The organism is Trichocoleus sp. FACHB-591 (genome assembly GCF_014695845.1).
Classification (GTDB): Bacteria; Cyanobacteriota; Cyanobacteriia; order FACHB-46; family FACHB-46; genus Trichocoleus.
Genome location: NZ_JACJPA010000063.1, coordinates 1 through 41,069 on the forward strand (window position 1 = coordinate 1; position 41,069 = coordinate 41,069).

Annotated in this window: 47 protein-coding genes; 28 read left to right on the forward strand and 19 right to left on the reverse strand. The window is 48.1% G+C overall.

The features are described from left to right. The 7 genes from H6F90_RS11965 to H6F90_RS30035 all read left to right on the forward strand — a co-directional run. A partial coding sequence (locus H6F90_RS11965; protein WP_190552699.1) for an IS1 family transposase occupies positions 1-203 on the forward strand: 203 nt, incomplete at its 5' end. 235 nt (positions 204-438) lie between these two features. After that, positions 439-750, forward strand: coding sequence for a hypothetical protein (locus H6F90_RS11970; protein ID WP_190552700.1), 312 nt, complete (start codon positions 439-441; stop codon positions 748-750). A 413-nt stretch (positions 751-1,163) separates the two neighbouring features. Next, positions 1,164-1,601 (forward strand): response regulator, encoded by a 438-nt coding sequence (locus H6F90_RS11975; RefSeq protein WP_190552701.1) that lies wholly within the window; start codon positions 1,164-1,166, stop codon positions 1,599-1,601. A 58-nt stretch (positions 1,602-1,659) separates the two neighbouring features. Beyond that, entirely contained in the window at positions 1,660-2,358 is a 699-nt protein-coding gene (locus tag H6F90_RS11980; RefSeq protein WP_190552702.1) for a Crp/Fnr family transcriptional regulator, read from the forward strand. 31 nt (positions 2,359-2,389) lie between these two features. Then, positions 2,390-2,809, forward strand: a complete 420-nt coding sequence (locus H6F90_RS11985) for a response regulator transcription factor (protein ID WP_190552703.1) — start codon at positions 2,390-2,392, stop codon at positions 2,807-2,809. 247 nt (positions 2,810-3,056) lie between these two features. Further along, positions 3,057-3,356 carry a helix-turn-helix domain-containing protein gene (locus H6F90_RS11990; protein ID WP_370588003.1) on the forward strand — a complete coding sequence of 100 codons (300 nt, stop codon included), beginning with the start codon at positions 3,057-3,059 and terminating at the stop codon, positions 3,354-3,356. Then, complete coding sequence (locus tag H6F90_RS30035; RefSeq protein ID WP_199295878.1) at positions 3,353-6,697, forward strand: PAS domain S-box protein; 3,345 nt, start codon at positions 3,353-3,355, stop codon at positions 6,695-6,697. Before H6F90_RS11990 ends, H6F90_RS30035 begins: the two co-directional genes overlap by 4 nt. Before the next feature lie 258 nt (positions 6,698-6,955). Here the strand turns inward: H6F90_RS30035 and H6F90_RS12015 are convergent, their stop codons facing one another. The 5 genes from H6F90_RS12015 to H6F90_RS12035 form a co-directional block, all read right to left on the reverse strand. Then, positions 6,956-7,147, reverse strand: coding sequence for a hypothetical protein (locus H6F90_RS12015; RefSeq protein WP_190552704.1), 192 nt, complete (start codon positions 7,145-7,147; stop codon positions 6,956-6,958). A 277-nt stretch (positions 7,148-7,424) separates the two neighbouring features. Beyond that, positions 7,425-8,147: a response regulator transcription factor gene (locus H6F90_RS12020; protein WP_190552705.1), complete on the reverse strand. Its 723-nt coding sequence runs from the start codon at positions 8,145-8,147 to the stop codon at positions 7,425-7,427. A gap of 147 nt (positions 8,148-8,294) precedes the next feature. Then, complete coding sequence (locus tag H6F90_RS12025) at positions 8,295-8,489, reverse strand: tyrosine-type recombinase/integrase (RefSeq protein ID WP_199295880.1); 195 nt, start codon at positions 8,487-8,489, stop codon at positions 8,295-8,297. Positions 8,490-8,492: 3 nt separating this feature from the next. Then, positions 8,493-9,407 (reverse strand): protein-glutamate O-methyltransferase CheR, encoded by a 915-nt coding sequence (locus tag H6F90_RS12030; RefSeq protein WP_190552707.1) that lies wholly within the window; start codon positions 9,405-9,407, stop codon positions 8,493-8,495. Positions 9,408-10,471: 1,064 nt separating this feature from the next. After that, complete coding sequence (locus H6F90_RS12035; RefSeq protein WP_190552708.1) at positions 10,472-10,717, reverse strand: hypothetical protein; 246 nt, start codon at positions 10,715-10,717, stop codon at positions 10,472-10,474. Positions 10,718-11,221: 504 nt separating this feature from the next. On the opposite strand from H6F90_RS12035, the gene H6F90_RS31510 reads away from it, so the two are divergent. Together H6F90_RS31510 and H6F90_RS12045 are read left to right on the forward strand one after the other, a co-directional pair. Continuing rightward, positions 11,222-11,440 carry a recombinase family protein gene (locus H6F90_RS31510; RefSeq protein WP_190442515.1) on the forward strand — a complete coding sequence of 73 codons (219 nt, stop codon included), beginning with the start codon at positions 11,222-11,224 and terminating at the stop codon, positions 11,438-11,440. A gap of 1,206 nt (positions 11,441-12,646) precedes the next feature. After that, entirely contained in the window at positions 12,647-13,363 is a 717-nt protein-coding gene (locus H6F90_RS12045; RefSeq protein WP_190552709.1) for a DUF5673 domain-containing protein, read from the forward strand. Positions 13,364-13,897: 534 nt separating this feature from the next. Here H6F90_RS12045 and H6F90_RS12050 read toward each other — a convergent pair. From H6F90_RS12050 to H6F90_RS12060, 3 genes are all read right to left on the reverse strand, one after another. Beyond that, positions 13,898-14,263, reverse strand: coding sequence for a DUF6788 family protein (locus H6F90_RS12050; RefSeq protein WP_190552710.1), 366 nt, complete (start codon positions 14,261-14,263; stop codon positions 13,898-13,900). A 170-nt stretch (positions 14,264-14,433) separates the two neighbouring features. Next, positions 14,434-15,150 carry a hypothetical protein gene (locus H6F90_RS12055; RefSeq protein WP_190552711.1) on the reverse strand — a complete coding sequence of 239 codons (717 nt, stop codon included), beginning with the start codon at positions 15,148-15,150 and terminating at the stop codon, positions 14,434-14,436. After that, positions 15,147-15,689 (reverse strand): hypothetical protein, encoded by a 543-nt coding sequence (locus H6F90_RS12060; RefSeq protein WP_190552712.1) that lies wholly within the window; start codon positions 15,687-15,689, stop codon positions 15,147-15,149. The genes H6F90_RS12055 and H6F90_RS12060 overlap by 4 nt, the downstream gene beginning before the upstream one ends. Before the next feature lie 395 nt (positions 15,690-16,084). Between H6F90_RS12060 and H6F90_RS12065 the strand changes: the two genes are divergently transcribed. The 3 genes from H6F90_RS12065 to H6F90_RS12075 all read left to right on the forward strand — a co-directional run bounded on the left by H6F90_RS12065 (position 16,085) and on the right by H6F90_RS12075 (position 17,824). Continuing rightward, the gene (locus tag H6F90_RS12065) at positions 16,085-16,522 is read left to right on the forward strand and encodes a hypothetical protein (protein WP_190552713.1); all 438 of its coding nucleotides are present in this window, start codon (positions 16,085-16,087) and stop codon (positions 16,520-16,522) included. Between the two features lie 74 nt (positions 16,523-16,596). Beyond that, positions 16,597-16,794, forward strand: a complete 198-nt coding sequence (locus H6F90_RS12070) for a hypothetical protein (RefSeq protein ID WP_190552714.1) — start codon at positions 16,597-16,599, stop codon at positions 16,792-16,794. A 31-nt stretch (positions 16,795-16,825) separates the two neighbouring features. Continuing rightward, entirely contained in the window at positions 16,826-17,824 is a 999-nt protein-coding gene (locus H6F90_RS12075; RefSeq protein ID WP_190552715.1) for a tyrosine-type recombinase/integrase, read from the forward strand. Between the two features lie 359 nt (positions 17,825-18,183). On the opposite strand, the gene H6F90_RS12080 is transcribed toward H6F90_RS12075, so the two are convergent. Further along, positions 18,184-19,335 (reverse strand): site-specific integrase, encoded by a 1,152-nt coding sequence (locus H6F90_RS12080; RefSeq protein ID WP_190552716.1) that lies wholly within the window; start codon positions 19,333-19,335, stop codon positions 18,184-18,186. 110 nt (positions 19,336-19,445) lie between these two features. On the opposite strand from H6F90_RS12080, the gene H6F90_RS12085 reads away from it, so the two are divergent. Next, positions 19,446-21,311, forward strand: a complete 1,866-nt coding sequence (locus tag H6F90_RS12085; protein WP_190552717.1) for a hypothetical protein — start codon at positions 19,446-19,448, stop codon at positions 21,309-21,311. 904 nt (positions 21,312-22,215) lie between these two features. On the opposite strand, the gene H6F90_RS30645 is transcribed toward H6F90_RS12085, so the two are convergent. Together H6F90_RS30645 and H6F90_RS12095 are read right to left on the reverse strand one after the other, a co-directional pair. Next, the gene (locus tag H6F90_RS30645; protein WP_242024436.1) at positions 22,216-22,761 is read right to left on the reverse strand and encodes a hypothetical protein; all 546 of its coding nucleotides are present in this window, start codon (positions 22,759-22,761) and stop codon (positions 22,216-22,218) included. A 264-nt stretch (positions 22,762-23,025) separates the two neighbouring features. Beyond that, positions 23,026-26,028 (reverse strand): plasmid replication protein, CyRepA1 family, encoded by a 3,003-nt coding sequence (locus H6F90_RS12095; protein ID WP_190552718.1) that lies wholly within the window; start codon positions 26,026-26,028, stop codon positions 23,026-23,028. Between the two features lie 1,018 nt (positions 26,029-27,046). Here H6F90_RS12095 and H6F90_RS12100 point away from each other — a divergent pair. From H6F90_RS12100 to H6F90_RS12115, 4 genes are all read left to right on the forward strand, one after another. After that, a complete protein-coding gene (locus H6F90_RS12100; protein WP_190552719.1) occupies positions 27,047-27,256 on the forward strand; it encodes a hypothetical protein in 210 nt (69 codons plus the stop codon). A 280-nt stretch (positions 27,257-27,536) separates the two neighbouring features. Continuing rightward, positions 27,537-28,181, forward strand: coding sequence for an AAA family ATPase (locus tag H6F90_RS12105; RefSeq protein WP_190552720.1), 645 nt, complete (start codon positions 27,537-27,539; stop codon positions 28,179-28,181). Continuing rightward, positions 28,174-29,109, forward strand: a complete 936-nt coding sequence (locus H6F90_RS12110; RefSeq protein WP_190552721.1) for a ParB/RepB/Spo0J family partition protein — start codon at positions 28,174-28,176, stop codon at positions 29,107-29,109. Before H6F90_RS12105 ends, H6F90_RS12110 begins: the two co-directional genes overlap by 8 nt. Positions 29,110-29,143: 34 nt before the next feature. Next, positions 29,144-30,208, forward strand: coding sequence for a YhcG family protein (locus tag H6F90_RS12115; protein WP_190552722.1), 1,065 nt, complete (start codon positions 29,144-29,146; stop codon positions 30,206-30,208). A 239-nt stretch (positions 30,209-30,447) separates the two neighbouring features. Here H6F90_RS12115 and H6F90_RS12120 read toward each other — a convergent pair whose 3' ends face one another. The 6 genes from H6F90_RS12120 to H6F90_RS12145 all read right to left on the reverse strand — a co-directional run bounded on the left by H6F90_RS12120 (position 30,448) and on the right by H6F90_RS12145 (position 33,344). Beyond that, positions 30,448-30,792 carry a hypothetical protein gene (locus H6F90_RS12120; protein WP_190552723.1) on the reverse strand — a complete coding sequence of 115 codons (345 nt, stop codon included), beginning with the start codon at positions 30,790-30,792 and terminating at the stop codon, positions 30,448-30,450. A gap of 99 nt (positions 30,793-30,891) precedes the next feature. Next, positions 30,892-31,152 carry an HNH endonuclease gene (locus H6F90_RS31515; RefSeq protein ID WP_190552744.1) on the reverse strand — a complete coding sequence of 87 codons (261 nt, stop codon included), beginning with the start codon at positions 31,150-31,152 and terminating at the stop codon, positions 30,892-30,894. Positions 31,153-31,262: 110 nt separating this feature from the next. Beyond that, the gene (locus H6F90_RS12130) at positions 31,263-31,700 is read right to left on the reverse strand and encodes a hypothetical protein (RefSeq protein ID WP_190552724.1); all 438 of its coding nucleotides are present in this window, start codon (positions 31,698-31,700) and stop codon (positions 31,263-31,265) included. A 47-nt stretch (positions 31,701-31,747) separates the two neighbouring features. After that, positions 31,748-31,927: a hypothetical protein gene (locus tag H6F90_RS12135; RefSeq protein WP_190552725.1), complete on the reverse strand. Its 180-nt coding sequence runs from the start codon at positions 31,925-31,927 to the stop codon at positions 31,748-31,750. A gap of 181 nt (positions 31,928-32,108) precedes the next feature. Next, entirely contained in the window at positions 32,109-32,474 is a 366-nt protein-coding gene (locus H6F90_RS12140; protein WP_190552726.1) for a hypothetical protein, read from the reverse strand. 633 nt (positions 32,475-33,107) lie between these two features. Further along, positions 33,108-33,344 (reverse strand): hypothetical protein, encoded by a 237-nt coding sequence (locus H6F90_RS12145; RefSeq protein WP_190552727.1) that lies wholly within the window; start codon positions 33,342-33,344, stop codon positions 33,108-33,110. Between the two features lie 105 nt (positions 33,345-33,449). Here H6F90_RS12145 and H6F90_RS12150 point away from each other — a divergent pair, with 105 nt between their 5' ends. The 10 genes from H6F90_RS12150 to H6F90_RS12195 all read left to right on the forward strand — a co-directional run bounded on the left by H6F90_RS12150 (position 33,450) and on the right by H6F90_RS12195 (position 38,504). Beyond that, positions 33,450-33,617, forward strand: a complete 168-nt coding sequence (locus H6F90_RS12150) for a hypothetical protein (RefSeq protein WP_190552728.1) — start codon at positions 33,450-33,452, stop codon at positions 33,615-33,617. 210 nt (positions 33,618-33,827) lie between these two features. After that, complete coding sequence (locus tag H6F90_RS12155) at positions 33,828-34,100, forward strand: hypothetical protein (RefSeq protein WP_190552729.1); 273 nt, start codon at positions 33,828-33,830, stop codon at positions 34,098-34,100. A 3-nt stretch (positions 34,101-34,103) separates the two neighbouring features. Next, positions 34,104-34,442, forward strand: a complete 339-nt coding sequence (locus tag H6F90_RS12160; RefSeq protein WP_190552730.1) for a hypothetical protein — start codon at positions 34,104-34,106, stop codon at positions 34,440-34,442. 3 nt (positions 34,443-34,445) lie between these two features. After that, a complete protein-coding gene (locus H6F90_RS12165; protein WP_190552731.1) occupies positions 34,446-34,754 on the forward strand; it encodes a hypothetical protein in 309 nt (102 codons plus the stop codon). Then, positions 34,747-35,058, forward strand: coding sequence for a hypothetical protein (locus H6F90_RS12170; protein WP_190552732.1), 312 nt, complete (start codon positions 34,747-34,749; stop codon positions 35,056-35,058). Before H6F90_RS12165 ends, H6F90_RS12170 begins: the two co-directional genes overlap by 8 nt. Before the next feature lie 21 nt (positions 35,059-35,079). Beyond that, positions 35,080-35,394, forward strand: a complete 315-nt coding sequence (locus H6F90_RS12175) for a hypothetical protein (protein ID WP_190552733.1) — start codon at positions 35,080-35,082, stop codon at positions 35,392-35,394. Next, on the forward strand, positions 35,394-35,699 hold the full coding sequence (locus H6F90_RS12180) for a hypothetical protein (RefSeq protein ID WP_190552734.1): 306 nt from the start codon (positions 35,394-35,396) through the stop codon (positions 35,697-35,699). The genes H6F90_RS12175 and H6F90_RS12180 overlap by 1 nt, the downstream gene beginning before the upstream one ends. Continuing rightward, positions 35,696-36,031, forward strand: a complete 336-nt coding sequence (locus H6F90_RS12185; protein ID WP_190552735.1) for a hypothetical protein — start codon at positions 35,696-35,698, stop codon at positions 36,029-36,031. Before H6F90_RS12180 ends, H6F90_RS12185 begins: the two co-directional genes overlap by 4 nt. Before the next feature lie 189 nt (positions 36,032-36,220). Then, positions 36,221-36,745, forward strand: a complete 525-nt coding sequence (locus H6F90_RS12190; protein ID WP_190552736.1) for a hypothetical protein — start codon at positions 36,221-36,223, stop codon at positions 36,743-36,745. Between the two features lie 112 nt (positions 36,746-36,857). Further along, the gene (locus H6F90_RS12195) at positions 36,858-38,504 is read left to right on the forward strand and encodes a pentapeptide repeat-containing protein (protein WP_190552737.1); all 1,647 of its coding nucleotides are present in this window, start codon (positions 36,858-36,860) and stop codon (positions 38,502-38,504) included. Here the strand turns inward: H6F90_RS12195 and H6F90_RS12200 are convergent. Beyond that, positions 38,489-38,659 carry a hypothetical protein gene (locus H6F90_RS12200; protein ID WP_190552738.1) on the reverse strand — a complete coding sequence of 57 codons (171 nt, stop codon included), beginning with the start codon at positions 38,657-38,659 and terminating at the stop codon, positions 38,489-38,491. The two genes, H6F90_RS12195 and H6F90_RS12200, sit on opposite strands and share 16 nt — an antisense overlap. A 22-nt stretch (positions 38,660-38,681) precedes the next feature. Further along, entirely contained in the window at positions 38,682-40,022 is a 1,341-nt protein-coding gene (locus H6F90_RS12205; protein ID WP_190552739.1) for a pentapeptide repeat-containing protein, read from the reverse strand. Positions 40,023-40,553: 531 nt separating this feature from the next. Between H6F90_RS12205 and H6F90_RS12210 the strand changes: the two genes are divergently transcribed. Continuing rightward, the gene (locus H6F90_RS12210) at positions 40,554-40,727 is read left to right on the forward strand and encodes a hypothetical protein (protein WP_190552740.1); all 174 of its coding nucleotides are present in this window, start codon (positions 40,554-40,556) and stop codon (positions 40,725-40,727) included. Positions 40,728-41,069 lie beyond the last annotated feature (342 nt).

The window sequence follows — 41,069 nt, forward strand, 5'->3', positions numbered from 1 at the left end:
CTATGTTCATTGAGGAAAGTGACCAAATTGTCAGTAAGACTTATATGACTCGGGTGGAGGGAGAAAATACCCGACTGAGGCATTATTTAGCACGATTGCACCGGAAAACCTTGAGCTACTCCAAATCAGTTGAGATGTTGAAGTGTTCACTTCGGTTGCTGCTGCATTATTTGAAGTATCAGACAATTCCTCTCTCAGCTTAAATCATTACCTATTCAGCAACGCCATGCTGGGGTTTACTATTTAGATCACTTGCAGCAGAATACTTATACTTTGCAAGTGAATGGTCAATCCGTTCAACCCCATACCATTGAGCTAAAAGATGTTTCACCTAATTACCAAGAACTAAATTTGCAGCAGCCATAGCTTGCGGGAGGATAATTGCTTGGTCAGAGCGACGATCAAGCCTAAAGCATTGGAATCTTTTACTCTGACACCATGAACCGTTCTTTTCCACCTGCTCTTCAACAAGCAATTCAGCAAAGCTTGCAGAACATTGCGTCCCAGATGGAGAAGCCGCTGAATGAGGTGGCAGCCAAACAGTTATATCAAGAGGCTGAGGCCTTGCTCAATCACGTTCCCCATGAACCCCTCACCTTGGCTCGGGTCGCCGGCAAATTGCTAGTCTACCAAGGGCAGGAAACAGAACCAGAAGAACTAGAGTGGTTCAAATCTCAAGTGCAGCAAAGCTCCGGCGACGAAGAGATTGAGGAGCTGATGGAGTCACTGCATCGGACTGACGCGCTCTAGACCGCTTGCTTGGATATGCACAGCCTAACAATGTCGAAATGACTGACTTCGGCGTTGCAACAGTTGCGATCGCTTAAGTTCTTAATCGTTTGAGGCGTACTACAAAAAATACGCCATTATCCATTTTTGGCAATGCTTCTCAAAAGCTCATGACATTCCCTCGTAAACCTAAAACTCAAGTGGGGCGATCGCCCTCTGATCCTCTGAGTTTAGAACAATTGATCCAGTGCCAACCTAAAGTGGGGTTGAGCTTCTTCATACAGTACGAAACTGTACTGAACTCTGTCTCTGGATCAACTACCGTGGATCTTAGATTGAGTCGGTAACGGGTGCTTCCTGCTTATGCCTCAAAGCAAGCATCTGTTACCCCAATTGTGCATGGCCACTGCCGTGAAAAGGAATGAACTTCTGGCATGTGTGATTCAAATTCACTTCGGAAAGGGCTGCGAGTGCTTGTAGTCGATGGAGATGCTGATTCTAGAGACTTACTGATGGCATTATTTGAGGACTACGAGGTTGCCACAATCACAGCAACCTGCGTTAGTGAAGCTCTCGAAATTATGCAACAAGCTTGTCCTGACCTCTTAATTAGCGAGATTGTTTTGCCTGGTGAAGATGGATACTCACTCATGAGCCAAGTGAAAGCTTGGGAAACTACACAACGCACTCGAATTCCGGCGATCGCCCTGACCGTATGCGCTGAAGAGAGTGCTCAGAGGCGGGCGGTCGCCGCTGGGTTTTGCCAGCACTTACCCAAACCGTTAGACATTGATGAGTTGATTGCTACGATGGCTTGCCTGACCCAGGAAACACAAGAGACGGCAGAAACTGCCTCTTACGCAAAACTTTAACCTTTCATCCTGAGACGTGTTCTATAAAGAGCCTCTCTCATAACCCTCTGAGGCTTTTATGACCGCTGAAAATCAAATACTGGCTGCGCTCTCCGCTGAGGTGCTCGATCGCCTGAGGCCGCATCTGAAGCGGGTTACATTAGCTCAGAATAAAATCGTGCACCGTCCTGGTGAGCCCTTATCTCATCTCTACTTCCCGCTCGATTGCCTCTTCTCGATCACCCTCACCATGCAAGATGGGGCGATGTCAGAGGTCGGGATTATTGGGAATCGGGAAGTGCTGGGCATTAATACCCTGATGGGCAATAGCGAAAACACTCAAACTGAGTACCTCGTCCAAGGGGCAGGGAGTGCCATGAAAATTGAGGCTCAGGTCATGCAGCAGGAGTTCAAGCGCTATGGTGAACTGCACGACCTGCTTTTACGCTATAGCCAGGCGTTTCTGGCGCAGGTCTCTCAAACGGCGGCTTGCAACTCGCTGCACACCCTAGAACAGCGCCTACCCCGTTGGCTCCTGGAAGCCCAAGCGCGAGTTGACTCGGACCACCTGCCGCTGACGCAGGAGTTTATCGCCATGATGCTGGGTGTGCGGCGCGCCGGGGTGACGCAGACAGCCCAAAAGCTGCAAGAGCGAAAACTGATTCGATATCAGCGGGGGGATGTCCAAATTCTCAATCAAGGTGGGCTAGGGGCTTCTGCTTGCGAATGCTTCAAAAGAACTAGAGCAGAATACGATCGCTTGTTGGATAGAAAATAACCGTCACCTCATTGCACTTTGCATCATTTCAATGACTTCTAGCCAAAACGATGAATTCACGAGCCGCCTATCTCCGCGAATTTTTGTGCTTGAACCGGATGATGAGGTCCGACCCTTGTTGAAGCAGAACCTCCAGACATGGGGCTATCACGTCACCCTAGCAATCGATGAAGCCGACGCTCTGCAACGAGTGGAGGGAGGACGCGATCGCTTTGACCTGATATTGCTCAATCAATACAAGCAATCGATCGAGCAGTGTATCGCCATCGGGCAGCAGATTCGCCAACACACGGTTCTGGATAGTCGGGCTCCAATTCTCATCCTGGCAGAGCGGTACGGGGCAGACCTCGAGGGTCAAGACATCCGGGTGGGTGCCAATGAGTATGTGTCTTATCTGGAAGATGGGCAACAGTTGAAGCTGATACTCCAACGATTGTGTCCAGTTTATTGAGGCTAGCTTTGCTTCACCAACAGAACAGCAGTGGTGCGAGGAACAGCAGGATTTGAGAGAGGCTCTTGATGCCTTGCGTGAGGCCAATTAGCTCAAACTAGCGAAGCTGCATCCCAGTGACCTCCATGTCCTGACAGGTATTCTATTTGTCAATGAGGAGCTGGCTATATTTAGGAACTCCCATCGTAAGAGGGAGGGTTTTTGACTAGAACTAGCTAAAGCTCATAAACAAAGGACTTTATAAACTGTGAGCGCTGTGGCTTTTCATCAGGAATATTTAGGGGTCGAACAACCTGCCATTGGTCAACTGATTCGAGAACTGCGGCAAATCTTGAAGCTGACCCAGGAGAAGTTCGCTGCTCAACTGGGAGTCAGCTTCCCCACCATTAATCGTTGGGAAAACGGACATGCGACCCCTTCTCCTTTAGCCCTGAGACAAATTGAGGTCTTACTGAATCGCTTGGCCGACTCACCTGATGTGACACTACGGGAACGCAGCCAAAAAATCCGAGGGAAATACTTTCCCGAAAGGAAGCTAAAAGCGTGAGGGCAGAAGAACATCCGGAACTGCCCCAAAACCCCTTTGTAGACGGTGGTGAGATGGAGACATTCCTAAACTCGCATGACTGGTCACAAACGCCCCTGGGTGCGATCGAAACCTGGTCAGACAGTCTGAAAACGACAGCGCAGATTCTGCTGACGGAATTCGCCCAAGCCCAGCAGTTGGAAAAAACGCAGAGCGAAACCGAGCCGCAGCCACGTAATAGTAACCCAACTGCTGCCATCGCATCTGCCTGTGCGGAAGCCAAGCTGAGCGAATTGGAAACAAAATACCGCACATTGTTTGAGTCCCTCGATGAAGGCTTCTGCCTCTGCGAACTGCTATTTGATCAGAACGGAGAACCGACCGATTATCTGTTCCTCGAAGTGAATGCGGCCTTTGAACAGCTAACCGGACTGGAGCAAGTAATCGGTAAAACGGCGCGGCAACTGGTTCCCAATCTTGAAACTGATTTGTTTAAGATCTATGGCAGAGTTGTGCGAACTCGGGAACCCGTTCGCTTTGAGCAACAAGTGATCGCGATAAACCGTTGGTTTGATGTCCACGCCTTTTGCATCGGTGAGCCACAAAGTCATCAATTTGCCGCTTTGTTTACCAACATCAGTGAGACAAAGCGGATCGAAGCCGAACGCCAAAAAGTTGAGCAGGAACGAGAGCGCTTTCTTGCCGTCGGGTCAGATTTGCAAGTGATTATGAGCAGCCACGGCTATTTTCACTGGGTCAGCCCTGCCTTTGAGCGTATTCTTGGCTGGACACCCGCCGAACTGACATCCTATCCCTGGACTGATTTTCTCCATCCAGACGACATTCTCGCATCTGTCGCGGAAAGCGTCAGCGTGTTGTCTGGCTCCGAAACGTTTGCCTTTGAAAACCGTTATCGGCACAAAGACGGCTCCTACCGCTGGTTGCTTTGGAGAGCGCAGCCCCACTTGGAGGAACAAGTGCTTTATGCAACGGCGGTAGATATCACCGCTCGTAAACAGGCAGAAGTCGCCTTGCGTCAATCTGAAGAACAGTATCGCACGGTGTTTGAGTCGATTGACGAAGGCTTTTGCACCGTTGAAGTGCTCTTCGATGCCGCTGGCAAGCCGTTTGACCACCGCATTTTGCAAGCGAATCCAGCCTTTGGGCGGCAGTCCGGTATTGTCAACCCAGAAGGCAAAACAGCGAGCGAACTGGCACCGGGAGTGGAACAGTATTGGAATGACCTTTACGCCCAGGTCATTCACACAGGTGAGTCTATCCGCATTGAAGAGCGAGCGGATGCACTCAATCGCTGGTTCGACGTTTTGGTGTCGCGGGTCGGCGATGCAACAACGCGCCAGGTGGCGATCGTGTTTACCGACATCAGCGATCGCAAACAGGTAGAAGCCACGCTGCGTGAGAGCGAGCAACGGTTTCGACTGATGGCAGATGCCGTCCCACAAATCGTTTGGATTACGGATGCCCAAGGGCGGGTTGAGTTCTTCAACAAGCAATGGAGTGACTACACAGGCGTTCTTTACGAACCGACGACGGCGGCTGAGGTTGCGGCTAGCTTTCTTCACCCAGACGATGACGATCGCACCATGGAGGCGTTTAACGCAGCGCAACGCAGCGGTGGCGTGTTTTCGGTCGAACACCGGATTCGCTCCGCAACGGGAAGCTACCGCTGGTTTCTCGTTCGCGCTGAGCCTTACCGAGATCCGCTAACGGGCGAGATCATCCGTTGGTTCGGCGCATCGATCGACATCCACGATCGCAAGCAAGCAGAAGCCACGCTTTTGCAACGGGAGGCGCAATTTCGCCAGCTCGCGGATGCTATGCCGCAACAGGTTTGGATGACCGACGCTCAAGGCAACACGCAATATGTGAACCAGCAATGGACAACTTACACCGGGCTGACCATAGAGCAGAGTCAAGACATTCACTATGCGCTTCAAGTGATGCATCCTGATGACTTTGAGATGACGAGTGATCTGTGGCGGACAGCGCTGGCGACAGGGACACCCTATCAAGCTGAATTTCGCTTGAAACACTGGTCTGCTCAGACCTATCGTTGGTTTCTCTCACGGGCGATCCCGATTCGGGACGAACAGGGACAAGTTGTGCAGTGGTTTGGCACGAGCACAGACATCGAGGAGTTTAGACGCACCCAGGCTGAGCGAGAACGGCTCTTACAACAAGAACAAATCGCACGAGAAGCTGCCGAAAACGCCAATCGGATCAAAGATGAATTTCTGGCGGTGCTGTCCCATGAGTTGCGATCGCCCCTCAACCCGATCCTGGGCTGGGTACAGTTGCTGCGAACTGGCAAACTCGACGCAGCCCGCCAAGCGAATGCACTGGTGACGATCGAGCGCAATGCCAAACTGCAATCGCAGCTCATCGAAGATTTGCTCGACATCTCCCGCATCATGCAGGGCAAGCTGAGCTTAACTCCCACTCCCACAAGTTTGGCGTTTGTGATTTCTGCGGCAGTCGAAACCGTGCGCTTGGCAGCAGACGCCAAGCAGATTGCGATCGGGCTTGACCTCGACCCGGATACCGCTCCCATCTTTGGCGATGCAGCTCGCCTCCAGCAAGTGGTCTGGAACTTGCTGACGAATGCCGTTAAGTTCACGCCTCACGGTGGCCAAGTGACGGTTGAGCTGACGCAACTCGCTGGCTTGGCTCAGATTCGGGTGAGAGATACCGGTATTGGCATCAAGCCTCAATTTCTTCCTGATGTATTTGAGTATTTTCGGCAAGAAGACGGCTCCACTACCCGCAAATTTGGGGGCTTGGGTCTGGGTCTAGCGATCGTCCGGCAAATTGTAGAACTGCACGGTGGCACGGTCAAGGTAGAGAGTGAGGGAGAGCATCAAGGTGCAATCTTTATCGTGCAGTTACCGGCTATGCAGCAGGAAATGCCGAGCATAGCTGGGTCAATCCACATTCAACCAGGCTCAGAAAGGCTCTTAGACAACATTCAAATTTTGCTGGTGGATGACGATACGGATACCCGCGAATTTGAGGCTTTTCTGCTAGAACAACGGGGGGCAAAAGTAACAGCTGTTGCTTCAGGTATAGAAGCATTGCAAGCGTTGGAGCAGTTTATGCCAAATGTGATTGTCAGCGATATTGGCATGGCAAAAATGGATGGCTACACACTCATGCAACAGATTCGCTCCCGTCCACCCGCTCAGGGCGGTATGATTCCCGCGATCGCCCTGACGGCTTATGCCGCAGATATTGACCAAAAAAGAGCCATGCAAGCTGGCTTTCAGAAGCACCTGACAAAACCGTTAGAGATAGAACGATTCGTGAGCGAGATCATCAACTTACTCAAACCAAACCGAGTCTAGAAGGCTCTAAGGTAGCGAACATACCACTGGCTGATGTAGTACGAATCATGTGTGATCCACTGCTTCAATTGAGAGACGTGTGCTTCTCCCTAACTTTGGATCACCAACCCACGCGGACCCTAATGGAATTTGAGAGTTCTGGGTCACAGCTCGGCAGCAACTTGCAGCTACCTAAGAGGCGATCGCCAGAAGCAGAGAACTACAGGCTACGAGTCAAAGGTTACAGGCTAGAAAGAGTAACTTTGGTTGCGAAGCTTCCTAATGAATCAGCAATTGGCTTTCAGCTAGTAACAGCTGGCTCTGGTTCCGACTGGAACGACATTGATTCTGGATAGCTAGACAGTTAGCACGCCGTCGCTGAGCTCTAGCTCGCCCAACTTCACTCCAAGCTCGTAAAGCTTTGCTCTCTTGCCGCAAAGCTTGACTGATAGTAACTGGGTGCTCAGTCATTTGCATTCCACCTAAAAACTAAAGCCTAGAGTCAAGCTTACCTATTTCTAACTAGGCTCAACCCAAATAATGTGTAAACGTAATCCTCATCAAAGGCAACTTAGAAACTGAGAGCCGCGATCGGTATCAGCTAGTCATAGAGCGCTGAACGAATCAGCACCGAATCATTCACTCTTTGAGGTTCTTCCGGCAGCTCTGCTAGTTCAGTGGCGATCACTGTCATCCGACTCCGCTACAGCAGCGCTACAAGGTCACGAAAAACTACGCAGAGTTAGGCTCAAGAGACCAAGCCACCGCGTAAGGCTCTCACGGCTGCCTGGGTGCGGTCCTCGGCACAAAGCTTGTTGAGAATGTTGCGGACATGAGTTTTGACAGTCCCGACCGTGATGTAACAGCGGGCGGCGATCTCAGCATTGGAACAGCCGTCGACAATTAATTTGAGGACATCAAGCTCTCGACTCGTCAGTGGAGCCGCAGCGATCACGCTGGTATACTCCTCGTCCATCGCGATCGCTCTAGAGCCCAGATCAGCAGTGGTTTCCTGAGCCGCCTGCATGTTGTTGTTGTGCTTTAAGATGATGCGGGCAATGGAGGGGTCAATCCAGTGGTTGCCTTTATGGGTGCTGGTTACGGCTTCGAGCAGATGAGTTGTATTCACATTTTTCATGCAGTAGGAATCTGCCCCGGCTCCAAAAGCGGCTAAGACTGCGGCTTCATCCTCCTGCATCGTTAACATGATGACTTTCGTGGGGGCAGCTTCAGCATGATTCTCACTCCACCATTGCTTGAATCGACGAGTCACCTCAATGCCATTGAGACCCGGCATCTCAATATCGACCAATGCAACATCGGGTTGAGTCTCCATGAGTAAGGTCAAGCCATCTGGACCATTTGCTGCTTCCCCGACTACCTCGAGTCCCTCGTGAAGGCTGAACATGGCACGGAGCCCTGCACGAGTCAGGTCGTGGTCTTCAATCAGAGCAACTTGAATCCGGGTCATGAGGGTAGCCTCTTGAGAATGTAACTTTTCAACGGTCTCAACAATCGTTGTAGTAGCAACTTTACTGGCAAGATTGTCGGACTGGGTTGATGATTCCAGAATTCTTAATGCGCCGCAGTTTGTAGAGGCAGGCTTAATTTACCTGTCCTAGGAGAGGACTTGGGCTGGACTTCCGAGCGCCCCCTCTAGTTGCCCCTCCGACACGTCAAGATACCTCTGAAGGGCCTGCAAACTACGGTGCCTGGATATCTTCTGAATCACCCGCAGCGGCACCCCCGCACTGCTCATCTGGGTTAGAGCCGTTCTTCTAAAGCTGTGGGTACTGACTCCTACCCGCCCCAGGGTTTATGCTCGCTTGAGCCCTTGGATTAGCAGCTCCGGGGTGAGGGAAGACTTCTCTACTTTGCGAAACATGTGATGCTGCACGCTTAGCAACTTGAACAATCGATCCGCCTGGGGCAACAACTCTGAACTTCCCAGGAAGAGCACCCCTGCATGGTTCAGGCTGAAGTAAAAGCGCACGAGCGTCTTCATTTGCCCATCCTGATTGAAATAAATCAGGGCGTTCCGACACACAAGTAGGTCAATCTGACTCATCGGTGGGTCTTCCAGCAGATTATGTCGCAGGAAGAGTAGCGGCGATCGCAGCTCTGAACAGACGCTGTAGTAGTTGCCTAGTGGTTTGAAATAGCGCTCTCGTAAGGCGATCGGCACATTAGCCATCTTCAGTGCCGAGTAACGCCCCTGCCGAGCTTGGTGGAGTGTGTTGGCATCAATGTCAGAGGCAAAGAGGCGGACTCGCTTCTGGTACTGCTCTATCCCTAACGCTTCCGCAAGCGCGATCGCCAGAGAGTAAGGTTCTTCACCAGAAGCACATCCCGCGCTCCACACTCGGATGGGTGCATCCGCTAACTTCTGGCGTAGGATGCGAGGAATGATGTCAGCGACCAGATACTCCCAAGACAGGGTGTCTCTAAAGAACCCCGTGAAGTTAATCCAGAGGGTGTTGATCAAAGGCTTGAACTCATTTGGATTAGCTTGTAGATAAGCTGTGTAATCGCGGTAAGTCCCTATGCCGACCTCGTGCATTCGTAGCCCAATTCGACGCATCAAGCTAGGGGGTTTATAGTCTGTGAAGTCAAACCCGTGGTTCTGCCTGAGGTAGGTGAGTAATTCATCGAAAGCAGGATCACGCTCTGGATGACTTGCTGAAGGTTGCTGCGGCTCTAGGGACTGCGACTGCGCTTGACGTGGGTGCATTTCTTAGGAAGAGAAGATTGCGCCGCAACCTTTCAACCCTCAGCTTAAGGATGCCTCACCCTAACACTCAAACTCAAAGAATGCTGTTAATTTCGCGGCAATCGCTCCCGCTTTGCCCTTAGCCCAAAAACTGTCAGAAGGGCTAAAAAGCTGATTCTCTTGTTGCCCTATTCCATTCTCTGCCATCAATTGAACTCAACTCTCTCATTCGTCCATGTGACTTTGTCAAGCTTTGGGTCCGGCGAGGTAGAGAGATCAGTGACCGTTATCCACCAGTGAAAATCTTGATGGTGCAAGCCGAAAAGACACGTCTGACCAAAGATTGAACGGGCCGCCGTCAAAATACTCTGGGGATTTAGATTTGAACTGATTGTGTCTTGTGGCATTGTTCTTGAGCAAGTGCCCTGTGCAACCAGGCACTTGGCGAGCTGCTAGTACTCTTATATTACTGAAGCTCTAGCTTGATACTGCTTCAAGTGAACATATATCCTCAGCAATTCACTAGCCTGCACTGCTGATCTTAGTCAGAGCCGTTCTTCTTGAAGCGATGATGAGGAAGGCGTCCTCTCAGGAGCAGGAACAGAGGCAGCTATGTGCAAAGTTCTTAAACTGACCCACACCTTATACTCATGTCTCATGCAAGTAATGCAAACTTGAGCCCCATGCTCTGCTAGAGCGACCGCTAAGCAAAAGGCTTCTTGCCTATCTTGGGCCTGGTATTGGCCGCAAAGGCGATAGATTTCTTTGTTTGAGCACATCCCTTCACAAACTTCGTTGTGATACCAAAACTTAAACACTTGAACTAAGTCATGAGAAAGTACGAGGGGGTACGTGTCATACCTCTGAGTTGGTCCTTCAATCATTCTTCAAGATTTGCCAGAGTTCTATGAGCATGGCCACCTTAGGGGATCAGCGGATTGTTAAAACACCAACCATTCAGAGAGCTCCTAACCTCAGCCACTCAACTGGGCATTCAGGGTTGTCGCTGCTCCATTGCTTCAGAGTGAGCGTCAGAAGATGTTCAAGCTTCAAACATATGAAGTCATTCTGCCGCTGCGATCGCCTTAGGCACTCATTGCCAGGTCAGAATAGGAGTGGTGATGCCGCAAGCTGAGCTCAGTTTGGCTGAGTAGAATCGTGGTCTCATAGCCAATTCTGCCCATCTCTGGCTCTGGTCCCATTGCCATCTCAACGAGATAGGCCCAGCTGTCCGCTTCGGGTTGATAGCTCTTAATAATGCCAACCCCACCCATGAAACTCACGCTCTGACCTTTCCAGAATTGGGGCACTGTTACAACCGTTGTCGCCATGATTACCTCACTCCCACCTTCTAAGTCATGCCTGCATAGCTAAGGTTGTAGTGCCAAAACCAGCTTTTACTCTCTACCAGTAGTTTCACTTCAGCGAGGAGCATGGCAAAGGATCGTATTTCTGAAGGAGGAATCTGCTGATGTGATTAATCTAACTCTTAGCTGCTTTAACGCTTTAGCCAAAGGAGTTACGGCAGTTATCCTTTAAAGAATTGATTTCACATCTAAAGAAATATCTTCCTTAGTTGAAATGCTTTGAGAACAGAAGCTTTAATACGTTTCGTTTGCTGTGAAATTAATTCTTTAGAGCTGTTGATTAGTTTTTTAATGAACAGTGGAGGAGGCGATCTCGATCGTTGTTTAGGTACTCAGCCATCAAGGCCTATCAAAAAAGGAGTATAAATTGGCGGGGCTGAAACGACCTTAAATCAGGATGAGAGTTTTAAGTCAAAGCCCCATCAAAAAAGGGCCCTTTTTTGATAGCCTTGCTGCATGAAGTAAACCATTTGTGCTCTATACCTTCGCATTTCAACTGTAGATAAAGGACAAGATACTGACAACCAACTTTTACAACTAAAAGAATTTTGCGATCGCCAAGGTTGGCAGATTGTCGACATCTACATTGATCACGAATCGGTTCGCAAGGGTAAGCGTGAGCGTGGTGACTTCAGCCGCATGCTTGAGGATGCAGCGAAGCAAAAGTTTGATGTATTAGTGTTTTGATCGCTCGATCGCTTCAGTCGCGAAGGCATCCGTAAGACGATCGCCTATCTACAACAGCTCAGCAACCTAGGCTTTAGATTCAAGAGCTACACTGAGCCGCTGCTAGATACCGAAAATGAATTGGTGGCCCACATCGTTGTAGGAGTGTTTGGCTTACAACACTGTGAAAGACTACCTAAATCGGCTGGATGAAATCTCTTCTGTATCGACTGAAGATTTGGAAACGAGGCGAGTTTGACCGTAACTCAGAGGTTTGAAGCTGTAGTAGGAATAAGCTTGGCTGTCGAAACCCTTTACTTATGCAGAAGTTGCCTACAGACCTCGAGGTCTTGAATATGATCTATAAAATGTATTTCGACAAATACATTAGCTTTAAACAAGAATCACCCAGTAGGTTGAAGAAAGCATTCGTTCCAATTGATGTTCCTTTAGTGGCAAAAAAACTTCAAACTGAAACGGATATTGTATTCAATCGTTTGTATTATCACTTTGAGAAAAAGTTTGGTTATAAGAAAGATGACAATCTCTCCGTCAACTTTTTTTTACGCTCGATAGGCGTTGGAGAACAACAGGAAACTAGCTGCATCAATTTCCCTTACATGACGAGTGTATTAGCAACGTTGCGTCATGAGGAGCGAAAATACTGGCGAACAACCTCAATAGCAATGACCTCTCTGTTGATTTCAATATCGTCTTTTCTGATATCGGTTATTAGCAATTTACACTCACGATGAGGCTTTATTTACACGTTTATGAGGCATGCAACCATTTGTGAAGAAATAGAACGGTAGGTTGTCAAAAAAGTACATCCTTTGAGTGGTGGAACCACAATCCAGTCCACTTTGTACTAGCAGGGTAGCGGCGAAGGCTAACTCTGTGATCGCCCTTACTCTCATGATTGAGATACTGTTGATATCTCAGCTATTGAGAATACTCAAAACTCTTGCTATCGGGTAGTTTCAAACAATAAATTCCTGCCTTGGGGTAGTAGGGAGCTACACTGCGATCGCTCTTTCAATCCAGACACTACAGTTTAAAAGAGTTCATAGTTGATACTGCATTGGATATGAGCCAACGACAAATTCGGAAATGATAGGCTGATGGAAAGAAACTTTTTTCTTGGGGGGGGAATATACAGCAAGTTTCGACATAACTCCCCCTATTTCAGGTGATTATGCCAAAACTTATTGAGTTGAGGAAAATGTTATGGGGTGGTTTTTGGATTTCTTAATATTTTTTGTAGTTCTGATAGCTGGCTCAGTTTTGTTTAACTACATAGCAGCAGAACGAATAGTAGGACGCAAAGCTGCCCGTAGAAATTTTCGCTATGCAACTGCTTGGATCTTATTTGGGCTTCTATCTGGATTTGCCCTTTTCTTTGTAATTCAACTATTAGGCCGCTATGGTTGGATAAGCTTCTACATCCTATCTGCTGTTGCGATTAGTACAAGATGGATTAGCTGGTTTTTTAGAAAGCAAGAAGTTGGTTCTTTATTAGCAGATGTGGGAAGAACTCTAAAGAGCAAAATTATATTCTGGATTGGTTTTATTCAAGTTGTACTTGCAGTTTTTCAGACATGGTTATTTTTTACGCCAGCTCTAAATGGAATTCCGGAATATACTACCCTGGAACTAGAAATATCTAAACTCATCTTTTGGTGGTCGTTCGCTAGTTTCTCTATGGCTCTAGGCTTAAATAAACTTGAGTTTAGAGAGAACGGTATTTGTTTCATGTATTCACTCATCAGATGGCAAAGAATAAATTCGTATGCTTGGGAAACAGATAAATCAAATGTGTTGACGGTTCGATTCAAGCCACGCTTTCCTCTATCGCCAGGCTTTACAAGCCTGCCTATTCCTGCAAAACATAAAGAGGTAGTAAGCCGTATTTTAGCTGAGCGGCTACCAGGCAAGAGACTATAGTTCTATTGAGTAAAGAGCGGTCTAACAAGCCGCTGTACCGGAATGTCTAGATATGATCGGTTGAGGCACAAAGATTGTTAGACCGCCTATTCAATTAGAGCGATCGCTGCGCTTAAGCGATTGAGATACTGTTGATATCCCAGCTACTGAGAATGATTGAAATCCCTGATATACCAGGACTTTAAGCTAAAGCCTGCCTTGGGGTTGTAGGGGTCAGAAACCCAAAGTGTAAGGGATCTCTACTGATATTTAGGCAAAGTTTAGGAAAGAAAAGTAAAGCGCTCTCTACAACCTATAGCTAGAGGGCGCTTTACTATTTCCATGAAAGGACTGCAAATCCTTTACCTCACATCAACCTGTCAAATATTCGGTCATTTGTTTTACATCTGCTCTACCTGAACGAAAAGATTGCTTGTAGCGTCCAATGACTGTAAGTAAACTTGTCTCCAAATCAACGTCTCAGTTCTTTGCATGATTGATGAGTTTGTTTACAGCCGACCTTGCAAGAGACCGCTTCAGAAAGGAGCCAAAACCTCATTCCGTTGTTTCTGTTCTAGGCTGTTCTTCCCAAGGGGCTCGCTTCCCGATATACTGGCTTTTCACTTTTCCCTGCTCTTTCCAGTAGGCATACCAGTAAGGCCCATGCCCCACATCAGCCACTTCTCCAACCATACATTTGCAACCTGCCCGATTGCAGCGTCGCTTTTCCCGTTGGTAGGCTTTGTCCTGATAACGCCGTCGCTCAGTAACCGCTGCTTCAAGTCGTAGCGGTATAACTAAAGCTGCCTCCGCTTCTGAGGCGATCGCCTCCGCTAGCCAAGCATAAATCTCCTGCTTCTGTTGCAAGTTCAACCGTTGTAGAGTGGCACGAAGCGATTCTAGAGAAGGTTTACGTGGCATGGCAAATTCTTGTGTAACTTCAGTCGTTATTTCCCTGGTTACACAAGAAGCTTTATTCAAGTAGCCCTGCGATCTTGTGTAATCCCCATCCGTACTCGCTAGCCCTCTGGCTTAAGTAAGCTGCGGTCTTGTGTAACTTTCTTCCCTAGTTACACAAGATGAAACTGACATCAAATCTTTTCAACCTTGGAGGTTTCCTGAGGAGGTAGAGCTTTAATCCAAACCTCTGACTCATAAAACTCCCCTGGCTGCTCTAACTCAAAGCCCCCCAGCAGTAATCCTAGCCATAGGTTGACCCAAGATATTCCCAGTCCTTGATACAACTGCTGGAGGGAAATCCTCGGTTCTCGATGCTGCTGAAGCCACTGACTGATCGCTTGGCCCCACTCTGCGACTGCCTCTTCATGAGCGATCGCCCAGACTAAATCTGCCTCAGCGGGTTGCTCCTCCTCTCCTCCCGTGTCTACGACCCACTCCTCTAGCCACTCCAAGATCACATCCTTATCCACCAGCGCTGCAACTGATCCTGCTGCCACATCCTCTGCTGTTCCTCGCTTCGCTTTCCGTTGACGTGGAGGAGCAGGCTCCATCAACTCGCTTAAATCCACGCTCATTGTCTGGCGCACCACATCCGCAAAGAAACCCTGTGCAACAACCGGATCACGGTAGGCATCTTCCCATTCTGTGATCAATACCTCTGCCCGCACGGCACACAACTCAGCTACCCGCAGCAGCGCTTCTCCCGCTACTTGTAACTGTTCTGGCTCTGGCGCTTGAGCGATCGCCGCATCCATCTGCCCCAATAAGTCTGTCACATTCGCTTGCTCCGGCATGATCTGAGCCGCTCTCAAAGAATCCCACAGTGGCAGTTCTAGCTGCTGATTCATTCTTCCATTCCTCTCAAAGCCAGCGCTTCCAGATGAGTCGCATGGTAAACACAAGGACGGATCGGGCACTGAGATAACGAATGCTGTTGCTCATGGGCATAGCGCTCAAATCCACTGCGTCGCCCTTCACCATATTGCTGGTACAACGCTTCTAGTAATTGGCGCGCATACTCCTTTACCAATCGAGGTGGGAGCCCAAAAGTATGTTGAGGTTGAGTTATCGCTTTAGGCTGATTTCCTACCCACAGCTCGGCACACATCGCATGAATCACCACCTCATCATTCACTTGCCGAGGCTGGTCTACATAAGTATGGAGGACCACATAAGGCACCTCAGGAACCGGAACCACATTTTCCTCAAGCGGCGATCGCCGCCTTACGCCTTGAGCCCGTCCCTTCCGGTAATAGGAGCGCCGACTATGACAGAGAGCATCCTGCCAGCAGCCATCACCTCCGACTGCGGCATCGTGTAGCTTTCTAGCTTCTGCTGCCGTCAACAGGCTACAAGCCCAGCAGGTTTCATTCGGCGATCGCCCCATCTTCGTTGAGTTTGAAAAGCTTCCTTATTATGGCGAGCCCAGTAAAAAATTGGCTCGTGCTGTGAATAATCTTAGAATAATTAGATAGAGATAAGTGAGGTTATCTCTATCTGAAATTTGCTCGATTTTCTCTGTGACGATGACTTTATCTTCCATTGCTCCCGGTTTGCTCATCGTGGTCGTACCTCTTGACGGTTGTAAGGAACTGGAACTGGAGCCTCGGCGATCGCAACCCCGGGCATGCACCACTTGAAATCCCACTGGCTGGTGGTCACAGTTGGCTTTAGCCTAGGGAACGAGCAGAATTGCTTGAAAACCACCCGTTAGGTAGTCGTTCACCACTCAATCGAGGCGTTAAAAGTGGAGAGTTGCTACGAAGATCGGGAGTTTGCATTGTGAGTAAACAGCAGGAGCATCCAGATAACAGCGCTCTAACTTCTTCCGGGGCAGAACAAGCAGATGCCAAGATGCTTCAGGTCGATGGCAATCGCCCGATTGATGAGAGTGATCTGCAGGTAGAGAGGATTTTGCCCATTGATGGCGATCGCCCCGTCGTGGCGGATGACATCCGGATACTCGCCACGATTGAAGTCGATGGCAGTCGTCCGATTGTGGCCAGTTCCTTAGAGGCGAATCAAACTCTGGGCATTGATGGCGATCGCCCAATTACGCCGAGCCATTTGGATGTGAAAGAAGTGGTCTACGAAGATGGCAGTCGCCCAATTACAGCAGATAAAGTTCAAACTCGCAAGACTTTCTCTCTCGATGGCGATCGCCCCATTATGGCGGATGAGCCAGAAAAGCCGGATATGCTCCGAGACTACATTGACTAGCTGCGCCTGCTCCAAATTTGGGGCTAGGGGATGTCACGAATTTTGGGCAAGGCATTTTAAGACTGAGGAAAACAATGCTCCCAGGGAGCCGGAAGCAAACAACCGTCTCAGTTACTTTCTCTCTTCATCAGGAGAACAACTCTACAAGTCAAGATAAAATCAAGCCATTGCTCCCCTTAGGAGTGGAGCGGATTGCTGAACCAGTTCAGGAGCAGTTCTGTCCTTGGGAAGCGCAACGGATCGATCGCTCTCTCCCCTGCGATCGCACCTGACTTGTTGAGTGAGGGGGAAGCCCAAGCAGCCATGCCACCATCCACAGATCCAGTTCTGCCTATCGTGATTGTGCCACTAACCGGTGGCAAGCAGCCGGAACCTCAGCAACTGAAACCACCGGATCTGCAGCACTGGCAGATTGAGGAGTTTCTACGGCAAACGGGCAAGGCGGGCAATAGCCAGCGGATGTACCGGGGGCAACTCATCCGGTTCGCTGCTTGGTGCGACAAGTCCTGGCTCGATGTAACTCCTAGTGACATCGGTAAGTATCGCCGGGAGTTGAAGCTCAAGGGGTTGAAGCCTGCGTCTATCAATCATGCCCTCAACACGCTGCGATCGTTCTACCAGTGGTTGAGGCGGAGCAATGGCTACCCCGTGAACAAACCCCTTCCAACGGATGCGATCGACTTGGAACGCCAGGAGGAACCTCAGGCTGATCATCTGGAGGCTGAGGATTTAAGTCAATTGTGGACAGCGCTGGAACTAGATGAGCGAACCCGAGTCCGCGATCGTGCCATTATTGCGGTGCTGAGTCATGGGCTACGAGCCTCAGAGGCTTCGGCACTCAACGTGGAGCATTGGAACGGCAAGATTCTCAAGGTGCATCGTTCGAAGGGCCAGAATGTAAGTGAAGTTCCCCTGAATCGGGAAGCAAGACAATATCTGGACGCCTATCTGGAGTGGCGACAGCAGCAGGGCAATGTGTTTGAGCCATTGCCGGAGAGCCCAATGTTTCTAGCGCAAGACCCAAAAAGTGCAGGGAAACGCCTAGGTTACAAGGGCTTACATCGGATGGTAAAGAAGTTGGGGGCGATCGCGGGGATAGAGGGGTTGAATCCGCATCGCTTCCGGCATACGTTTGGCACAGAAGTCACTCGACAAGGGGTTGATCCGCTATTCGGTAAGGAGTTGATGGGGATCAAGAGCGATCGCGTCTTTCAGCGCTACACCAAAGGTGTCTTCAAGCAAGCAGCTGCTGAGGCGTATTTGAAAGCGATCGGCGAGGAGGCAGAGTTAAACGAAGATTAAAGGATGTTAGCTAGGTGGTACAACATTTGCGTATGCACTTTGCTCCTCAGTATGAATCAAAGTAGGCTGACGCTTCGGACTCATAAAAGTACTAAAGGGCTTACAAGTACTTAAATTCTGCGCTCGCACTTCAGCTGAATAACTTTAGAAACTCACTCATTCTGAGCACTCAAGCTTGCTTTAGCATATTTCAATCACTCCCATAATGGCAACGACCACTGGTCATCGTGTTCTTAAGGGAAGCGAAGCTAACCCGAACTATCCACTCGTTAGTATCAATGCCGTTATCCGTTAAATGCCCAAGGATAGCGTCAGAGGCTGAGTTTGGAGTTAAAGTCAGCTTCTCTCATATACAAGGATCAAGCCGCCAAATCGGTCGCTCCAAGTTGAGGTGATTGGGGCCGAGTAGAGCTGTTAATTACTCGCTCAAATATCTCTTGCTCCATAGCCTTCGATAGCCAGGCTTGATAAGTTCGGGTATGCATCGCTACAGAATGGCCCATCCAGCGAGCAGCTATGGAGACCGGTATATTAAATTTGATACAGCGTGCAGCATAACAGTGCCGCAGATGATAGGGAGGAAAAGGAATTTTATATCTTTTAAAAGCTGGTGCCACCCTACCTCCCAAGCTGCGATTGCATTTACCTGTAACATTAGGTAAGCACTTCTTCCGTAGGTTGAATTGTTCAATCCACTCTGGGTAAAGCGGCCGTACCTCTCGGTATCCAGTTTTAGTGGGAGGTAGAACTTTCACGACGATTCCCCCTTGCTCCAACTCAGAAGTATCCAAGTGAAATATTTCATGAGGTCGTAGTCCGTAAGTTGCTAGCATTCCATAGACCCAGCGCCAATCTAGATTGGGGATTTTCTCAAACCACTCCACAATCTCAGTGTCACTGGGCAAATCACGAGGTGCAGGCTTGCTAGAGGAGTAAGTACCCCGTAGTGCTTTATCGATAAAATTGATATCTATGCCAGCAAACTTACCCAAAGCTTTGTAGGCAGTACATACTTGGTCTCGTATGTAACTGTCAGGTTCTGTAGCTTTAACCGCTCGCTCTAGTAGCTCTTTAGTTAACTCTTGGTCTTGAGGCAATTGTTTCAAATAATACCCATAACGGCTGTGAAATGAATCTTCAGTGGTTGCATTACGCTTGCGACGCTCAAAATAACTGGTCTCAAAGGCTATACACCATTCGATAGCTGTTTTTGGAACCATTTCTTGGGGACTTGGTTGGCAGTAGTCATCCCACTGAAATTCTTTGAGCTCGAGCGCTGCTCCAATTTTCTTTGCAATTGCTTCAGCTCGTCGGAGTCCCTGCGGGTTTGCTTTAAGCCCTAAAGTTACATCTTGCTGATGTGGTTGTGGTTTCTTAGCATTTGTCTTTGGCGGCAATGTCGCCCTAGCATATAAAGAGTTGCCTTTACGGACAACGCTGACTCGAATATTGCCCTGTCGGAGTTTCTGGTTCAGCTGTTGTAGCTTTTCCGCAAATTCTGTTTTGTCCATAGAAGAGCCCTTAGAGGTAGTACCTCGTTAAATAGTTAAATGGAAGATTGTCATATTAGATTACTCTATTGCTTCCTTTAGGGTAAGTCTTTACTTGGTTAAGAATTTTTATGGTTGATCCCTGCGCATTTCAGTCCTTTGTGACTCTGCACGATGCCTGGCTTTGCTATGAGCAGTATGTGCACACTGTCATGACCCCTAAAAAAGCTGATGCTACTTTGGCGCAAGCCCAAACTGCTTTGGTGAGGTACACTCTCCCAGCCTGGGGATTTCCCTTACCTAAGGGACAAAGGCTCACTCGGGAGGAGCGGGAGCAAGGGCTAGATTTTTTGAAACAGGTGAAGCTGGAGCAATTACAGGATGCTCTCAAACTACAAGACGTTTTATTTAAGCAATTGCAGGTAGCGGGCAACAGCCAGCGCAATTACCGCTGGGCCTTAAACCATTTCATTGATTGGTGTAAAGAACAGCCTGGATCTAGTTCTGTGGCTTGGTTAGAAGTCAGATACTCCCCTCCTCGTCATCGAAAGCGTAAAGGGTCTGCAACGGATGTTCGCCGAACGACTCGCAAAGCTAGGAAGCCTTATCGATTAGCAGAAGAGCAGCTTCCTCCAAACCTACAGCAGGAGTTAGAAGCGTTTTACCGATTTCTAACCCAATCTGATGCCCGAACAGAGGCATTAGGCTCACCAGTTAAGGCTTCGACCGCCTATCAGCACCAACAGCAACTTCTAAGGATTTGTGGGTGGCTCCATCAAGTGCAGGCAGTTCCATTAGAGGATCTAAGTTTTCACTGCTTAATTGAGTTTGTACCGATTCCCTCAAGGCTTCATCACTCAGAAGCCCAACCTCAAGGCCAAGTAGCAGCTAAAAAAACTATTGAATTAGTTCAGGCTTATCTAGAGTGGTTGCGAGGGAATCAACCAAAGAATTCACTGCTTCCAAGTGATGGAATTCAAAGCCCTCATACGGAGCTGAAGGTGTTAGATACTTTTTTGGCAGTGGCTAAATTTGTCTATTGGCAGGAGAAACAACCCAACCTAGGCGACATAGAAGCGGAGTTTCCCACTGTTACTTCACTGCGTCAGTTAAGAAGACAGGCTGGAGAGAAGGTGAAGAATCATCGGCTCGTAAGTGATTGCTCTAAGCAATTGTTGGAGTGGACAGAATTTTTGGAGTTTGGGGAAGGACTCCGCCTCGAGTGCGCTCCTAGGTTTCTCCAAAGCACTCAGTCCCAGCAAGGAGGAACGACGCTAGGCTCCATGCGGAGCCGGAGCGCGATCGCCCTGAGCTATCAACGTTTTTTACTGTTTGCTTTTTTTGCCTACTTAGGTCTCGAACGGCCTACAGAGCTACGCACCCTTAAAGTTTCATCCCTGGTGCAGACTGATGCCAAGTTTAAGAATCTCCTCAGTTCTCCAGAGGAAGGTTGCCTGTACCGAGAGGAAGGTCAATGGTGGGTGAAGTTGCCTGCAACAAGAAAGGGAGGCACGGTGCAAGTCGGATCATCTATAGTCCCGAATCTGCAATATCCCGATGGCCGTTGTCTCTACCAATATCTAGAGGAGTGGTTGCTAGCCTACTCCTACGAAGATGAAAAAGGAATGATTTGGGAGGTTCCAGGTTTACGGAGCTGCTTTAATCCACAACATGCTTACTTATTTACGATGAAGAATGGGCAGCCGTACCGGAATTTAACAGCGTTCAGCCAGTTACTAGCTAACCCTAGTTATCGAATTACAGGAAAAATTGTTAATCCCCGCTCCCTTCGACACATGTTTGTAAGCTTTCACAAGGCAGATGCTTTAAAAGCTAAGTTAAGAAATCTTGAACATTCTGTAGCACCCAACCAAGAAATCCATGACATAGTTCACAAAATTGGGCACGCCTCCACGAACATGCTAAGTCAATCCGGGAAAGTAGACTTTGCCCAGAATTTTTTAGATCATAAAGCAAATCATTCACCGCCTGAGTGATAGAAGCTGAAGTATTGCAACCAAACTTTTCCCTATTTTTTCCCTGTTTTCCTGGAAATATTTGCCTATATTTACTCGCATTTGAAAATAATTCAAGCTTAAAACCAAAATACAAAAAGCTTGCTGTTAGGAGGTTCTAGCTCATTTTTCAGTATTTTGCAGCTCCTCTGCTTTATACTAAAGTCCTATGAAGCACCTCTTCAACAGAGGTGCTTCATAGGACTAAATCCTACATCTGACAATGCTTTTAGGGCTTGAGCTTCTAGGTTTCCCTAATATTTCCCTAGCAAAAGAATGTCTCTTAAACTCAGTGTAAAGATGGCAGTAATCAAACCTAAGGTTGAGTTAACTGATTAAGTCGCATCCGTTCTGATTCAGAAGCAGGTTTGCCAGATAGAGTTTCCATAATGAGAATCGCTGCACTTTAATTACAGCTTCACCCATCATTTATTTATGGAATATCAATAGATCTGCTCTGTGCAGCATAATTCCGTGAAGAATTATAGTCTTACACTCTATTTTTAATAGTGCAAAACTTCAGCAGCATAAAGCTTTTTCCTAAACACAGATGTAAAACTCAGAACTTTTCCGGTACTAGTAAGTTAGATAAACAAGAGCCTACCAGCTTGAAGCCTTTTCGTACAAAACAGGAAAAAGCTTAAGAACAAGCAAACTCTACACTACTAATACTTCTAAGCAGGAGCATGCAGCAGAGTTAGGAGTATTCATTTGTTGGCTTAGAGATACCACTCGGAGTTTGGTAGCAACTAAACCCTGCAGCCTGATTTTACTCTAATTTTTAGAAGTGCAGCTATTTCTGCTTGATTTTGTTTGACTACTATTTCACGACCTCGGCTTCTAATTTGTCTCACTTTTGTAGAGGTGGAATTGTTGAGCAAGTTACTTAATCCTGCTTGGTGGAACTGGGTCGTTTTTCTGGTGGCATTGCTAGAGCTTTACTGCAACGCTCTACATGCCATTGCCATCTAGGTAGACCAGAACCGGGAACACTGGTATCGCGGTAATGATAGCCGACTCTGAATAGATGTCGCCGTCGCAGCTTGCGTAGTTGCTCGGCAGAAATGCCTAAGACTTGAGCGGCTGCTTGAGTCATCAGCCACTCGGATTCCGGCTTGAGTTGCTGGCGTATTGAAGCAGAGTCTGGCACTAACTTCAATTCTGACTCTGCTATCCAAACTTCCTCGGCGATCGCTTCAAGGGGTAGAAATTCTGCATCGAATTGAATGGAGTAATACCACTGGAAATTGTGGGTGAACTTCAGTCCAATAATACGTCCAGTTTTGCGGGACCATACTCCTTGGGTATCTTCTCCAGACCATTTCACGCGTTCGCCGAAATGAAACTGGGGTTGGGTGAACTCGTCGCGTTTAGGAATGGCGATCAACCAGGCATGATCCTGCTCGATCGCGAGGGTTGAAGGGGGTGTCATGGTAGAAATCCTTGAATAGTTGTGAGTTGGCTGAGCTTTCCGGGTGTAGAGCTTGGAAAGCTAGGCGTAATGGACAAAAGTTTGGGTGCTTCTGGAACATACCAAGATGAACATTGAAAACGATTTCAGGTACTGCAATTCGCAAGTAGGCTGCCCAGTCTTTATCTCCCTAGGGAGAGCTTGATCTGCCGCCTTTTTCTTTTCAGGTGGAAGTGGTAAGAATTGAAGCCCGAAGGTTCGGGGTTGTAAGCGCCAGCTATGTATTTAGTAATTAGAGGGGGTTACAACATGGGAGGCAGCTAAGTTTGACAGCTCTCGTCTCAGATGCCGTCGATCTAGGATGCGTTGTATCGTGTCCCAAGCCTCTGAGACAATCCACACCGATCGCTTTTGGTTTCTGCCTTGACGGCGAGCGGCAGTTTGAATGCCGAGCTGCAATAGAAGTCGTCGGAAGATCCAGAGATTATTGGCCTGCTCGGGGTCGTCGGGGATCTTAAACCCCAACCAGCGCTTCACATCCTGAGCATAGCGACGAGCGATCGCGCCTAGGGGTTCTAAGTCTTCATTCGTCCATTCTTGGCCAGGGACTAGAAATGGGAGTAATCCCAGTAGCACCCGAGCCACTCGTTCTCCTTCTGCGGTCGGTAGGTCAGGTATCCATAACCCCTGCTTCCACACACTTTGCTTGGCGATCGCCTCTGTGGTTTTTTGGCTGGCTAGGACTGGATAGAGCAGCATCTCCAAGCGGGCAATTTGACCTCGGCGTTTACCCCTCTCATCAAATGTCACTAGTTCTGTAGTGACCGCTTCTAAAGGGACCGCATAAAAGTCGGCCAATCGCGCTTTTTCGAGCGCGCGTTTTTCTTCCAGGCTCAAGACTTCTTTGGCTTCCAAGGCCAGCCGCTCTGGGGGGCTTAATGTTGGAGCCGATGCAATTGCTTGGTATTCTAGGGCACGATTGTGCTGTTTGGCTTCCTGCACCCGTTGCTTGATTGGTTGCATCGGTTCTGCGGCGATCGCTTCTACAGTATTACCTTCATAGAGAAGTCGGGCCTGCAACTGATCCCGTAAACGCCACATAGCTCGATTGAGGCTAGCAGTGGTATCTGCCCACAAGTTCAAGTGGGGGTTTTGCTCCCAATCTACTTCAGCATCCAGAACGGGAATTAAATCTGGATGCAAACTGGAGCGAATTAAGGCTGCTTCTTGGTCAAACTTCGTCTTCAGCGATCGCTTGATCTGCCAGGGGTACTCGCTGCGGTCCACCTCAGAGAAGTTCTTGCCTTGAGCGGCACACCAGACGATGCGAGGAATCGGAGCACGGACGCGACTGAGGGCTTGAGCCGCATCCGCATCTGGAATCGTGCCAAAGAAGACGCCATAGACAACCGCAAAGTGATCGACTTCAATACTCACCCCAGTCGCCATCGAGGGCGTGGCAATCACCACATCGTAATGAGGAGCTTGCTCGTTAATATGGCGGACAAATTCAACTGCTTCCTCATTCCCAGAGGTATCGCTGGTAATTTTGATGCGGCGCTTCTCAGGCGGGAGCATGGCGGCGATCGCATCTGCGTAGTCTTTGGAATCGGTCTGTAGCAGTACGGTTTTACCTGCTTGAATATCCTCTAGCAGTTGAGCCGTGATGGCAGAGTCATTAGGGCAATGCAGAAACTGAACCGGATAGCCTGGAGGTTGGTAGTGGTTACAGATCAAGTTCACGCCACTGTCCTCCCCTCGGAGTTGTTGCAGGTACTTCAGAGTTGAGTCATTCAGGTCGGCGTCAGCTACGACAACTCGGTGAGCCACACGCATCAGCCAGTGCAATCGAGCTAGGAGAGCGGGGCGTTTGCCATCTTTACGGCAGGTATTCGAAGTTAACAGATGAGTTAGAACTTGGCAGACTTCATCGATGACGAGGTCACAACCAATAAACTGATTGGGGTCGATGGAGAGCAGCGAATCGACACAGAGCCCTAAGCGCTGAGTCGTGCCTTTCCCCTGAGCATCAATCCATTGTCCATTGGCTTTATCCGCATCACTTTTCCAGGTCAGTCCCATGCGTTCTGCTAGCGATCGCCCCAAGCAGCGGCGGTGGGTTAGGAGCAGAACTTTGCGGGAATCAGCCACGAGTTGTGCCATCAGCTTAGTTTTGCCTGTACCTTTGCTGGAGCAGATAGCGAGGATGCCAGCATTAAGTTGATGGGCAGGACTGGCATCAGAAGATGCAAGGGCCGGGAACTGAAGTTGGGACAAGTCAGGAGCGTTGAGAACTAAGCTGGGAGAGTAAGTCAGCTGTTGCCGCTGTTGCTGCACCCACTGCCAGTGGCTAAGAGAGGCGGCTTGGGAGTAGAGGATTTGAAATGCGCCAGCACCCTGAGCGACTACGAAGTCATCCACCCCTTTTTCAGGTCCAGGCAAGCAGATGACTTGTACCTCGCAACCTTGTTGCTCAAGTAGCTTGCCCGTTTTGAGGATGGCGAGATTGACGTTCTTGATGGTTTTGGGTTTGCGGTCGTGGTCGAAGCAGAAGTAAAAGCGGCGACCGGGGACAGCAAATAGAGCGAGTTCTGGGATTAAGGACTCGGCCCAGATTTGACCCGCTTCATTGCGCTGGACGCGCCGACCGTTGAAGATGCCGGGTAGGGCGATCGCCACGTAGCCATTGCTGAGTAAACAAGCCGCTTTTTTAGCCCCCTCGACCAGAATGATCGGGATGGTGGGATGCTCTAGCACCCACTGCCAAAACCCTGAGGCGGTTTCAGATGCAACGACTTGAGCATCTTCCCCATCCCCCATCTCAGTGGGAGCCACTCCATAGCGAGTTGCGACTTCTAGCCAGAGGCGCGGAGGCAGGTTGAGGAAGAAAGCGCGAGTCGGCAGTTTCGGCGGATGCTCGTACTTAATGACCTTGGACTTCTCTAAGTCGATGCGGGGACGATTGGGTTTGAAGCAGCCCCAGAGCATGGGCTGCCAATCATCCAGTGGGTCTAGGCCATTACACCACCAACCGCCAAACTCGACATGAGCGTACTGCCGCATCAGCCGCGTGACGAGCCGTCCAGAGTTAGTGCGCTCAAGTTGCGGAGAGTAACAAAGATAGTCGTAAGGAGTTTCCCCCCTTAAACTCCGGACGTTCCTAGCAATCAGTTCGGGGTCAACCCCACTCTTGAGCCACTCTTGCCAATGTGAGGGTTGGATATGAGCCGAAGGCCCATCCTGAGGTGCTTCCCCAGGCTGAGTCCTCAGCAAAACTTGAGTATTCACGATAAAGCTCCCTAATCCTTACTAAGTAAGGGATAGAGAGTTATGCGCTATAGGAACAACAACCTTAACTGAGGCTGAAGCTGCTGAAATTTCAAAGCGGAATTTATGTAAATTCCAATTGAATTCCGTGACAAATCGAGTTAATATAGGCGCATAACGATGTGGGCGACCTAACTGCAGCCGCCAAGCATACAAGTTAGAGTCCCCTCTATCCCTAAAAACAACCAATTCAGCCTTGTGACCCCTTCTGTTCCACCAGTTGGGGTTTTTGGCTTCTAGGACGACCTAGAACATAGCCATCACCTCAATTGCGATCCCGACCGAGAAAAACTGAGAATGCATCGAGTCCACTCTCTCCTGTGCTAGTGATTTTCGATGATGGTAGTTTACCTGATCTGCCCCGCGATCGCCCCTAATTTCAACGGAAAGAAAGAAAAACGGGCCTTCTAAAGACTGGACGAACTCAGCCATCCTCCCGTTCTGATGAAGTGAAGGTGAAAAAGAACAGTTGCTTTAAGCCGAGTTTGATGCGCTCCAGCGTCCTTAGGAGAGCTAGAAACTCCTCAACGATGAGGTGGCGGTACTCATCTCTCAACGCTTGAGTGTGAAGTTGAAGTTGTAGAGAAGGAGGTTATAGGCATCGAGGCCAGCATCATAGCAATTGTGAGCTGTGAACCTGGTAAGGCCTTTATCCAAGTCTGCTTTTGCTCGAGTTGGTAAACTGTGGCTTCATTCCAGCTTTGAAGCTCCAGGGTTGTACAACTGCCCCATTGAGGGTTCTAAGACATTTCCGTACTTCGTAGGCCTTTTGCCTGAGTGCAGCTAGCTTCATTGCCTTGACCTCAGAGCTAGTGTCATCAGGATACCTCTAGCTAGAAGCTGAGACGAGAGGCCGTGACTGTTCTCATGAATACAGCATACAGTAATCCAATGCAAACTGCATCACATTAATGAACATGAAGTTGAGGTACAACCAGTAGGCTAAGCTGTGGGTAATAGATTTAGGCTAACCAGTATTGTGGCAGATCGAGTAACGGTAGACATTGAAGGACTCAGAGAGCGAATTGACGAGGCGTACTCGGATAATCCGCTGTGGACCGAGCTGTCTCTAGCGCAAAAGCTGAGGCGACTGCTTCTAGATGGATTAGAGAAGGTGGAAAGCGATCGCGCCCCTCAACCTCCAGCTAAGCCTTCAACGAAGTCCCGCAAATCAAACAATCCAGCGTGAAGCTTGTTGCGTGTTTAAAGAGTATCTCATCAGATTTTTGCTCCAAATAAGTTAAAACCTGATTACTTCAGAATTCTAAAACAGAACTCTGATGCCTGCATTGAACAGGGCTCATGAATCTATATAAAATTTGCATTCTTCCGCTACAAAGGGTTCTGAACTAAAGTTCGAATAAATTATCGTTTAGTTCTAATGCTTTTTGTCTGACGGGAAACGTTTCCCCTCGCCTTCTTCTGGCATACTTTTGACTTAAACTTGTTTTGTTGTTCTTAATCCCTTCATGCCCACCATCGCCGTCGTAAATCAGAAAGGGGGAGCAGGGAAGTCTACGATCGCTGTTCACCTAGCTCGCTGGCTTCAGCGTCAGAAGAAGTCAATTTTCCTTGTAGATGCAGACGGGCAAAAAACCTCTTCTATTTGGTTGGAATCCTTAGAATATGAGATCCCTTTCCAGGTTCTACAAGATCCTAATGAATTGCTGGAACAGTTGCCAAAGCTGGTTAAGGAACATGAATGGCTATTGGTAGATGGTCCTGCCACGCTCAGTGAAACAACCAGGGCTCTTCTTCTGTGGGCTGATTTAGCATTGATTCCTTGTCAGCCAGCTGGTGTTGATCTAGCCAGTGCTTCTGATACTGTACGCCTTGTTCGGCAAGCAAAAGCAATTCGAGGTGGATTACCGAAATCCGCACTATTCCTTAACAAGGCGATTAAAGGAACCAAGTTAAAGGATGAGGCATTTGCTGTTTTGCAACAGGTTCAAGATGTCAACTTGCTTCAAACAATCATTCATCAACGTCAGGTTATTACAGATTCTTTTGGTCAAGGTGCAACTGTTTTCGACATGACTGGAACTCCAGCAGGAACAGCACGGCGTGAGTTAGAAAGTTTATTTAAGCAGGCGATGGAGGTCATGAATGACTAAAGAACGCAAGACCCTGAGCGATTCAGTCATCCAACGATTCATGACTAATCCTGGCAGTGTCGAGGTAGATCAAGCCGCTAATACCGTTTCTCTAACTGCTATTAGGCTACCTACTAAACGGCAACCTCGTCGATACTTTGATGCTGAAAAGATGGCTCAGCTGGTAGCGTCTGTAAGAGAACATGGAGTTTTAGAGCCAGTTTTGGTTCGTCCACTAGGAGATGGTAACTACGAACTTATAGCTGGGGAGCGTCGTTTAAGAGCAGCCCAAGAAGTTGGACTAACTCAAGTACCGATTGTCTCCAGAGAATTTTCTGACCAGGAAGCTCTCCAAGTTGCGTTGATGGAGAATTTGCAACGAGATGATCTCAACCCGATTGAGGAAACAGAAGCTGTTCTAGAGCTGCTAGCGATCGCCCTTGATGGAAATGTAGATGAGGTGAAGTCAGTCATCTATCAAGCAGCCAACGCAAAAAATCGCGGGCACGAGTTGAAGATAAACGTTTCCCTTCAGTTGGAAAAAATTGAATCCTACTTAGCTGAATTGGGACGATTTAACCTCGAATCTTTCCGTAGCAGTCGATTGCCACTACTCAACCTGCCATCTCACATTCTCGATGCTCTACGTGAAGGAAAGTTAGAGTACACTAAAGCCCGCACGATCGCTCGTGTAAAAGATGAACAGCATCAGCATGAGTTGCTAGAGCAGGCGATCGCTCAAGGTCTCTCACTAAACGAGATTAAGGCAAAAATCAAAGAATTCAAGACAGGTTCAGAGCCAGAGGTAATGCCTGAGCGAGCCTTAGTGGGTCGTATGACAGAAATCACCAAGCGACTAAAAAAGAGTAAAGCTTGGAACGAGCGTAAGAAGCGCGAGCGGATTAATAAGCTACTGGATGAGTTGGAACGTCTCACCGGAGAGGATTAGGAGGGTAGCTTAGCCTCCCTTAAAAATATTGACTATGCCTAAACAAACTTCTCTTTTTCCTGACAGTTACGACGAGTTTTTTCGACATCTAAAGGAGCGAATTCGGTCTACTCAGGTCAAGGCAGCTTTAGCAGTTAACCGAGAATTGGTGCTGCTCTACTGGCAAATTGGACGAGAAATTCTTCAGCGTCAACAGAAAGAAGGCTGGGGAGCAAAAGTTGTTGAGCGGCTTGCTAGAGACTTGCGCCTAGAATTTCCCGACATGGCTGGGTTCTCACGCACAAACCTGCTTTATATGAGGGCTTTTGCTGAAGCTTACCCAGATGAGCAATTTGTCCACCAAGCTGGTGGACAAATTCCTTGGAAGCATAACTGTGCAGTATTGGACAAAGTAAAAGATTCAGAGCAGCGGATTTGGTACATCCAGAAGACGATTGAGAATAGTTGGAGCCGGAACGTTCTAGTCCACCAAATTGAGAGCGATCTGTATAGTCGTCAAGGTGGCGCATTAACAAATTTCCAAGAGGTACTTCCTTCCCCACAATCTGATCTTGCTCAAAGTCTTTTGAAGTCAGAATACAATCTTGAATTTCTTGATTTGCGTGAAAAAGCTCTTGAGCGCGATTTAGAGCGTGCCTTGCTTGAACACATGCAAAAGTTTTTGCTTGAGCTAGGTGTTGGCTTCGCTTTCGTGGGGAGCCAATATCGACTTGAAGTTGAGGGGGATGAGTTTTTTGTGGATCTCCTCTTCTATCATCTTGCTCTCAGTTGTTTTGTGGTAATCGAGTTAAAAACGACTGATTTCAAGCCTGAGTACTCGGGACAAATTAACTTCTATGTAAATGTGATCGACAGTAAGTTACGCCGTCCTACCGATAATCCAACAATTGGGATAATCCTTTGTCGTTCTAGGAAAAAGTCTGTTGTTGAATATGCACTTCGTGGCATGAGTCAGCCGATAAGCGTTTCGACGTATCGAACCACGGCTGCATTACCTGACGAGTTTAAGACAAAGCTGCCTTCTATCGAAGACCTGCAGCATGAAATTGAGGTTGTGGCTGCTGTGGTTGAGGAATTTGGTCAAGGCATGGAAGCTTAGTCCATGTTCACCCCACGAACGTAGAGGCAACTTGCTCCACCTATATTTGGCTTGAGTACCAAAGCGGTTTACCCTCGCCCAAGTATGACTAGGCTGAGATACTTATCCTGCGTATCCCAGCGGAATGCCGTTAGAAGCTGATGTGAAGCCTGCTGCGAAATTGGGCACATTAGGCTTGTAATTTGTCCTGCGCAGATGGAGAGGGAAGACGAAATAATTCAGATGAGTTACGACTTTGATCAGGCAGCGATCGCGGCCATTGGATCAGCGCCGGATAGTGCTTGAGCTAGGTCATTAGAACCCCAGACTTTACCGCGATAGTGCTTAACAGCAACGTCTTTGCCAGTGGTAATTTTGTTCACTGTCAGAGGGTTGGTGTCGCTCAAAACTTCAGAGTCGCCGTTCAGGTCTTGAAAGAACGGCATATTGACGGTGTTGCCGCCACCTTGAGCTAGGTTGGTGAGTTCATCTGAGGTTCGAATAATTCCAGATTGGAATAAGGCGCTCTTCTCCCTTGTTCTCTCCTCCATGAACGGGGTCCAAATCTCAGGGACCAAAATGTCTGCAATTTTTGTGGATGCCATTGAAAAGTCTCTACCGTGAGGGAATGATGTTGCTCTTGCTTCCCCTTGGCATTGCCTGCGGGGGGTGCCCATTAGGCTCTGTGCCATCATTCCCACCCTTTAGAACAGCGGTATTTGACAGTAGCTTGCTTCAGTCTTACCGAGCAGTTTGAGGATTTCTAACCAGCGCTCTTGATCAAAGAACGGTTGCTTCATGAACCATTCGCGAGGGTCATGATTTTTCTTAGAGGAATTGCAGGTATGACAGGCGATGACTAGATTTCCTAAGCAATCTGGTCCCCCACTAAAGATAGGGATGAAGCGGTCTAGTGTTAGCCTCTCTTCAGATTCACAGTAGGCACAACGCTGATGAAAGACGATGAGTAATTCATTGACTTGAGCTGAGCTGTACTCATGATTGTGAACGCCCTTCTTACGTGCTCGACGCCTGAATTTTGCTTTCCGATCGTAGAGCTTACCTTGAGGAGTCTTTAGATAGCGCCTTTGCCAGTTTCGGTTATAACGCTTGCCTTCCTCGGTCGCATTAAACGCTCTTTGCGTTGCGTTGCGTTGCGTTGGTCTCTATTAGCAATGTGGTACTGTTTCCATTGCTCTGCTTTCCGTTCTTTGTTTGCTTCCCGATAAGCTTCTATTTTGTCCTTATTGGCTTCTCGATAGGCTTTGCCAAGCGCTCGCACTTTATCCGGGTTTGCTTCTCTCCACGCCTTTGAGCGTCGATTACTTTCCTCTTTATTGGCTTCGTAATTAGCTTTTTTACACGCTTTCTCACACTCCACGCAGTTCCCATAACCATTACTGCGCTTTGCTCTCAGGCTTTTTCCTGTCTCCTGCCAGTTATGCCTTCTTCTGCAAAGTCCTCCAAGATAAAACTTATTAGGGTCAAATTCCAAGGGATCTAAGTTATTCACAATGACTCCTTACTTGCCAAAACTTGGAACATTTCAGGCAATCGCCCCTACTTACCTTTTCGAGACATGTGAATCACGTCTGTCACCATAAACAGGGCCATAACAATCCCTCCCCCATAGCCAACATTCCTGAGGTTGTCGTTTTGTAGATACTTGCCACCAAGCAAGCAGCTAGCAGCAAAAGCCCAGAGGGCCAAGGCGGTCGCGGCTCTTTGAAGTTCTGTCATTGCTTACTCCTAATGTGAACTGGTCATAATCTTTAGTTGCGATCGCCCCCTCATCACCTATTCCTGAGCCAGAGCGATCGCCCGTTCAAAATTCGCAAATTGCGGAATATGGGGATTGAAGGATCGCCTCTCATTCAAATTCCGAAAAGTTCGGATTTTGAGCTTTTCCCAATTGGGGAAACTACAACCCAACAAATTCAGCACAATTTAACGCCGCAATCTGCCTCACCATCTCAACTCTCGCCGCAATCTTTGCCACAGAATACTGATTGCGGGTTAGCTCTAGTTGAACCATCGCCTTGGCCTTAGCTGCAATCAGTTGACCGAGGTTGTGGAGTGCTCCCTGGTAGTCAGCATCAGCGTGGAGTAGATCGAAACGTGCGGCTTTACGTTGCGGGTCGTTCTTGAAGTCGCCGAAGGCAATTTGAGAATCAACTCTGCTCTCTATTGCGGTGATCACTCGCTTGGTTTGGTTGATTTGAAATTCCAGATCATTAACGAGAGTTGAAGCTTGAGCGATCGCTTGGGGATATTCGTTAAGGTTCATGGTTGAATGCTTCCGTAGGGGAGTGTGTACCGGGGTTAGGTTGGCTGCGGTTCACCAATACCAGAGGCCAGCAAGACGACCAGTAAAACAAAGGCGATCGCGGCTTGGTATCGCTGTTCTAAGTTCATCAATTAAGAAGATTGATCGCGTAAGAGTACGGTTGAAGTGCCATCTCAGTTCGCTGTAACGTAAGTGAACGCATTTCCTTGTTAGAGCGATCGCTGCATTTGTAGGGCAAGGCACGATCGCTTTTTCTTGAGAGGGGGAGTCATTCTTCGGAGCTGCTGGAAGGCTGTTAAAGTTCCAGGACAGCTGGGCATTATTTAATACAACTGATGAATTGTGTAGTGAAGATCTAGAGCGATCGCCCCTCTTGGTAGATGCAGGAGCGATCGTTTTTTTGTGGCTCTTAAGCAAGAGTGGCTGTTCTCTGAAGAGACTGTGGCGGTACTGATCCAAGTCCATAATCTTTCGGGGTAACGTGAGCAAGGAAAGTTATTTCCAACAGACAATGCGATCGCCCCTTCCGCATACAAAGGAGCGATCGTTTTTTATTTAGAACGGGTGGCTATTCTCTTGAACTGCTGAGCGATCGCTTGGGGTGTCCTGATTTAATTCCATAACAGTTGGGTATTATTTAATACAACTGAGTTGTGAAGTGAAGATCCAGACAGCGATCGCTTCTCTGGTAGAGCAAGGAGCGATCGTTTTTTTGTGGCTATTTAGAGGCGGTAGCTGTTCTCTAGAGCGATCGCGCTGGGGTACTGATTTAATTCCATAACTTTGCTGATTGAATGAAAGAGCATTATTGAGAAGCAGTTGCGATCGCCCCTCCGGGTAGATGAAGGAGTGATCGTTTTTTTGAACCATTCTCCTGAGCAGCTATAGCGATCGCGTGAGGGTACGGATGAAGTGCCATCGTGGTTTGCTGTAATGTAAGAGCAGAAATTACTGATTTCTCTGTAAGTTAATGAAGTGCGATCGCCCCTCCGGGTAGATGGAGGAGCGATCGCTTTTCATTTAGAAGGGACAGCCATCTTCTGGAGTCCAGGTCTCAGAGATTTTCCAGCACGAGTCGAAGTGGTTACGGATGATCCAAGTAACGAAGGCGAAGCGATCGTTGTTGGTTACGAGGTCAACTAGGCGCTCATTGCCCACGAGCGTGCCACTGAAGTTCTGAGCAAGGTTAAGTCCCTCTACTTTGCCGTCTGGCAGGGAGTCGGAACTTGCACGACTGAACAAGTTGCAGAATTCTATGAAATCTCACCAGACACCGTTCGCTCCGTCGTCAAAGTCAAATCTCACAGAGACGAGTTTGATTCAGACGGACTGAAACTATTGCGGAGCAAGGAATTGAAGGGCGTTCGGTCAATCCTCAACCTAACCCCTGATACCCCTCAAGCCCTCGTCTGGACTCCTCGTGCTGCTCTGCGCTTAGGCATGCTGCTACGTGACTCTGCCATTGCTAAAGCAGTGAGGACATCTTTATTAGATGTCGTTGAGCGGGTACTTCCTGCCTTAACTGCCACTTATGAAGCCCCCGCTCTCACCTCACCGGATCGCTTCACTCTCCTCAAGGAAGCAGTTGAGATTGACAACCAGCTCGGCGGCTTCGATGACCGTTAGAAGATGCTGCTGAAAGATCAGCTCATGAACCTGCTGATGAAAGAGCGGTTACTGCCTGAAGGTTCATCTGTATCAGTCTTGCCTGCCGATCCTGTAGCAGAACCTCAAGGGCGGATAGAGGTGCCCATCTCAGACCGCTGCCTCGACCTCGGCTACAACCCCAACACCAAGCAACTGCTTAGAATCGGCCAAGTTGCTGCTGCTTTTTATCGTGCTCGTCACGGTCGCCCTCCTCAGAAGCGAGAACAATTCGTCGGGGGCACCACTCGCATGGTCAATGTCTACACCGCAGATGACCTCAGCATTCTCGACTCTGCCATTCATTCTGTGATAGGGGACTGAGCCATGCAACTCAAACTCACTCGTGTTGGGGGTTGGGTCAACCCCTTCTGTTGCCCTATCTGCGATCAGCGCTACCCGCTGCAACCGTTTAGCATCATCGCCACTCTCTACAGTGACTCTGGCGTGGGCTGGGGTGAAGTCTGCCCCCGCTGCTACAGCCTCAGCGCTGAACAGATTCGCCACAAGCTGATTCACAAAGCTCAGCTCGAAACCCGCATTGCTCAACAAACCGCAGCACTTGCTCAAGAGCCAGTCCACAAGCCCAGCCTCGAACAAGAGTTCCAGCTATACCGGGAGCACAGCCATGACTAACGATGCCATCGAGTTTCCTTATCGTGGTTGGTTGATTCGCGTCACCTTCGACGCAGCAGGCTGGACTGCCCAGGCCAAGCATCCTAGAGGCAAGAACTTTGCCACCATCCAGAGTTCTTATGCCTTTGCGGCTGATGCGATTCAAGCGGCTGTGAACTTCGTCACTTGGGCCAATCCCAGCCGTGCTATGCAGCAACTGCTCATCGAGCTGCGAGACAACCAGCACTTAGAACCAACAGGAATACCAGCACCTGTACGTGTCCTTCGAGAAGGGCATGCAGCACTTATTTCCTCTCAAAACTAAGCCCCTACAGGAGTATGAGTCATGACTACCGCCACAACTCTGATTCAGCCCAAGTATCTCCACTTCTACAGCCTCGTCTACAAAGCGCATTACCTCTGCCCTGTGGTGGCTCCAGGTGGCTTCACCTTTGAAGTGCTCACCTCAGAAGGCGAGTTCATGAGCAATGACATCTGCTACCCCTCGGTTGAGGCAGCAATCGAAGCAGGTAAGCGCTTCATGGACCGCTGGCTCTCCAACCTCGTCATCGGCTTGATGTATGACGAACTCTATGACCAAGGCCACATCGACCAGAAAGAATACCGTCGTCTGAGTGACTCAATGGGAGAGGTGGCCTGATGCATCAACTTCACCAAAACCAGAAGCTAAAATCTCGCCTACTGCCTCTGTCGGCAGACCTACCGCTACCCAAGTATCAGTTTGGGCAACAGGTGCAGTGGGGAGAGCAAGGCCCAAACTACGGCATCATTATCATTCGCGGCTTGCAATACTTCACCCCTCGCATGTCTGAGGCGATGTCCAACAGCCTCGACTGGGTGGGCTGGTCCTACGTGGTCGAGGTAGACCCCAACAGTCCGACGAGTAGCGGCATCGAAGACGTAAAGGAAGCAGACCTAGAACTGCGGGAGGTGCAGCTACAATGAGCACCTCCCCTAATCTCACTTACCTCAAGCTCTGCAAAGAGTACGTCCAAATTACCCAGCGCAACTACTGCGCCGCTAAAATCCTCGCCATCATCGAAGGCTGGCAGCAGTGGAAAGCGAAGCACAAGCTCGATGATTGGGTACGCCTCACCCTAGAGCAAATCCGAGAGCACCTGTTTGAGGAGTACAGCATCGAAACGATCCGCCAAGCACTCGCCAAGCTGACCAACAAACTACACCTGCTCAAGCGGCGAAATAATCCAAAAGCCAAGTACGATCGCGCCTACCAGTACCAGCTCAACCGGGAGGCCATTGAACAAGCACTAGCCTAAAAACAGGCCAAAACCCTGGCTCCATCCCATTTCACAAATCTAGGAGATGACCTCCAAGAATCAGAGCCATCAACTCCAAGTTCAGAGGTCATCAACTCCCAAACCAGTAGTGATCATATAGAAATAGATTCCACTCTAGACACCTCAATAGACACCACAACAACGGAGCCCCCCACTCTCCCTGTTGTTGTGGATGAGGTGGAAGTTTCCAAACCAGTAAGCGCTCCCCTACCTGTCGAGTCTCAACCCGTTCTAAAAGCATCTGGGTCAGAAGTGGAACAGGTTGCAGAGGACGCTGATTCCGCCGCTCAAACCGCGATTTTTGAAAAAATTGAACAAGCGGGATTTCCGCTGACCTCGCCTTTGAAGGCTGAAGTTTTAGCGGCCCCGCTTGAAGTAGTGAGTGATGCTCTGGCTGCTGCGATCGAGTATCGAGACAGGCATGAGGTTAAGAACCCGATCGGCTTGCTTAGGGATGCAATTAGTCAGTGCTGGAAACCCGGGGGAAGCGAGCATCCGAAGGCAACCAAAGGCGCAGAACCAGGCTTCAAAGAATGGTTTGACCTGGCTCATAGGCTGAGATTGGTTACAGCTAGCCAATTGATTGAGGGGGAGCAATACATCCTGACCAATGACGACGAGTGGGAGCCTTGGGGCTTTATTGCTGCTGCGTTTCCGATCGCGCGATTGAGACAAATGCTGAGATGGGATTGAGAAAGCTTCAAGCCAAGGAAATTTGCAACGACGTATGGAAACGGTAGTACAAGAGTTGAAGCAGGGAAAAGCGGCATGCTAGAAGTTGTTCGAAGTACGAGATATCAGTTAGATGTGGAAATTAGAGTGGACGAATGAATCACCAGATCCATACCATGTTTCTCTAATTCAGCAAGGAGCCAATACTTGGAATAACTGGCGAAGACAAAACCCAGAAATAATACCTAATTTTCACAAAGCCAGCCTTAGTAACTTTAATCTTACTGGAATGGCTCTTGGCAGAGCTGAATTTAAGGAGGCCACGCTTGAAGGGGCCAACCTTCGGAGCGCTTACCTTCAAAGAGCCATTTTTTCTAAAGCAAATCTTAAGGGAGCTGATCTTAGTGGAGCTGACTTAAGTGATGTTGATTTTGGAGAGGCTGATCTTAGTGGAGCTGACCTTAGTAGAGCAAGACTTGGCGGTGCTATTTTAACCAAAGCTAAGCTAGTTGGCACTAAGTTTATTGGTGCGATTCTCGATGAAGTCAAGCTATATGAGGCTGATCTCAGTGAAGCTACTCTTTGTAGAGCTACAGCCCGCAAGTCCAATTTTAATCAAGCAAATCTAAGCGGAGCTGATCTTAGTCAAGCCTTGCTGCCAAGTAATGAGTTCAATGGTGCCAATCTTAGCAAGGCTAATCTGAGCGATGCGGTTCTTAGTAGCTCCAACCTTAGCAAAGCTAACTTATCAGAAGCGTCATTAGAACGAGCAAACCTTACTATAGCTCTAGCCTTAGGGACAAATTTCAACAAAGCAAAATTTACAGGTGCATGCCTTAAAGATTGGCACATTAACAGACATACCCAGCTAGAAGAAATTATATGTGACTATGTCTATTTTCATGACTCTCAACAGGATCGTCGTCCCTATAGCAGAAACTTTGCTCCAGGGGAGTTTACAGAACTTTTACGAAAAAGCCAAGAAACCCTTGAACTGATCTTTTTAAATGGGATTGAATGGTCTGCTTTTCTCACTTCCCTTAGAAATTTGCAAGTTGAGAGTGAAGGGAACGAACCATCTGTTGAGGCAATTGAGAAGAAAAATAATGATGCCTTTGTTGTGCGAGTTAAAGTTCTTCCCAATGCCGACAAAGAAATAATTGAGAAGCGGTTTTATGATGAGTACGCTATTGCACTTAAATCTATAGATGAAAAATATCAATACCAACTGAAAGCTCAAAATGAGCAGATACAGTTCTACCGGGAGAAAAGTGCAGATTTAACAGAAATTGTTAAATTACTGGCTAGTAGACCTATTAATATCGAAGCAACTGCTATAGCGGAGAGTAATTCTATGTCAGAGGCATCTAAGTATGACCAGCGTGGTGCTCAAATTGGCAACTTCGCTGATACCGTTCAGGATAATGCTCGACTTCAAGCTATTCAACATAATCATGCTTCAGAACAAAAACACGATTCTGTGGAAGTAAGAGATATGGTCAATATGCTTAGTGAATTAGAGCAAATAATTCATGCTGCAAAGTTACCAGCAAGCACTGAAGAGGAAGCAACTGCTTACTTGAAAGTTGCCAAAAAGGAAACAGAAAAAGAGATGCCGAACAAAGATCGGCTGAAGAGTAATCTTGAGGGTTTAGCTGAAGTACTAGAAAAAAGCAGCAAAACTGTAGATGCGGGCAAGAATCTCTACGAAAAAGCGGTGCCTGTCTTTGCAAAAATAGCACCTTGGTTGGGAGTGGCAGTTAGTCACTTTTTCGGATAGCAACTATAAACTTCTCGCAACCCGATCACCCACCCTACCGAACACTCAGCCCAAATCAGAAATTTTCTGACTCTCAAAGCTTGGCCTAGGTTCTGCGTCACAGAGCGATCGCTCAGGCTAAATGCTTGAGTTTGCGTGTATTCTTTTATGGGCATCACATCCTTTCTAACGAAAGCTTTACAAAGAGTCTGGCAGTTGACAATCGTATATACTAGCTTGCTCAATTTGACCTGCGGTTAATCCTACAACGCCCTCAAAGTTAACCCGCCTAAGTATTGCGTCACTAAAATTAGCTCCTGCAAGGAAAGCATTTTTGAAATTAGTCTTCAAAAGCTTTGCTCTCTGAAAATTGGCTACTTCAAGGCTTGCATCTTCAAAATTTGTTTTTGTAAGCAACGCTCCTTCAAAGCTCACCCTTACAGGAGACGAGCCTTGAAAATCAGCACTCTCAAGGTTTGCTTCATTAAAGTTAGCTCCAGAAATATATGCATCTTGAAACTGAGCTTTTAACAAGTTTGCCTTTTCAAGGTTAGCTTGCAAAAGTGATGCTCCTTGAAAATTTGTTTCTTTACCGATTACGTTTTGCAACCCTGCATCTATTAAATTTGCATTCTTAAAATTAGAGTTAGTTAAAACTGCAAACTGCAAATCGGCTTTTATAAGTGTTGACGCTTGGAGATTTGCTTCCTGTAAATTCACTCCTCGGAGATTGAACATGGTTAAGTTTGCCCATCTAAGATCGGTAGCAACTAGATCTAAGCGATAGTCTTCACCTTCTTTATAAGACTTTCCACGACGACCAAGAACCGTTAGAGCGGCCTGAATATCTATTGGGATTTTGTTTTTTTCCGCTTCCTCTTTCTGAGGAGGCCAAGGAGCCTTCTCGCGAATAAAAGCAGTCAAAATTTCCATCACCTGCCAGTAGTCTTTATCAGAATCTCTAGCAATTCGCTCCAGTGCGTGAATTCCTCCGAGACGGATTGTAAGGCTGTTATGCCCTAGGTGTTCAATGGCTTTACCAAATCGCTCGGTAACTTGCTTTTCTTCTGTAGCTCTAAGATTCTTTTGTCCGACTTCAAGATTTTGCTGTGCAATTTGAAAGTTTTGCCATGTGAAAAACAGGCCTGCAATGAAAGCAGCCCCACCTACAGCCTGAATTAATGTAGTTAAAGTTTGGGTAAGCGTGGTACGAATAGCATTCTCGCTATCAAGACGCTCCTTAGGGGTCAACACAGCCGAATTTATCTCCTGTTGAGGGATGTGCCACCAAAAGATAAATATAAAGCTCACTAGGACAAAGAGCGCTGCTAGTGTAGCTAAGACTAAAAGCTTATGCTTATTACGATTCAGGCAACGGTCTATAGAAACCATCAAAAAACGTGACAAGGATTTAGACCACCATGTTTCAATACTGAGGCGGACTTTGCCTTGAAGGGTAACAAGGTTAAACTTTAGCTTTCGCACATGAGTTCTTAACAAAATTTTTGAAGCTTTAATTCTCATGCTAAAGCTAGCCATTGAAGTGCAGATATAGACTTCACCAGGGAGCCTTAGAAATCCTGATTTCTGAGGTAGCAAGGGAATTAGACTCAGCAGTACCCAATTGATAGAGATATAAGTCCTAAGAACTTATTCCTATAGCTATTACTCTCGTCCCAACTTTTGAATTGGCCCCTTTTGACTCAAACCCTACCTACATGGGATCAAGGCCCAAAAAGCCCAATTCAAACCAATTCAAAAATCCGATCGCCCGCTCTACCAAGCACCCAGCACCTAGCTCACTCACGAAAACCACCCCAACCAGTACTAACAACGGTACTTCAAGGGATCTTCATGGAGCCATAAGGGCACCTTAGGGGTAAGGCGATCGCACTGCTGAGGGGGCTTAATCAGTGGCGCGATCGAAACTTGCGTGCTGGCAGTAGAACGGATTTTTGATTGGGGGTTGGACTTGAAGCCAGGTCAGGCAATGCCAGTCGCAGTAGAGCCAGTGGCTGAGGAGAAGCCAGTTAAAGAGAAGCGATCGTGGAAAGCTAGGAGTAAATAGCTATGGATAAGACCACAATCGCTCTTGCTGCCCAAGCAATGGGTACAACCGAAGTCAAGCTAAATGAGCGCTTGAAAGCTGGGCGGGTCATGAGTGAACAGTTTCTTCCTGAATTTGGGAAGCAATTGCAGTCTGAGTTCGGCGAAAGACTAGGAGAAGCGATCGCGAAAACCTAAAAGCAAATAGCCGGCAGCTACACACAGCCACAGAGCAGGGTTTTGGCCCTGCTTTTTTCCGTCAGTTTGACCGATTGAGAATTTGCGATCACAACCATAGAGTCGGCCTCTCGTCCTAAGTGATGTCTCAATTGATGTTGCAGTTGATCCTGAATCTCAATCCTTGCTGCTTTACACCATTTACAAATACTTCCTTACCTACATAAATACTGGGATTGCTATCAAACTTGTTGGACAGGACTTACGCAGAGACAGACATAAACTAGAGGCATGAGCTTCACCAAACTGGATTACTGCCAGTACTTACTAAGCAGTCCGATTAACTACACGATGACGAACTTG

What these genes read in the sequence shown, in the direction of transcription:
- H6F90_RS11970 (WP_190552700.1), top strand. Translation starts at nt 439, where the DNA reads ATGAACCGTTCTTTTCCACCTGCTCTTCAACAAGCAATTCAGCAAAGC.
- H6F90_RS11975 (WP_190552701.1), top strand. Translation starts at nt 1,164, where the DNA reads ATGTGTGATTCAAATTCACTTCGGAAAGGGCTGCGAGTGCTTGTAGTC.
- H6F90_RS11980 (WP_190552702.1), top strand. Translation starts at nt 1,660, where the DNA reads ATGACCGCTGAAAATCAAATACTGGCTGCGCTCTCCGCTGAGGTGCTC.
- H6F90_RS11985 (WP_190552703.1), top strand. Translation starts at nt 2,390, where the DNA reads ATGACTTCTAGCCAAAACGATGAATTCACGAGCCGCCTATCTCCGCGA.
- H6F90_RS12015 (WP_190552704.1), bottom strand. Translation starts at nt 7,147, where the DNA reads ATGACTGAGCACCCAGTTACTATCAGTCAAGCTTTGCGGCAAGAGAGC.
- H6F90_RS12020 (WP_190552705.1), bottom strand. Translation starts at nt 8,147, where the DNA reads ATGACCCGGATTCAAGTTGCTCTGATTGAAGACCACGACCTGACTCGT.
- H6F90_RS12030 (WP_190552707.1), bottom strand. Translation starts at nt 9,407, where the DNA reads ATGCACCCACGTCAAGCGCAGTCGCAGTCCCTAGAGCCGCAGCAACCT.
- H6F90_RS12035 (WP_190552708.1), bottom strand. Translation starts at nt 10,717, where the DNA reads ATGGCGACAACGGTTGTAACAGTGCCCCAATTCTGGAAAGGTCAGAGC.
- H6F90_RS12045 (WP_190552709.1), top strand. Translation starts at nt 12,647, where the DNA reads ATGGGGTGGTTTTTGGATTTCTTAATATTTTTTGTAGTTCTGATAGCT.
- H6F90_RS12050 (WP_190552710.1), bottom strand. Translation starts at nt 14,263, where the DNA reads ATGCCACGTAAACCTTCTCTAGAATCGCTTCGTGCCACTCTACAACGG.
- H6F90_RS12055 (WP_190552711.1), bottom strand. Translation starts at nt 15,150, where the DNA reads ATGAATCAGCAGCTAGAACTGCCACTGTGGGATTCTTTGAGAGCGGCT.
- H6F90_RS12060 (WP_190552712.1), bottom strand. Translation starts at nt 15,689, where the DNA reads ATGGGGCGATCGCCGAATGAAACCTGCTGGGCTTGTAGCCTGTTGACG.
- H6F90_RS12070 (WP_190552714.1), top strand. Translation starts at nt 16,597, where the DNA reads ATGCTCCCAGGGAGCCGGAAGCAAACAACCGTCTCAGTTACTTTCTCT.
- H6F90_RS12075 (WP_190552715.1), top strand. Translation starts at nt 16,826, where the DNA reads ATGCCACCATCCACAGATCCAGTTCTGCCTATCGTGATTGTGCCACTA.
- H6F90_RS12080 (WP_190552716.1), bottom strand. Translation starts at nt 19,335, where the DNA reads ATGGACAAAACAGAATTTGCGGAAAAGCTACAACAGCTGAACCAGAAA.
- H6F90_RS12085 (WP_190552717.1), top strand. Translation starts at nt 19,446, where the DNA reads ATGGTTGATCCCTGCGCATTTCAGTCCTTTGTGACTCTGCACGATGCC.
- H6F90_RS30645 (WP_242024436.1), bottom strand. Translation starts at nt 22,761, where the DNA reads ATGACACCCCCTTCAACCCTCGCGATCGAGCAGGATCATGCCTGGTTG.
- H6F90_RS12105 (WP_190552720.1), top strand. Translation starts at nt 27,537, where the DNA reads ATGCCCACCATCGCCGTCGTAAATCAGAAAGGGGGAGCAGGGAAGTCT.
- H6F90_RS12110 (WP_190552721.1), top strand. Translation starts at nt 28,174, where the DNA reads ATGACTAAAGAACGCAAGACCCTGAGCGATTCAGTCATCCAACGATTC.
- H6F90_RS12115 (WP_190552722.1), top strand. Translation starts at nt 29,144, where the DNA reads ATGCCTAAACAAACTTCTCTTTTTCCTGACAGTTACGACGAGTTTTTT.
- H6F90_RS12120 (WP_190552723.1), bottom strand. Translation starts at nt 30,792, where the DNA reads ATGGCATCCACAAAAATTGCAGACATTTTGGTCCCTGAGATTTGGACC.
- H6F90_RS12135 (WP_190552725.1), bottom strand. Translation starts at nt 31,927, where the DNA reads ATGACAGAACTTCAAAGAGCCGCGACCGCCTTGGCCCTCTGGGCTTTT.
- H6F90_RS12140 (WP_190552726.1), bottom strand. Translation starts at nt 32,474, where the DNA reads ATGAACCTTAACGAATATCCCCAAGCGATCGCTCAAGCTTCAACTCTC.
- H6F90_RS12145 (WP_190552727.1), bottom strand. Translation starts at nt 33,344, where the DNA reads ATGGTTCAAAAAAACGATCACTCCTTCATCTACCCGGAGGGGCGATCG.
- H6F90_RS12160 (WP_190552730.1), top strand. Translation starts at nt 34,104, where the DNA reads ATGCTGCTGAAAGATCAGCTCATGAACCTGCTGATGAAAGAGCGGTTA.
- H6F90_RS12165 (WP_190552731.1), top strand. Translation starts at nt 34,446, where the DNA reads ATGCAACTCAAACTCACTCGTGTTGGGGGTTGGGTCAACCCCTTCTGT.
- H6F90_RS12170 (WP_190552732.1), top strand. Translation starts at nt 34,747, where the DNA reads ATGACTAACGATGCCATCGAGTTTCCTTATCGTGGTTGGTTGATTCGC.
- H6F90_RS12175 (WP_190552733.1), top strand. Translation starts at nt 35,080, where the DNA reads ATGACTACCGCCACAACTCTGATTCAGCCCAAGTATCTCCACTTCTAC.
- H6F90_RS12180 (WP_190552734.1), top strand. Translation starts at nt 35,394, where the DNA reads ATGCATCAACTTCACCAAAACCAGAAGCTAAAATCTCGCCTACTGCCT.
- H6F90_RS12185 (WP_190552735.1), top strand. Translation starts at nt 35,696, where the DNA reads ATGAGCACCTCCCCTAATCTCACTTACCTCAAGCTCTGCAAAGAGTAC.
- H6F90_RS12195 (WP_190552737.1), top strand. Translation starts at nt 36,858, where the DNA reads ATGTGGAAATTAGAGTGGACGAATGAATCACCAGATCCATACCATGTT.
- H6F90_RS12200 (WP_190552738.1), bottom strand. Translation starts at nt 38,659, where the DNA reads ATGCCCATAAAAGAATACACGCAAACTCAAGCATTTAGCCTGAGCGAT.
- H6F90_RS12205 (WP_190552739.1), bottom strand. Translation starts at nt 40,022, where the DNA reads ATGGCTAGCTTTAGCATGAGAATTAAAGCTTCAAAAATTTTGTTAAGA.
- H6F90_RS12210 (WP_190552740.1), top strand. Translation starts at nt 40,554, where the DNA reads ATGGATAAGACCACAATCGCTCTTGCTGCCCAAGCAATGGGTACAACC.